Here is a 57,671-nt window from a genome sequence, read left to right on the forward strand (position 1 = left end):
CTTGCCATACAGACACACCTCGTTATAGTTGATATATTTATTATAACAATCTGTGTCTACTTTTTAGTCTAGCATCAGAAGCTATCTCAACTTCGGACACAGCAAAGCAGAGAGTGCCTATCCTTGTCTGAAGCTATCTCAACTTCGGACACAACGTAGGTGAAAGTTGCCATCCTTGTCTGAAGCTATCTCAACTTCGGACACACCAAAGGTTAAAGTGCCGATCCCTGTCTGAAGATCCCTAACTTCGGACACAGCAAAGGAGAAAGTTCCGTTCCTTGTCTGAAGCTATCTCAACTTCGGACACAGCAAAGTTGAAAGTGCCGATCCTTGTCCGAAGTTCCTTTAACTTCGGACACAACAAAGGTGAAAGTATCTTTCTTTGTCTGAAGTTCTCTAAACTTCGGACACAACAAAGCAGAAAGTGCTTATCCTTGTCTGAAGCTATCTCAACTTCGGATACAGCAAAGGTAAAAGTACCTTTCCCTGTCTGAAGATCCCTAAACTTCGGACACAGCAAAGGTAAAAGTACCTTTCCCTGTCTGAAGATCCCTAAACTTCGGACACAGCAAAACAGAAAGTGCCAATCTTGTCCGAAGTTCCCTAAACTTCGGACTCACCAAAACAGAAAGTACCGATCCTTGTCTGAAGTTCCCTTAACTTCGGACACAGCAAAGGTAAAAGTACCTTTCTCTGTCTGAAGATCCCTAAACTTCGGACACAGCAAGGAGAAAGTGCCCATCCTTGTCCGAAGTCCACTTAACTAAAACACAACGACGTAAAAAGTGCCGTTCCTTTGTCTGAAACTATCTCAACTTCAGACAAAACTGTGACTAAGTTAAATTCGATTGTCCGAAGATTTTATTTCTTCGTAGCTTTTTGACTATCATTTTTATTTGACATTAGAAATCATATGCATTTTTTAATGATAGCCGGTCTGTTTGCAACCCAGTCAGGATCCATTAACCTAAGTTCTAGTGTCTTTCTCTATATGAAAATTATTTTTGGTAGTAATGCCCAATTGGGTGTACAATAAAGGTAGTAAGTTAACAAGGAGATTCTTATGGACATAGAAGCAATCAAAGAACTCATTACACTAAAAAATATTGAAGAATTATTAAAGGATTATCGGTCATTTGGTCCATTGCCTGGAATTTTTCTTCCAATGTTAGAAGCGTTTCTCCCGTTTCTACCACTTGTTGCATTTGTTGTAGCGAATGCGAATGCATTTGGACTTTGGCTTGGGTTTTTGTATTCATGGGTAGGGGCAATTGGTGGTTCTCTCCTTGTCTTTTTCCTAGTTCGTAAGTATGGTCAAAAAAGATTCTTTTCATTTGTCAGTCGCCATAAAAAAGTGAAAGGCCTTATTAACTGGGTTGAACGGCACGGATTTGGTCCAATATTCCTCCTATTATGTTTTCCTTTTACCCCATCAGCGGCAATCAATCTAGTAGCCGGGCTTTCGAGAGTAAGTACACCTCAATTTGTTTTAGCAGTTTTATGTGGAAAATTAGTAATGATATTCACCATTAGCTTCATAGGTTATGATATACGAGCTCTTTTTCAACAGCCAGTTCGAACGATAATTGTAGTTGTTATAATATTTGTCCTATGGGTTGTAGGTAAAAGGGTTGAAGCAAGATTAAAAGTTAAGCCGACTCGTCTTACGGAAGATGAGGCATAAAATGCTAAAGTGAAGGGTGGAGTGTAGATGGAGGAAACCCCAGCAAAGAATAAACATCATTTTTCTTTTATTAAATCATTAGGAATCAGTTTGATCATTGTTGTTTTTTTGCGAACCTTCTTTTTTACAAATTATATAGTCGAGGGTGAATCGATGATGCCAACCCTCGAGGATGGAAACCTCCTAATGGTCAACAAGTTTGGGATGAAAATTGGAGAACTTGACCGCTTTGATATTGTCGTATTCCATAAAAATAAGGAAGAAGATTTTGTAAAGCGGGTTATTGGATTGCCAGGTGATCATATCGAGTATCGTGACGATGTACTATATGTAAACGGAAAAAGTGTTCCCGAACCATTTTTAGATACTTTTAAAAAGAAGCTATTCGTTGGGCAATTAACCGGTGATTTTACCCTTGAAGAAGTGGCAGGAAAATCAACTGTTCCAGAAAATCATATTTTCGTGATTGGCGATAATCGCATAGACAGTTGGGATAGTCGCCATTTTGGTTTTGTAAAGATGGAACAAGTTGTGGGAAAGGTTAATATCAAATACTGGCCTTTCGACAAAATGGAACTATTACACTAAGAAGAACTTAATAAATCATCTATACCATCACAAAGAACTCAGTCGAAATTCGAGTTCTTTTTTAGCTTGGATATGATAAAATGGTACCAAATTTATCAATTTTAGAAGAAGGGGGGTTTTGGGATGGGTACCAAGATACAAGTTCTACAAACAAAAATTACTCCACCGAACTTAAAGGACACCATATTAAGAAGACCTTCATTGATGAAAAAAATGAAAACGATTCCACGATATCCGCTAACCATTCTGCATTCTGGAGCTGGATATGGTAAAACAACTGCACTTGCATCTTATATTCGTGATCAAAAAAAGTTGTCATGTTGGTATAGTGTAGGACCAAGTGACGATGACATTATTCCATTTTTAATATATATGGTCTATGCTATACGCAAAAACCACCAAGGTTTTGGAACAGAACTCCTGCTTTATGTTGAAAATATTGAAAGATATGTACGTGATGAAGAAATACGAACACTGTGCTCGTTATTTATCAATGAAATTACCATACTAGATTCGAATATTATGCTCGTCATCGATGACTACCATTTGATTCAGCATTCTTCTTCAATTGACCAATGGATGACATGGTTGATTCAACATCTTCCACCCAATTTAAATCTTGTAATCTCTAGTAGGAAAAAACCTTCCTGGGATTTCCTGACTTCGATGATCGTGAAAGAAGAACTCTTAGAAATACGGCAGCGCGACCTTATGTTTTCATATGATGAGGTTGAAGTCCTGTTAAGTGATTTGTATGAAGGGGATATGACTGAGAAAGAAATTGAAAAAATCTTTTCACTAACAGAAGGATGGATTATTGCGATTGGCATGATTCGCCAACAGCTTTCTTCTGACGGTGGATTGGAATCGATTTTAAATAATAAATCAAAAACACTTGATGAGTTATTCCGTTTCCTTGCGATGGAGGTATTTATGAAACAACCTCCAATGATCCAGCAATTTCTAGAGAACACATGCATTTTTGAGGAAGTAAATGGAAAGGTATGTGATGAGGTATTAGGTATTCGAAGTTCAGCAGAAATGTTAAAGGAGCTTTCTGATCATAATCTTTTTTTACTTTCGATTGGAGAAGGGCAGTATCGATATCATGCTTTGTTTAAGGAGTTTCTTGAGCAAAGGCTATTTTCGACGAATGATAGGCACTTTTATAACCTCCATATTCAAACTGCAAGATATTATCAACGAATTGGTGATTTTAATCAAGCAATATATCATCTTGAGGCAATTCAAGATTTTGAGAGAATAGCAGAAATTCTCCACCATTATGGAGAGAAAATGATTCAAAACGGGCAACTTGAGGGTTTGTTGGACCGGATAAAAAGCATTCCAGAATCAATTATGAGTCATTATTACTTATTATGGCTATATAAGGGGGAAGCATTGAGGTACCGGTGTTCCTATGAAGAGGCTGAGGCTTGTTACATAAAAACAATACACCTAGCAGAGTCTGCCAGAGACCTTCGGAGTTTAAGTAAGGCCTATGAAGGACAAGCGAGAATCTATCTTGATACAATCCAACCGGGAAAGGCCGAGCGCTATTTATTACAGGCGATTGAGGCTCTTGAAGAAAATGAGTCCTCCTCAAATGAGGATAAAAGTAGATTATACCAATTAATGGCTGAAAATCTCGCAAATGCGGGCCAAGCAAATAAAGCGAAAAAATGGTTTGAAAAAGGGAGAAGCCTAAATATTCCACTATTAGATGGAAACTTGGAATCTAGGCTTTATTTACGAACTGGTAAACTTGTAGAAGCGAAAAAAATTCTTTCACAAAAGAAAGTGGTTGAAAGAAATCAGAAAACCATTCATTTACAGCAATCTCATCGCGAAACAGATCTACTATTATCCTTAATCGAAGCCTTTATGGGAAATGGGCAAGAGGCAAAAGAACTCGCAGAATCCGGGATAAAGCAAGGAGTTCAATTTCAAGCACCATTTGTTGAAGCTTGTGGCTGGATTCGGATGGGACATGCGGTGCAACTACTCGATAAATATGATTCTTCTTTAGCATCACAATGTTATGAAACAGCTCTTGAAATAATGGATGAAATAAATGTATCAAGAGGAAAGGCAGAACCATTAATGGGCTTATGTCTTCTAAATGGAAATCGAGGATTATATGACCGGGCCATTGAATATGGTAATAGGGCCTTAGATGAGACAGAAAAGGTAAAGGACGCTTGGTTATCTGCACTAATTTTATTATGCATGGGGATTTCTTCTGTTCATAATGAAAAATGGGAAGAGGCTGAACAATATTTAACAAGATGTGAGGCTTTGTATACAAATTGTGGTGACCAATATGGAATTGTACTAACGCAGCTTTGGTTTGCATTTCTCTATTTTTATCAGAAGAACCGAGAAGCTTTTAAAGGGTTTATTATGAACTTTCTCAAGAAATTGCAGGTTGGAGGATATGATTTTATCCTAACAAAACGGACGACTTTTGGACCGCTAGATTTATATAATATTGTGCCTTTATTACTAGAAGCTCAAAAGGAAGGAATACATCTTCCGTATGTAAATCAATTGCTAAATGATTTAGGATATTCAAATATCACCTCTCATCCTGGTTACACATTACGAATTCAAACTTTAGGAAAATTCCGAGTGTGGCTTGGCAGTCAAGAGGTGGAGGAATCGGATTGGCAGCGTGGAAAGGCAAAGGAGTTGCTTGAGTTCTTTGTTACGATGCGAAATCGAATGATTGCACGCGAAGAAATTTTTGCGATGCTTTGGCCAGAGCATGAAGAAGCAGCAGCGGCAAGAGATTTTAAGGTTGCTTTAAATGCATTAAACAATGCATTAGAGCCAAACCGTGTCGCTAGATCGACTCCTTTTTTTATCCAACGGGAAGGATCATCTTATGGGTTGAATCAGGAAGCTGGCTATCAGTTGGATATTATCGAATTCGAAGAATGGATCCATGCAGGTTTGCATGAAAAGGATACAGATCAGATTATCAAATGCTTACGGCGGGCATTAGAATACTATGAAGGTGATTATTTACCAAACCGAAGATATGAAGATTGGTGCTTGGGTGAGAGGGAGAGGCTTCAAGTATTATTTTTACGGGGAGCTGAACGCATTGCACAAGGTTTTGTTCAAACGGAAGAATTTGAAGAAGCCATATATTGGTGTGAACAAATTCTAGAAAAGGATCGAACATGGGAAGAAGCATATCGGTTATTGATGTTTTGCTATTATCATAAAAACAACCGTCCCCAGGCAATCAAGTGGTACAGAAAATGTGTAGCTGCATTGCAGGAAGAACTAGGAGTAGACCCAATGCAACCTACAAAACAAATGTACGAAATGGTCCTTCAAACACAAAAATAGATAAAAGAAACTCCAATAAACTACTACATGATAGTAGTTTATTTTTTTTGAATTAATTGTTGTAAAATTCAAAAAAGTATATATAATAGAAACTGAGAGGTGATTCAGGTGTCAGAAATTATAAAGTCAGAAGAAAAAGTATTGACACAAAAAGGGCAAGAAACAAGAGAGAAACTTTTACGCGCAGCAGAGGAGGTATTTGGACAAAAGGGATACTATGAAACTTCAATTGTAAATATTTCGCAAGAAGCAAAAGTTGCTCAAGGTACATTTTATAATTATTTTCCCTCAAAAAAAGATATCTTTGACGAACTAATTCAGCAATATAGTCGTGAACTTCGTTTAGCAATTAAAGAAGAAATGCGTAAATCCAACAATTACGAAGATGCACAACGGAAAGGATTCAAGGCTTTCTTTAATTGGGTAAAAAGTCGTAGAAATTTATATAGTATTGTTCAACAAGCGGTAGTGGTAGATAAAGACCTTTATCGCTGGTATTATGATAAACTCGCAAATGGATTTTTAAAAAGTCTTACTGCTGGAATCAATGTTGGGGAATTTAAAGAAATCGATCAAGAAACGGTAGCGTATTGCTTAATGTCAATTGGTCAATTTCTTGGGATGAGATGGGTGTATTGGGAGCAACAGGATGTCCCAGAGGAGGCGTTTGAAGCAGCCATGACACTCATTTTTGAAGGGCTTAAAAAAGAATAGAGAGGAGTGTAAATCATGCAAGGCATTGCTTATTGGATTGAAAAAAGAGCTGAATTACATCCGAAGCGTATTGCCATCATCACAGAAACGGAACAAGTCACATATAAAACCCTGAGTCAAGATGTAAATAAGTTAGCTTTCTTCTTGAAATTCAAGTTAGGTATAAAAACTGGGGAACGAATTGCGATTTTGTCTCAGAATAGATATGAATACATTGTATTGCTTTTTGCAATCGCAAAGATTGAATGTATTGCTGTCACACTAAATCTTCGTTTAACAGTAAATGAGCTTATGTATCAATTAAATGACAGTGGGACAGAGGTGCTATTTGCAGAAGAAATCTATCAAAAAACATCATTTTCCTTGCAAAAGGAAACTTGCCTGAAAGAAATAGTTTCTATTGACGCAATACAACATCTAAAAGCTGAGAATGATAATGTTCCAGTTGATATAAATGAAAACGCTTCCTATTTAATTTGTTACACTTCGGGAACAACTGGAAAACCGAAGGGTGCGGTTTTAACACAAAGTAATATGTTTTGGAATGCAGTTAATAATTGTACTGCAATTGATATCACATCAAATGACCGTTCACTTGTTTTACTTCCACTGTTTCATATTGGAGGGATTGGTTTATTTGCATTTCCGACACTCTTTACTGGAGGGACCATAGTCTTACCTGAGGGGAAATTTGATTCTGAGAAGGCTTTATCAATGATTGAGCAACATCAAGTGACAATTGTAATGGGCGTTCCTACAATTCATCAGGCTATTTTGCATAGTCCTTCATTTGGAAAAACAAATTTGCAATCTGTTCGATGGTTTTATAATGGTGGTGCACCATGTCCTCGTCAACTTATTCAAGCTTTTTTTGAAAAAGGGCTATTATTTGGTCAAGGCTTTGGGATGACTGAAACATCACCAACATTATTTATGCTTTCGAAAGAGGACGCAAAACGGAAAATCGGATCGATTGGAAAGCCAGTTATGTATTGTGATTATAAATTAATAAATTTAGAGGGTTCAATTGTTAATAGGGGAGACATTGGAGAACTAGTTGTCCGTGGTCCAAATGTAATGAAGGAATACTGGAATAAACCGGAAGCCACAGCTGAAGCTCTTCGTGATGGATGGCTATACACTGGAGATTTAGCAAGGGTTGATGAAGATGGATTTTTATATATCGTGGGTAGGAAAAAAGAAATGATTATTTCAGGTGGAGAAAACATTTATCCATTGGAAGTCGAACAAATAATCGGTCAGATAGCAGATGTTGTAGAGGTTGCAGTGGTTGGAGTAGTTGATGCGAAATGGGGAGAAACTCCAGTAGCTTTTGTTGTAAAAAAGAAAGAGAGTTTACTTAATGAAGATGAAATAATCGAATATTGTAATACGTTTCTAGCAAGATACAAGATTCCAAAAAAAATAGTGTTTATCGATCAACTTCCAAGGAACGCAACCGGGAAAATTCAGAAGAACCAGCTAGTGATCTCATATTAATCAAAAAGGCGAACTTGTCATAACAGGGAAAGCAGTTATGAGGGTTCCATCAAAAGGAGTATTGGGATGACAAATATCGGAATTGACGAAACAAGTGTATATTTTCCAAAAGCAATTGAAACAGCGGAAGTATTGTCTAAAAAAACAGGGATTCCTGAACAAGTTATCATTGAAAAGTTCGGTTTGTATCAAAAACATGTGTCTGATGACACAATGCAGGCAACTGACCTCGGAATTGCAGCAGCAAAACAAATAGTATCAAAAGTGGATCCTTTATCTATCGATGTTGTCATCTATTTTGGGAGTCCACATAAGGATTATTTAGTTTGGTCATGTGCCCCAAAGCTTCAATATGAGTTAGGAACGAAAAATGCATATGCATTTGAATTAATGAATGTGAGTTCTTGTTTTCCTATTGCTTTAAAAGTGGCAAAGGATATGCTGCGATCAGACGAATCAATTGAAAATATTTTACTCGTTGGGGGCTGCAAAGAATCTCAAATTATTGATTATGATAATCCTCGTTCCAGGTTTATGTTTAATTTTGGAGATGGCGGGACAGCAGCATTAATTAAGAAAAATTCGACCACAAGTGCAATTCTTGAAAGCTCGATAATTACGGACGGTTCATTCTATGAAGATGTTCGTGTACCGGCTGGAGGATCTAAACTGTTTCCCAGCTTCGAAACAGTGAGGAATAGACAACATTATATTGATGTTGTTAATCCAACAAGTATGAAAAAAAGACTTGACCCTGTCTCTATACCAAACTTTGAAAAAGTGATTCGTCAAGCACTAAAAAAAAGCAGGTATTCACCACATGATATAAAAGTTCTTCTCCCTCTACATACGAAACGCTCCATGTTTAGAGAACTACTTCAAACATTACAAATACCAGAAGAAAACACAATTTATTTAGAACATCATGGACATATGTCAGCACTTGACCCATGTATTGGTCTTCATTTTGCAAAAGAGCAAGGTAAGTTATCTAATGGGGACATAGCTGTTGCAGTAAGTGCAGGAACAGGTTATACATGGGCTGCTACTGTTATTCAATGGAAGGGTGGCTGAAAAATGCTAAATTGAACTTGTAACTCAGTTGTAACTATCCTCAAGTACGATGAATGCAAGGTTTTACAGTTTCAACGAACATAAGGGGGAAGGAAAAATGAAGAAGTTCTCATTTCGTAAAATGCTTTTTTTAAGCATGCTTGCCATGCTGATGGTGATTGCTGCAGCATGTAGCTCAGGATCATCGACTACAGAAGAAGAGAATCCAAGCTCAGGTGACTCAGGCAAACCGGCAGAAGAAACAAAGGATCCAATTAAAATCGGTGTGCTTGCTTCATTAAGTGGTGGGCTTGAATCCTACGGCAAGCAATCAACACAAGGATTTGAACTCGGCCTAGAGTACGCCACAGACGGAACAATGGAAGTAAATGGCCAAAAGATCCAATTCATTGTAGAGGATACTGAAACAAAACCAGAAGTTGCAATTCAAAAGGCTACAAAGTTAATTGAGGAAGACGGAGTTGACTTCTTAGTTGGATCATCCAGTTCAGCAGATACATTAGCAGTTCTTCCATTAGCTGAAGAATATGAAAAGATTATGATTGTTGAACCAGCTGCAGCGGACAGTATTACAGGTGCAGACTGGAATGAGTATATATTTAGAACAGCCCGTAATTCATCACAGGATGCGGTTGCAGGCGCTGCAGCGATTGCAAAAGAAGGGGTTAAAATTGCAACCCTTGCACCAGATTATGCTTTCGGTCGAGATGGAGTTGCAGCCTTTAAGGAGGCCGCCGAAAATTTAGGTGCTGAGATTATCCATGAGGAATATGCAGATCCTGCAGCAACTGACTTTACTTCAAATATCCAAAAGATTATTGAAGCAAAGCCTGATTATTTATTTGTTGTGTGGGCAGGTGCAAATTCACCGTGGAACCAAATTGCAGATATGAAAGTCCAAGAAAATGGAATTAAAATATCGACAGGTGCTCCAGATATCCCAGCACTTGCAACAATGGAAGCGTTAGTTGGAATGGAAGGATTCACAGTGTACTATCATCAGCTCCCGAAAAATGAGATTAACGATTGGTTAGTAGAAAAGCACAAAGAAAAGTTTAATGGTGAGGTTCCTGACCTATTTACACCTGGAGGAATGACCGCTGCCTTAGCAATTGTGGAAGCGATTAAGAAGACAGATGGCGATACAAATGCAGATAAGCTAATCGAAGCAATGGAAGGAATGAGCTTTGATACACCGAAAGGACAAATGACATTCCGTGAAGAAGATCACCAAGCTCTTCAAACTTTATATGCGATTCGCCTGGAAAAGGTTGATGGTGTCGATTATCCAGTTCCGGTCTTAATGAGAGAGTTAAGCCCAGAAGAAACTGCTCCGCCAGTTCGCAACTAATTTGAACGATAAGCTTCGGTAGGATTACTACCGAAGCTTACTTTTAGAAAAAAGAGGTGAAGAAACGTGATGAATATTATTGAAACGAAAAACCTGACAATTGCTTTTGGAGGTCATATCGCTGTTGATAATGTGAATTTTTCAGTTCCTCCGAACCACTTCAAATCAATTATTGGTCCCAATGGTGCTGGCAAAACAACTTTTTTCAATTTATTAAGTGGTCAGCTTACACCGACTGCTGGCCAAGTTCTTTTAAAAGGAGATGATATTACAAATTTATCTCCAACAACACGTACACGTAAAGGAATCGGTCGCTCCTTTCAGATAACTAATGTTTTTCCAAATCTGACGGTACTTGAAAACGTACGATTAGCCGTTCAATCGGTAGCTGGTGTTCGCTACCAAATGTTTAAGCACTTCCGTAAATACCGACAATTCGAAGAAAAGGCATTACAGATATTATCGCTTGTTCTTCTTGATAATAAAGCTGATGCAATTGCAAAAAACCTTGCACATGGTGAAAAACGCAAGTTAGAAATAGCTATGTTATTAGCATTGGAGACGGAGGTTCTATTACTTGATGAACCAACTGCAGGAATGTCACTTGAGGAGGTTCCTGCAATCCTAGAAGTTATCAAAAAAATTAAGGAGGAAGGGAATCGCACAATCATTTTGATTGAACACAAAATGGATATGATTCTTGATCTTTCTGATAGTGTGATGGTCTTATTTAACGGCAGATTACTTGCTGATGGAACACCTGAAGAAATCATGAACAATGAAACAGTTCAATCAGCGTATTTAGGAGGTTTGTACGATGACACTGCATCTTAAGGTTGAGGGAATTGAAACCTATATCGATCAATTTCATATACTTCAAGGCATTTCATTTGAGGCTAAAAAAGGAGAGGTTACCGTTTTATTAGGCAGAAATGGTGCAGGCAAAACAACTACCTTAAGGTCGATAATGGGACTTAATCCTCCAGCTAAAGGAAAAATAGAATTTAATGGTGAAAGCATTTCGGGTTTAGCAACCTACCATATTGCCACAAAAGGAATTGGTTATGTCCCTGAGGACCAAGGTATATTCGGGGAGTTGACTGTAGAAGAAAATATGAAAGTTGCAATCAAAAAGGAGAATGAAGAAACGAAGGAGCGCCTAGATTATATTTTGAATCTGTTTCCAGATTTGAAGAAGTTCTGGAAAAGAAAGGGTGGAAACCTGAGTGGTGGACAAAAACAAATGCTCTCAATTGCCAGAGCATATGTCAATAACAATGACTTATTGCTCATTGACGAACCAAGTAAGGGACTAGCACCAATTGTTGTTGAAAAAGTAATGGAATCCATTCAAGAGATGAAGTCAAAAACGACAATTGTTCTTGTGGAGCAAAACTTTATCATGGCAAGTACGATTGGGGATCGCTTTTTTATTATTGACGATGGAAGAACCGTACATCATGGTGAAATGAAGGAGTTAAAAGAAAATGAACATCTCCGTAAACAATATTTAGGAATTGCTTAGTCGGAAACATTTGCGAAAGGAGGAAAAATTTGTGGAAGCAATCATCAACTTAACGATTAACGGCCTTGCTACAGGTATGTTAGTATTCCTACTTGCGGCAGGGTTAACCTTGATTTTTGGTCTTATGGATGTCCTAAACTTTGCACATGGAGGTTTGTTTGCCTGGGGAGCTTATGCAGGGGTTTGGTCATATGGGCAAACTGGAAGCTTTGTTGCCGGAATTATTACTGCACTAATAACCGGTCTTATTCTAGGCTTACTTATGGAAAAATTCATCGTTACTCCTGTATATGGAAATCATGTTCAGCAAATCTTGATAACGCTAGGGGTTATGATCGTTCTTTCTGAAATGTTGAAGGTAGTTTGGGGACCGAACCAATTGAGTGCGAAAACCCCTGAATATTTAAGTGGGAGCTGGGAGTTTGGCGGGGTGATTTTAATCAAATACCGGCTGTTTATCATATTCATTGGATTTCTAGTTTTCTTCCTCATTTACTATATCCTTAAAAATACAAAAATCGGATTAATTGTTCGTGCCGGTGTAATTAACAAGGAAATGGTTCAGTCACTTGGAATCAATATTAAAAGGATTTTTATGCTTGTCTTTATGGTAGGTGCAGCTATGGCAGCACTAGGTGGTGTATTACTAGGACCGTACTCCGGCCAAATTTATGCAGAGATGGGAATGGAATTTGCAATACTCGCATTTATTGTCGTTGTTATAGGTGGTATGGGAAGTATTACAGGTTCCCTGTTTGCAGCAATCCTAGTAGGGTTATCGGGATCCTTCATGGCCTACTATGTCCCAGAATTATCACTAGCAGTTAATATGCTTCTAATGGCCGTTGTATTAATTTTTAGACCACAAGGATTATTCGGTGCAAAGGGGTGAGGAAATGAAGCTTCTTACTGGTTCTTCAAAAGCTAATATTATCTACATTGCAGCAGCTGTGTTTCTTCTATGCTATCCATTTATCAATGATACTAGAAGTATATTAATTTTATTTACACAAATTTTTATTTTTGCTGTCTTTGCAATGAGCTATGATATCTTACTAGGTTTTACAGGGATTGTTTCATTCGGGCATGCAATGTTTTTTGGAATAGGTGCCTATTCGACAGGAATTCTGTTAGATCGCTTTGAACCAACAGTTCCTATTTTTCTACTTTCGATTATTGTTGGGATGATTCTGGCAGCCATTTTAAGTTATGTTGTTGGTTTACTCTCATTACGGTTAAAAAGTCACTTTTATGCGATGCTGACGTTGGCATTCTCAGGATTGTTTTTAGTAGCTGCAGAAAAGTGGAGGTCGTTAACAAGGGGGAATGACGGATTTACCTTTCGTATCCCGGATGTTTTTAAAGATCGGATGACTCTCTATTTTATTACATTATTCCTAATGATTGTTGTCTTTTTAGTATTAAAAAGATTCACAGAATCTCCTCTAGGGAGAGTTCTTCAAGCTATCCGTGAAAATGAGCCTCGGACAGAGTCACTAGGCTACAATGTGATTCATTATAAAATCATAGCAAGTATTGTAGCTGGTGTTATCGCAAGTGTTTCTGGTTCCATGTATGTTCTTACACTACGTTTTGTAAATACTTCAGTATTCGCGCTCGATGTGACATTGGATGCTCTTCTCATGACAATCATTGGTGGAGTAGGGACGCTTGTTGGGGCAATTATTGGAGCGGGACTAATTGAATTTGCCCATCATTGGCTAACAGGACTCGCAAAGGTTCATTGGATTTTTGAACGATGGATGATCTTCTTTGGCATTTTATATATTTTAGCCGTTATGTTCTTCCCAATGGGAATCGTCGGAACTGTAAAGTCGTGGTTTTATAAAAGAAAAGGAACGAATAAAACGAAAGACGTCGATAAAGAAAAAATAGCTGGCTAAGGAGAGAGGGTCATGAATGATAATCAAACCATAACTTCATTCGTTGTCCGTTGTGCCTTAATTCATGTAGATAGTGAGACAATGAAAAAGCAATGGCGGATAAAGGTAAGCCATGTTCAAGGGGAAGATGAAGTAGTTGTTACCGATTTAGATGATGCTGTTCAGTACATGAAACGTGTAATAGAGGAGTGACTCACATTGACTTTGCAATCAGTTGGAATTATAAGTACAGGAACTTATATTCCGAAGGATTTTCTAACTGGAGAAGACATTTCAAAAAGGAGCGGGATACCAAAGGAAATTGTTGAAAAGAAACTGGGCATATTGAAAAAGCCAATTCCCGGTCCTGATGACCATACGTGTGAAATGGGAATAATTGCAGCAAGAGAAGCTATAAACAAAGCCAAAATCAGTCCACTGGATATCGATTTAATCATTTATATTGGTGAGGAACATAAGGAATATCCCTTGTGGACAGCTGCAATTAAAATGCAACAAGAGCTTGGTGCTGTTAATGCATGGGGATTTGATGTTGCGATGCGCTGTGGTACGACAATCATGGCTTTAAAAGTGGCTAAGAATATGATGAGATCGGATGATTCTATTAAAACGGTTTTACTTGCAGGTGGATATCGCAATGTAGATTTCATTGATTACGAGAATCCGAGAACTCGTTTTATGTATAATTTAGGAGCTGGTGGAGGTGCAATTCTTTTACAAAGAGGTGTACAAAATAATCACGTCCTTGAAAGTCATCTTATTACAGATGGCACATTTTCTGAGGATGTTGTCGTTGTAGCAGGGGGGACAAAAAATCCAATCACAAAAGAGGCGCTTGAGCAAAAATTAAACATGCTCGATGTCCTTGACCCAGAGGGGATGAAGCAGCGGCTTGAAGAAAAGTCCATGCAAAACTTTCTTAAAGTTATTCGAACTGCGTTAGAAAAAAGTGGATATACAGAGAAAGATATTGATTATTTAGGTATACTTCACATGAAGAAATCAGCCCATGATTACGTGTTAAAGGAATTAGGCCTATCTGAGGAGCGATCAATCTATCTAAATGAGTATGGGCACATCGGTCAAATAGATCAAATTCTTTCTTTGGAAATAGCGGAAAAAAAAGGTAAAATAAAAGAAGGAGATCTTGTTGTGTTAGTGAGTGCAGGAATTGGATATGCGTGGGGGGCCACGGCAATAAAATGGGGGGATTGTTCATGCCAGCTATCGAACTGAAAACTGTCAATCTAGCAAATGGAGAAACGTTAGGATATCGGGAACGTGAGGGTGGCGAAAAGGTTCTTTTACTTATACATGGTAACATGACTTCGTCAAAGCACTGGGATATATTAATTGATAAAATTGATAACGATTACAAATTTATCGCTGTTGATATGAGAGGATTTGGAATATCCTCATATAACAAGCCCATACAATCGATAAAGGACTTTTCTGATGATATCAAATTATTTGTTGATGAATTAGGCTTATCAGATTTTATCATTGCTGGTTGGTCAACTGGTGGTACTGTAGGAATGCAGTTTGTAGCAGATTATCCAGGATATTGTAATAAGTTGATATTAGTGGAGTCCGTCTCAACAAGAGGTATTGCGCTTTATGAGGTTAATTCAGAGGGGAAAGAGGATTATTCAAAGAGGCTTAAAACTTATGAGGATATCTTAAAGGATCCACTTAGAATTATTCCGATTCAAAATGCGTATGACACTAGAAATAAAGAAGTATTAAAATTGATTTGGAATGCTTTAATTTATACCCATAACTTGCCTGATGAGAATCATTATGACGAATATTTAGACGATATGTTAACACAAAGAAATCTAGCTGAAGTCTATTATTCATTAAATAAATATAATATCAGTGAATATCATAACGGATTGGTTGAGGGAAACGGTCTTGTGAAAAAGATTAAAATCCCAGTCTTAATTTTACGTGGTGATAGAGACCTGGTGATTACAGATAAAATGACAAAAGAAATAGTTGAGGATTTAGGTGAAGTAGGAACATTTATTGAATTAGCAGACTGTGGACATTCTCCGTTAATTGATAACCTAGATTTGTTATTAAAACATATACATGAATTTATCGAACAAAAGGAGCCTGCAAAATGAGATTAAAGGATAAGGTAGCAATCATCACAGGAGCGGCAAATGGACTTGGGCTAGAAGCAGCTATTACATTTGTACGCGAGGGTGCGAAGGTTGCTTTAACAGATTATGATACAACGGGGGTTGAAAGAGCAAAAGAACTGAAGGAACAAGGTGCAGATGTAGAGTTTTTTCAGGTCGATGTTGCAGATAGAAACAGCGTCGATCAAATGGTCGCTGCTGTAATGGAGCGATTTGGTAAGATTGATATTTTAATAAACAATGCGGGAATTACTCGCGATGCAATGCTGACAAAGCTTTCTCAGGAGGACTTTCAAAAGGTTATTGATGTGAACTTAACGGGCGTTTTCAATTGCACACAAGCAGTGGTTCCACATCTGATTGCAAATGGTAAAGGAAAAATTGTCTCCGCTTCTTCTGTAACGGGTGTATACGGTAATGTTGGGCAAACAAATTATGCAGCATCCAAGGCCGCGGTAGTAGGGATGACAAAAACCTGGGCAAAAGAACTTGGCAGAAAAGGAATCAACGTCAATGCAGTTGTACCCGGATTTATTGAAACAGGAATGGTGGCAACCGTGCCTGAAAAAGTTATCAATCAATTAAAGCAAATGATTCCACTTCAAAAACTGGGGAAACCATCGGATATCGCCAATGCGTATTTATTTTTATCCTCCGATGAAGCCGATTATGTGAACGGTACAACCTTGCATGTTGATGGTGGGATTATGATGTAAGTTGTAAATTAGGGGCTTGTTAGCCCCTAATTTTTTTTGTAAGTGAAAGATACTTGTTGGAATAAGGACGAATAGAGAGCTGCGGAACGGAGAAGTTCATGGATAGTTGGTTGAATAGAAAACATTGATCATAGTCAAATCAGAGAAGAATGTTGAAAGAAATGTCTCTGAAAGCCTCGCTCACGGACAAATCAGAGAGGAATGTTGAAAGAAATGTCTCTGAGAGCCTTGTTCACGGTCAAATCAAAGGGAATAATCGAATGAATGTCCCTGTAACCCCTTTCCTTTAAGGAATCTACAAAATGGTAAGGTCTTTTTCAGAAAAAGCGTCTTATTCAATAATAAACATAACAAGCTGGTAACTCATCCGTTAATGAAGCCCACACCGAAAGTGAATTTCTCAAACCAAGCGAACAACCCGAAGAAAAATAACCAAATTGGACTTTCTATTTAAACCTAAACTCTTCACTATCCTCATGTAACTTCTATGTAACTCCTGTCTTCTATAGTAAGAATAGAATTAAGAAGACGTAAGGAGAGATAGTTGTGAGGTGGGAACTGGATTGGATTGCAAATCGGGCTCGACTATCACCTGATTCGATTGCTGTCGTGGATGGAGAAACTGGCAGCCGATTTACCTTTCAGGAACTAAATAAACGTGCGGAAAGTATCGCTTGCTTTTTTAGAACAATTGGAATCAAGAAGGGAGATCGTGTAGCACTACTATCTCCGAATGATGTCAGTTATTTCGATTTGTTATTTGCATGTGGAAAAATTGGGGCAATCTTTGTACCGCTAAATTGGCGCTTATCAAGTGAAGAGATCAAGTATATACTTTCAAATTCGTCACCAAAACTGGTTGCATTTTCAAGCCAATTTGAGGAATTATTACAAGGACATAAAACTAGGAAAAACATAAAAATTGATTCTGAGGAGTATCATCGGATTTTCAATGTAGTTAGTACTTTGATTGACCAAGAGGAGTGCATTCTAGAAGAAGATCCATTGGCGATTATTTATACAGGTGGAACAACAGGAAAACCAAAAGGAGTTGTCCTTTCTCATCAATCTATTTTGTGGAACGGGATAAATACAATTGTGAGCTGGAATTTGTCAGCAGAAGATGTGACATTAACATATATGCCAATGTTCCATACAGGAGGTCTTAATGCGTTATCCATTCCAATTTTAATGATGGGAGGCAAGGTTGTAATTGCAAAAAACTTTGAGCCCAAACGCGCCATTCAAATTATTAATCAAGAAGGATGTACAATCGTTTTACTCGTTCCAACGATGTATCATATGATGGTGAACACCCCTTCCTTCAAACATGTGACATTTCCAACCATGCATACTTTTCTATCGGGAGGTGCGCCATGCCCACTTGAAATTTATCAGGCATTTGAAGAGAAGGGATTATCTTTTAAAGAAGGCTATGGTTTAACAGAGGCAGGGCCAAATAATTTCTTTATTGATCCAAAAATATCAAGGTTTCGAAGAGGGTCTGTTGGAAAGGCCATGTTTTTCAATGAAGTGAAGATTATGACAGCTGAAGGACATGTGGCAAAGGCTGGTGAAGTTGGAGAGCTTTTGATTCGTGGAAAACATTTATTCCATCATTACTGGAATAATCCAGATGCAACAAAGGAAGTCTACAATGACGGTTGGTTGCACACAGGGGATTTAGCGAGATGTGATGCTGAAGGCTATCACTATATTGTGGGCCGCAAGAAAGAAATGATTATCACAGGGGGAGAAAATGTATACCCACTTGAGGTTGAACAGTGCATCAGTAAACACCCAGCAATTAACGAGGTTGCTGTTATTGGTGTACCCCATCAAAAATGGGGAGAGATGGTGATTGCTGTGCTCTCTTTAATGCCAGAACAACACGTTTCAAAGACTGAATTGACAGTGTTCTGTCAAGAAAAGATAGGTAAATATAAGGTGCCAAAAGAGTTTATCTTTGTAGAGGAGATTCCTAAAACACATGTTGGAAAAATTGATAAAAACCATTTGCAAAAGACATATAAAAATATAGTTGGTTAATGAAAAATAAGATTCGAGTTAACCATGTGCATTCAACTTATCAGAGGACTATATGTATTAAAAAAACGACTACTATTTTCATTTGTAGTCGTTTTTGTGTTGTATGAATATCTAGGGTAATTACATTAACATTAGACTACGACTATTTACCTATTGTTCGTGTATTATGCAAATATTTTGTAATACTTTTGTTTAATTTTCGTAAATTTTATTGACCAAATACCCCTTTCCCAGTATTCTGTAGGCGTACCATATTCTACTAATTTACTAAGTGAGGGGAGAAAACTGTGAAAAAAGGCATAGTGAGAAAATTACTGTCATTATTATTCGTTTTTAGTTTAATAGTGCCTACTACTCTATTAAACTTTGCTCCTGTTGTAAGTGCAGCAGAAGCAACTGTGGAACAAACATCCTATAAAACTGTAGCAGATGCAATTGCAAATAATACTGGCAAAGCTACAGTACAAGGATATATTGTTGGCACTGCTAAGAGTGGAACAAGCTACGACCAAGTTAGTCCATTCGATATTAATACAAATCTTGGTTTAGCTGATGATCCAAACGAAACGGATCCTGCTAAGATTTTACCTGTACAGTTACCAAAAGGTGATGTTCGAACAGGATTAAACTTAGTAGATCATCCAGAAAATTTTCAAAGAAAAGTGGCGATTACAGGGAGCCTAGAAGCATATTTTAGCGTTCCGGGTTTAAAAAGCGCAACTTCTTATGAACTTGAGGAGGATACAAATCCTGGTGAACCACAACCAGAACCAGAACAACCAACCGTAATTACAATTGCTGAAGCACGCACCCAAAGTACTGGTCAAGCAGCAATCAAAGGTACAGTAACTGCATTATTAAAAAATACAATTCATATTCAAGATGAAACAGCTGCAATTGCAGTTCGTCCAACCTCGTTAGATGTTCAACTTGGTGATGAAATTACTGTGAGTGGTTCATTACAAGAGTACAGAGGACTGTTACAATTAGATTCTGCAAAATTAATTGAAAAAACAGAAGATAAAGGTGTACCATCCCCAGTTGAATTAGCAGGAGCTAAAATTAATGAAGAAAACGAATCTAAATTAGCCCTCGTAAAAAATGTAGAATTAATCGATGTGAATAAAGGTAGTGGCTGGGCAAATTTCACAGCTAAAGCCGAAGATGGTACAGAATTTTTAATTCGTGATGAAAATGGTACTTTAGAGTTATCTATTGGAACTACTTACGAATCGATCACAGGTATTGTTCAACAATTTGACCAAGATTATCAAATCATTCCTCGAGGACAAGCAGATATCGTAGTAGATTCATCAAAAGTTCAGCCAGTGTATGCATCTCAACCATCGGGTACAATTTCTGCGGGGACTCAAGTAACATTAACTACTTCAACTTCAGGTGCAGAAATTTACTATACAACAGACGGTTCTGATCCAACTGTTGAAAATGGTAAAAAATATAGTGAACCAATTACAGTTAATGAAGATGTGATTATTAAAGCTATTGCTGTAAAAGAAGGTTTAACAACAAGTGAAGTAACAGAATTTACTTATAACGTCTATAATGCAGCAGACATAAAAATACACGATATTCAAGGTGAATCACATACTTCACCGTTAGATGGTGTAGTGGTAAATGACGTCGAGGGTATCGTAACGTATATTTATAGTATTAAAGGCGGCAACTACTTTCATATGCAAACACCAGATGACCAAACCGATGACAATTCAAAGACATCTGAGGGTATTATCGTATACACAGGCAATAAAGCAGATGTAAAAGTAGGTAATTTAGTTCGTGTGACAGGTACAGTTGATGAATACCATATCGACGGTTATAGTGATGCAAACAAAACCGATTTAGCCGTAACACAAATCAATGCTAGAGATGACCGCGGTGGTGTTGTTACAATAATTGAGGAGAAGGTTGAATTACCTGAGCCGATAAAGATTGCAAGCGAAAACCTACCTACTCAAGTCATTGATAATGATAGTTTGGTAGAGTTTGATCCTGAAGAAGATGCAATTGATTTCTGGGAAAGTATAGAAGGAATGCTTGTTGAAGTTGGAACAGTTAAAGCTGTTGCACCTCAAGAGCATGGAGATTTAATTACTGTATTAGAAAATAGAATGACGGATACAATCCATGGTGGAGTATTACTAACAGAAGACAATGCAAATCCTGATCGTATCCAGTTCAAAATGTATGATAACAATGCTGCTAGAGATTTCGAGGTAGCAACAGGAGACAAATTTACTGGACCAATCACAGGTGTAGTAAACTACGGTTTCCAAAATTATAAGATTTATGTCGATTTAGAAGAAATGCAAGCAAAGCATGTTGAAGGTAATTCAGAACCTGAGACAACAACGATTGTTAAAGAAGACGATAAGCTTACCATTGCTTCTTATAATCTAGAAAACTTCTCAAATAATACGAAAGAAACATCGGATGATAAAGCTCGAAAATTAGCAAGAGCTTTTGTTCAAGACATGAAGAGTCCTGATATCATTGGGGTAACTGAGGTTCAAGATAACAATGGACAAAGTGCAGGAGATGCAGCCGCTAACGAAAGTTATGAGCGTTTAATTCAAGCCATTGTTGCTGCTGGCGGTCCTGAATATCAATATTTAAATATTGATCCAGTTAATAATCAAGATGGTGGCGCACCAAATGCAAACATCCGTGTTGGGTTCCTATACAGTCCAGAACGTGTTTCTTTACCAGAAGGGATTCCAGCCGGTGATGCAACAACAGCTGTTGGTTATGAAGATGGTAAATTAACTCATAACCCTGGACGAATTGATCCTACAAATACAGCATTTGAAAATAGTCGTAAACCATTAGCAGCACAATTTACCTTCAATGGTGAAGATGTAGTAGTTATTGTAAACCACTGGAACTCCAAATCTGGCGACACTCCATTGTTCGGTTCAACACAACCGCCGGTATATGGCAGTGAAGTCCAACGTAAACAAATTGCAAATATTGTTTATGACTTTATCGAGGAAATCAAAGTTGATAACCCGGATGCAAATATTGTATCAGTTGGTGATTTTAACGATTATCAATTCGCTGAGTCTCTAAAAATTCTTGAAGGCGACTTAATGACCAACATGATTAACCATGTTGAACAAAGTGATCGTTACACATATCTGTTCCAAGGTAATTCACAGGTCCTAGACCACATTGTGGTATCAAATAACTTAGTGCCTAGTACTGAAATTGACATTTTACACATTAATTCAGACTTTACAGATATGGCGGGGCGTGCGAGTGACCATGACCCGGTAATGGTTCAAGTTGACCTAAAAGAAAATTATGACTTAACGATCATGCACACAAATGATGTTCATGCTTCCTTAGACAACATGCCAAAAACGGTAACTGCAGTGAAGGAAATAAGAGTAGAAAATCCTGATTCGCTACTCCTTCATGCAGGGGATGCTTTTACAGGAACCTTGTATTTTAATGAGTTCCTAGGAAAAGCAGATTTAGCCATGATGAATTTAATGGACTTTGATGCAATGACCTTCGGTAACCACGAATTTGACTTAGGTTCTTCAAGTGAAGGACATCAAAAGTTAGTTGAATTTATCAAGGGAGCTCAGTTCCCATTTGTAAGTGCCAATGTTGATTTATCGAAGGATGCTAAATTTGATGGGATTTTCAATGATTCTATTGCAACTGATATTGATAATGGACAAATTTACAACGGAATCATCAAAGAAGTAAACGGTGAGAAAGTGGGTATTTTCGGATTAACAACTGAAGAAACTGTCGATATTTCAAGCCCAGGCTCCATCGCATTTGAAAACTATCTACAAGAAGCTGAAAAAGCCGTTAAAACCTTCGAAGAACAAGGTGTTAACAAGATTATTGCATTAACTCATATTGGTTATGACGACAATGCTGCGGTAGATAACGACTTAATCCTAGCTGAAAAAGTAGAAGGCATTGACGTTATTGTTGGTGGACATAGCCATACAGCATTGGCTGAACCAGTCATTGTTGCAAAAGATGAGACACCTACCGTAATCGTTCAAGCAGGTAATGCGAATAGTAACTTAGGTTTGCTTAACGTTGAATTCGATGAAAATGGAGTAATAGAGACACATAATGGTAAATTAATTGAAATTAAAGAGCAAGATCCTGACGAAGAAGCTCAGGCCGTATTAGCACCATTCAAGACAAAAGTTGAAGAGGTAGCTAATACAGAAATCGGGGTATCAACTCCTATTGAATTAGAAAACCCACGTACAAATGGTGATGATACAAAACTCAGTGTACGTAAAAATGAAACAATCTTAGGAAACTTAATTACAGATGGTATGCTTGAAAAAGCAAAATCAATTACTGGTAAAGATGTAATAATGGCTTTACAAAATGGCGGTGGTATCCGTGCTGCTATCGATGCTGGTCCAATCACAACGGGTGAAGTAATCACCGTTCTACCATTTGGTAATACGTTAGCTACAATGGATGTTACAGGTGTTGAATTAAAAGAGGCATTTGAAATCTCCGTGAGTAAGTATCCTGGAGAAAATGGTGGATTCTTACATCTTGCTGGCGGTAAAGTTAAGTTTGACTCTACTAAGCCAGAACATGATCGTGTGGTATCTGTATCATACCTGAACGAAAATGGTGAGTATGTAGAAGTACAAGACGATAAATTGTATACTATTGCAACTAATGCCTTCACAGCTAAAGGTGGTGACGGTTATGACATATTTGCAAAAGCATATGAAGAAGGTCGCGTAACTGACCTAGGACTTTCTGATTGGGAGAACTTCCGTGACCATTTAGTAAGTCTTGGTAGCGAGGGAATTCCAACTGAGGTTGAAGGCAGAATCGTTGATGTAGAAGGTCAATTTAAATTAAAGGTAATGCATACTAACGATACACATGCTTCTTTAGACAACATGCCTAAAACGGTAACTGCAGTGAAAGAGCAAAGAGTTAAAGATTCGAGTGCACTACTTCTTCATGCTGGGGATGCATTTACAGGAACCTTATATTTTAATGAGTTCCTAGGAAAAGCAGATTTAGCTATGATGAATTTAATGGGCTTTGATGCAATGACCTTTGGTAACCACGAATTTGACTTAGGTTCTTCAAATGAAGGACATCAAAAATTAGTTGAATTTATTAAGGGAGCTCAGTTCCCATTTGTAAGTGCCAATGTTGATTTCTCGAAGGATGCAAACTTCGATGGAATTTTCAATGATTCTATCGCATCAGATATTAATAATGGACAAATTTACAATGGAATCATCAAAGAAGTAAACGGTGAGAAAGTGGGTATTTTCGGATTAACAACTGAAGAAACTGTCGACATTTCAAGCCCAGGCTCCATCGCATTTGAAAACTATCTACAAGAAGCAGAAAATGCTGTTGAAGCTTTTGAAGCAGTAGGTGTTAACAAGATTATTGCATTAACACATATTGGTTATGATGATAATGCTGCCGTAGATAACGACTTAATCTTAGCTGAACAAGTAGAAGGCATTGACGTCATTGTAGGTGGGCATAGTCATACAGCTTTGGATGTCCCATCTGTTGTTGCGAAAGATGATACACCTACTGTAATCGTTCAAACAGGTAATGCGAATAGTAACCTAGGCGTCCTAGATATAGTATTTAATGAAAATGGTGTAGTAATTGAACATGCGGGGGAATTAATTTCAATCGGTGATCAAGAGGCTGATCCCAAAGCAGCAGAAGTGTTAGCACCATTCAAAGAACAAGTGGACAAAGTAGCACAAGAGGAAATCGGAGTATCAACCCCTATAGAATTAGCAAACCCACGTACAAATGGTGACAATACAAAACCAAGTGTACGTAAAAACGAAACAATCTTAGGAAACTTAATTACAGATGGAATGCTTAAAAAAGCAAAGGAATTTACTGGAAAGAATGTAGTGATGGCTTTACAAAATGGCGGTGGCATTCGTGCAGCAATAAATGAAGGACCAATCACAGTAGGTGAAGTAATCACAGTTCTTCCATTTGGTAACACGTTAGCTACGATGGAAGTAACAGGTGCTGAGCTGAAAGCTGCATTTGAAATTTCTTTAAGCAAGTATCCGGGAGAGAATGGCGGCTTTTTACATGTTGCTGGAGGAAAGGTAGAATTCGATTCTACAAAACCAGCAGGCGAACGTGTAGTTGAAGTTTACATTGAAGATGCTAAAGGAAACCTTGTAGCAGTTGATGAAAATACAACATATATCGTAGCAACCAATGCATTCACAGCTAAAGGTGGAGATGGTTATGATGTATTTGCAAAAGCATACGAAGAAGGCCGTGTAACAGATTTAGGACTTTCTGATTGGGAAAACTTCCGTGATCATTTAGTAAGCATTGGCAGCGAGGGAATCCCAACTGAGGTTGAAGGTAGAATCATTGATATTACTTCAACACCAGGTGAAACAGAACCGGAAGGACCTCAAATTATTGTTGTTAATCCGGATGTCGAAAGAGGAAATAAATATGTAGTAACAGCAGATGATTTGGGAGATCTAAAAGATGGCGCTATTGTTAGAGTTGAAGTCCCTGCTAAGAAAAATACAATTTTTGTATCATTAAGCTCTGAGGCCATTGCGAAACTTAAAGCAGTAAATGCAACATTAGTCATTTCAAATGGCGTGGTTGACCTTCAAATTCCTTCTTCTATCTTACCTGATAGTGAAACGGAAATTAAAGTACAGAAGGACAACCGTAAGGATGCTATAGTTGCCTATGATTTTACAATCAAATCTGAGGGCAAGGGCTATCACAAGTTTAACGAAAAAGTCACAATGACTTTTTCGGTTGACCCTAAAACGGTGGATGATCCTAAAAAAGTGAAGGTCTTCTATTGGAATCCAGAAAGTAAGAAATGGGAATTGGTGGGTGGCGACTTTAAAGATGGTAAAATTACAGCCACTACCGATCACTTCAGTACATTTGGTGTACTAGAGGTTAAGGATTCTAAGGAAACTCCAGAAACTGATGAAAAAGATAATAATACGAATGACTCAACGACAACAGAATCTGGTGGTAAGAATGCCAATGGTGGCAAAAAGCTTCCGATTACAGCAACGAATTCCGCTAACTTGTTAGTTATCGGTCTTGTGTTAATCCTTATAGCTGTTGGTATCCTCTATGTAAACAGAAGAAAAACAGCTTAATAGACTGTCAACAATCTAGTAAAGAGAGAAAAACATAGTGTTTTCTCTCTTTTTTTTAATGACCTAATAAATATTACTAAAGGATTTTTACAATAATTGTTGAATTACTTTCTTAGTAAAAATAAGGGAGTTATTCGAATGATTACGTACAATTTGTTAAGAGGAAAAAAGGTACAGCTTGTTAGAATTAAAGAAGAAGATGTTCCGACCATTGTAAGTTGGTATGAGGATCAGGAATTTCTTAGAAATCTAGACACTTTACCATCCTTTCCTAAACATCCTTCTGCTTTTAAAGAGTGGGTTGAGCAGAAAAACGAGAAAGAGTTTGTATTTGGGATTAAAGAATTGGAGACTAAGGAATTAGTTGGATTTGTGGACATCGACAGCATTATTTGGCCACATCGAAATGCTTGGCTTGCAATCGCAATTGGTGGAGAAGGAAACCGTAATCGAGGGCTTGGGTATGAAGCCATGCAACTCGTGTTGGATTTTGCTTTCAAAGAGTTAAATCTTCATAGAATCCAATTAACCGTTTTTCAGTACAATGAGAGGGCCATCGCCTTATATGAAAAGTTGGGATTTGTTAGAGAAGGCACCTCAAGAGAATTTCTAGAGCGTGACGGGAAGCGATTTGATATGTACTCCTATGGTTTGCTAAAACATGAATGGAAGAAATAAAAAATAATTCCCCTAGATGCTAGGGGAATTTAATTTATTTCATTTCATAGTTTAAGTCCCAAATAATCCCGAATTGGTCCTTTACTTTTGCATATTTTGCACCCCAAAAGGTATCCTGTAATTCCATGAACACAGTTCCTTTTTGCTTTAGGTCATTGTAGGTTTTCGTAATTTCCTCTTCACTTTCAAATTCCAAAACTAAAGAGATATTGTTTCCAAAGGTTACACTTTGGTCGGGAGAGTCATCTGATACCATTAGTAAGAGTTCGTTCTTTTTGAACTTACCATGAATAAGTCGGTCATTAGCCCAGTCCTGAGTTTCATAGCCTGCCTGAGCATATGTTTGAACATCCAATATTTCGCCCTCAAATATTTCCTGATAATATTCCAAGGCTTCTTTCGCATTCCCATTAAACATTAAATAAGGTGTCGCTTGTCCTTTCATTCACAAAACACTCCTTTTTAATATCAGCAAGTTGCCCTACACTATGTTTTCTATTTACTAAAGAAATCATACACGATTGTATATTTTTTCCTCATGTACCATTATATTTAAATAAAATACAAAACACAAGAACAAATGTTCTTTTTCGGAGGTGCGATATGTTTATCAGAAGACTTTTGCCAGAGGATGCTGAAAGCTATTTTAGGTTGCGATTAAAAGCACTAACAACTGACCCTGATGCATTTTTAGTTACGTATGATGAAGCAAAAAATAATGATAACCCAATAGGAGAGTACAAGAAAAGTTTTCAATCTGAAGAAATAATAACGCTTGGGGCATTCGAAGGTGAACATTTAGTGGGGATGGTAACCTTAGTCAGGGAAACACGTCGAAAAATAAGACATAGGGCTACTATTGTGGCGATGTATGTTGATGATGAAAAAAGAGGTAAGGGAATTGCAAATGCATTGCTAAATGAAGCTATTAAAATGGCAGTAAATCTCCCTGAAATCGAGCAGATATATTTAACAGTAGATGCAGAGAATAAACCAGCTAAAGAATTGTACAAAAAACTAGGTTTTCAATCATTTGCTGTTGATAAAAGGGCCATTAAATACAACGGCCAATATCGGGATGAAGAGCTCATGGTATTATTTCTCGAGAAATAATTGTCAATTTTTGTCTTGCTAAAATAATAGGTGTCCCGTATTATTAAATGTGATAGTATATATTGATAGAATTTGAATGTTAACAACTACATATTGTGTTTAGCCTTGGGAAAAAGATGCCATTTGTGCTTAAAAGGGAATCTGGTGAAAGTCCAGAACTGCCCCCGCAACTGTAAATGCTGACGAAATGAACAGACCACTGTATAAGATAACTTAAATAAAGGTACTTATATGGGAAGGGTTCAAAGTAGAGCGACGCATGAGTCAGGAGACCTGTCTTTTCTTAAGATGTTTCACCTTCTTCGGGGATTGGGAAGATGAAACGGTGGCGACAGGTAGAGCAACTCTTGTGCTCTCTTGATGTTATCGTTTCATCCGCTCAATTGAATTGGGCGGATTTTTTATTTTAACGAATAATTTGTTAAGGGAGAGAAATAGATGAATATTACAACTCAAGGGGAATTGGATTCCATATTACACTCGCTTGAATATGCAGAAAGTACCTACCAACTTGACACTACCGAAATTCGAAACAAACTGCAGGAAATAAAATTTAATACAGTTGAAGCGAACCAGCATGCACTTTTTTATTCCTTAAACAAAATTGCCATGGATCAGCCCAACTGGACATATTTAGCGGCTAATCTCTATTTAAATGAACTGTATGAAAAAGCTGCAACGAATCGAAATTACAACAGTGCTCTAAAATACGGCAGTTTGTATGAGTTGCTACAGGAACTTACATCAAAAGGAATATATTCTGATGAATTATTAAACTCATATTCTAAGGAGGAGATACTTGAACTAGGAGAGGTAATTGATCCAGATAAAGATCATTTGTTTACATACATCGGTTTATTTTTATTAGCGGATCGGTATCTTGCAAGGGATTATGAACGAAATATTTACGAACTTCCACAGGAGCGATTCATGATAATTGCTATGACATTAATGGAGCATGAGGAAAGAGAGGTTCGACTTACTTATGTGAAAGAGGCCTATTGGGCATTAAGTAATTTATATATGACAGTCGCCACACCAACTCTATCAAATGCTGGTAAAAGCTTTGGCCAGTTGTCCTCTTGTTTCATTGATACTGTTGAGGACTCACTTGATGGAATCTATTTAAACAATTGGGATATTGCTAGATTATCAAAAGATGGTGGTGGAATTGGCGTATACTATGGCAAGGTTCGCGCGCTAGGATCTGACATAAAGAAATTCAAAGGAAATTCTTCCGGGATCGTTCCTTGGGTTCGCCTTATCAATGATACAGCAGTAAGTGTTGATCAATTAGGACAACGACAAGGAGCAATCGCAATCTATTTAGATCTCTTCCACAAAGATATTATGAATGGTTTTCTAGATTTAAAGACAAATAATGGAGATGAACGTCGGAAGGCTCACGACATCTTTACGGGGGTTTCCGTACCTGATTTGTTTATGGAAAAGCTGCAAGAGGTAGATGAAAATGGTAGAAGTATTGGGGAATGGCACACTTTTTGTCCACATGAAGTAAAGCAAATCATGGGCTGGAGAGATGGGCAAGGAAATCCGTTAGGACTCGAAGATTTTTACGATGAAGAGGATGAAAAATACTTCACTGAAAAATACTTAGAAGCTGTGAATCATCCACTTTTACCACGTAAATCGTATCGAGCGATGGATGTCATGGCAAGAATTATGATTGCTCAACTAGAAACAGGAACACCATATATGTTTTATCGTGACGAAGTAAATCGCCAGAATCCGAACAAGCATCTACTAGGAAAGGGAAGAACTTCGATTTTTTGTAGTAATTTATGTACAGAAATCGCGCAAAATATGTCAGCAACAGCGATTACGAAGGAGTATATCGACGATGAAGGAAATATTGTAATCATTCGAAAACCAGGTAATTTTGTGGTTTGTAATCTCTCATCTGTCAATCTACCAAGAGCTATTGGGGACGAAGTACTTGAACGTTTAATTCGAATTCAGGTTAGGATGCTTGATAATGTTGTCGATTTGAATACGATATCCGTTAAACAAGCTGATCTCACAAATAAGAAGTTTCGGGCGGTAGGCTTAGGTACATTTGGGTGGCATCATCTTTTAGCAGTAAAGGGAATTTACTGGGAATCAGATGAGGCTGTTCAATATGCTGATGAACTATATGAAGCAATTGCTTATCATGCGATCAAATCATCGATGGAGCTTGCAAAGGAAAAAGGAGCCTATAGTGAATGTAAAGGTTCTGAATGGGAAACCGGCACCTATTTTACCCGCAGAAAGTATTTGTCCGACAGATGGAATATGTTACGAGAAAATGTATCTAAACATGGAATACGCAATGGCTGGCTAATGGCTGTGGCGCCAAATTCATCGACAGCTAAAATCGGAGGTTCCACAGATGGAATTGACCCCATCTATGCGGCTGAATATGCGGAGGAAAAAAAGAATTTTAAGTTTAAAGTTACCGCACCTGATATCAATTATAAGACATATGAGTTTTATCGGAAAGCACGTCATGAGGTCGATCAGATTTGGAGCATTAGACAAAATGCTGCACGCCAACGTCATATCGACCAGGGAATTAGCTTCAACCTGTATGTAAGACATGACATTAAAGCAAAGGACCTTTTGCAGCTTCATTTAGAAGCATGGAGACATGGACTTAAGACAACATATTATGTGAGAAGCACGTCACAGGCAGAAATTGAAGAATGTGAACTATGCCATAGTTAAGGGGGAATAAGCTGATGAGTAGTCAGCCATTAACAAAAATAAAATTGTTTAATCCAGAGTTTCCGAATAAATCAACAGGAATCATTAATGGGGAAACTTCGGGAATATTGAATTGGAACGATATCGCGTATCCACAAATGTATACACTCTATCAAACCTTGCTTTCGAATTTTTGGAAAGCACAAGAAATCAATATGCAGGATGACATCAAACAATGGGACCAACTAAGTTCTATTGAAAAGGATGTGTTTTTACGAATCAACACGCAACTTGCATCATTAGATAGTTTGCAAACACCAACAATGAATCAGGTCATGGATTATGTGACGGATTCTAGTTTTAAAGCCATATTTGCAGTAATTTCGCAACAGGAAGCGGTCCATAATGAATCATATTCTTATATTCTGAGCTCGCTTGTACCATTTCAAGAACAAAATAAGCGTTTTAATCAGGCGAAAGAGGACCCAATTGTTCGAAAAAGAAATCAACTTATTCTAGAGGCTTACGAAGGTTTTAGGGAACAGCCAACTCCGGAAAACTTATTTAAGTTAGCGGTTAATTCGATTAATCTAGAAGGCATCTATTTTTATGCAGGTTTTGCCTTTTTCTATAATCTGGCAAGGCAACAAAAAATGCTTAAGACTAGTACGATGATTAGCTATATTCAAAGAGATGAAATGCAGCATGCCTATTTTATTGCGCAATTTGTTCGGATTCTCTTATCTGAGAACCCAGAATTGAATACTGAAGAAAATAAAGATTACGTTTATAAGTCAATTGGACAGGCAGTAGAGCTTGAAAAAGAGTGGGCACGCTATATCTTAAAAGACATTGATGGAATCGATTTACGTGAGTTTGAAGAGTATGTCGAGTATCTTGCGAACAAACGCTTCCGCCAACTAGGGTTTCAAAATATGTATGATGAAAAAGAAAACCCAATGCCATGGATTCAAGTATTTAGTGATGAGATGATGAATGACACCAAATCTGACTTCTTCGAGCAAAAATCACGAACCTATACAAAAGTATCCCAATCCAATGGATTTGATGAGCTATAAGAATGAAAGTCGCCATTGTTTATACATCAATCACAGGAAACACAGAGGAAGCAGGAGGAATCATCAACCATTATATGAGAAGGTATACAAGTGAGTGTTTTATCTATTCGGTAGAACAATTTCCTTTTTACGAATTAGAATCCTTTGATGTCGTCATCATCGGTACCTATACATGGGGGGATGGAGATATTCCTTTAGAAATGATTCAGCTTTACCGTGCTTTTGAGAACAATCATACAAAGGGTATAGTAACGGGTGTATTTGGTACTGGGGATCAATGCTATCCAAATTTTTGTGGGGCGGTTGATAAATTTCGCGATATGCTTTACGTACACTCAAATTTAGCAGCTACATTAAAAATTGAACTAATGCCACAGCAAATGGATGAACATCGATTTGAGCGCTTTGCCCAAGTTGTAACAGATCGAGTAAATAGTCAAAAGGGTATCACTGTTTAGTGGTACCCTTTTTCATAGGAAAATTTTAAACGTAAACCCATCGCAATGTTAAAAATAAATACTCCAATGAGCATCACTAGTAATATGGGAAAATCTAAAGTTGATGCAATGATTGGACCAAGGCTAGCGCCGGTTAATAATGTAAATGAATATAATGAAATAGCGGAACCACGTGCGTGTTCCCCCAACTTTCCTACAAGGGAAATGATTGAAGGGAAGAGCAAAGATATTGACGCAACAAAAGGTACGCTTAGAATTGCGATTAATCCAGGTGTTTGGGACATGAAAAGAAAAATAAGACTTTTGGTAGCTAGGATTAGTCCAATTAATAATGTTCTACGGTCTCCAAATCGTTGTACAAATTTTCCGGTAAATAGGGATAAAGATGCACCAATCAGTCCAATTGCCCTGATTTTGAATAATGTCTGTTCGTCGGCCCCATGTTGTTCATTTAAATATTGACCGATTCCATCATAGAACGCAACAAAGGATAGCAAAATTGAAAAAGTGATGAAATAGCATATGACTAATGCAGGGTTTCTTACAATTTTATAAAAGTCTTGTAAAAGGGATGCATCATCTTTTTTCGTAACTGGTAAACTGGGGTATATGAACAAACTACCAATAAAAAGAACAAGATAGATACCAGCAAAACAATAAAAAACATTCTCCCAACCATAAAAATATGTGATACTTGAGCTCATAAGCTGTCCGAGTATTCCGGCAATTAAAAAACCGCTATTAATAAGGGCTAGTACAAGGGTCTGATGTCGAACTGGAAATATTTCAAATGTGTAGGCAAACGCTACCGGTGCAAAGCTTCCAAGTGCAAACCCCTGTAAACCACGAAAAACATATAGACTTGCCTCGTTAAAAGAAAAACTAACTAACCCAGTCGTAACAATTGATAAGAATAAGCCATATACAATCACTTTTTTTCTGCCTACCCTTTCAGAAAGTGGACCAAAGGTTAGTAGCCCAATAGCATAGAAAAATGAAAAAATGCTTCCTCCAAGCACTGCTTTTTCAATCGAAATATGGATTGATTCTGAAATACTTTGATAAATTGGAATAAATGTGTAGATATTAGCCGCAACAAATAACCCCGTAATAATAAGCAAAAATGCTACAAGAAATAAATGCTTCAAGATAAACCACCACCCTTTTGTAAGATATGCCTTAACTGGATTCCTTGATATAAAAAAGAACATTTCTAGAATCTGGATGGTGTTACAATTCACTGTTCGACATTTTTTTTGATACAATTAGAGGATAAGAATGAAACGAAATATTTCTTCTCTCATTAGGAGGTTACTATAGATGTCTCTACAATTTATATTAGGACGTGCTGGTACAGGGAAAACAAACACATGTCTTGAAGAGATTCGATCAAAGCTTCTTGACGACCCAACAGGTTTTCCGATTGTGTATTTAGTTCCAGACCAAATGACGTTCCAATCAGAATATGATTTAATCAATACCCCTGGAATTGGCGGTATGATGAGAGCTCAAGTATTCAGTTTTACTCGTTTGGCATGGCGAGTTTTGCAAGAAACAGGGGGAATGAGCCGTTATCATGTGAATAATGTTGGAGTGAATATGCTGCTTCGTAAAATTATTGATTCCAAAAAACAGGACCTTAAGGTTTTCTCACGTGCTGCTGATAAAAATGGATTTATTACTCAAATGGAAGAAATGGTCGCGGAGTTTAAACGATATTGTGTCACTCCTGAAATTCTTGAGGAACAAAAACAAACAGTTGAACCTGATAACAAAGTACTTTCAGATAAATTACATGATCTTCAACTTTTATATGATGAATTAGAAAATCATCTATTTGAGAAATACGTAGATTCTGAAGATTATTTACGACTGTTAGCGGAAAAAATTCCGCAATCGACCTATATGAAGGAAGCTGAAATCTTAATTGATGGCTTTCATAGTTTTACCCCACAGGAGCTTGAAGTCTTAGGGCAGCTTATGAAAGTCTCAAAAAAAGTATCAATTGCTTTAACGATCGATAAGGCGTATGAAGTTCCGCCACATGATTTAAGTCTTTTCCGAATGACTGGAAAAACCTATCAATCTATTATTCAACTCGCTCAAGAAAATAGCATAAAGGTTGAGGAGCCGATTTTGTTAACAAGTCAATATCGATACTCCTCTGAACCTTCTTTAGCACACCTAGAAAGATATTTTGATGAAAGACCAACAATTCCATATCAAGGTAAGGCGTCAATCACACTAAACCAAGCGGTGAATCGACGTGCTGAAATTGAAGGGATCGCGCGTGAAATTCAAAAATTAGCAAGGGATAAAAATTATCGATATCGCGATATTGCAATTATGATTCGAAATGCGAGTGATTATCATGAAATTATCGAAACAATCTTTCAAGACTATCACATCCCATTTTTCATTGACCAAAAACGATCGATGTTAAATCATCCATTAATTGAATTGATCCGTTCAAGTCTTGAGGTCATAAATAGTAATTGGCGCTATGAGTCTGTATTTCGTTGTGTCAAAACAGATCTCTTATATCCTTTTGGGGAGGAAATCTCAACACTCAGAGAGGACATGGACAAGCTTGAAAACTACGTCCTTGAGTACGGGATTCAAGGCTATAAATGGACAGATGGTAAGCAATGGAAATACAAGCGCATAAGGGGATTAGAGGAATCGGATCTTCCGCAAACAGACAAAGAACGTGAATATGAGGAAAAACTAAATGACCTTCGTGATATGATTGCCAATCCATTGCTTTCTCTCGGGAAACGCCTCCAAAAGGCGAAGGACGGTAGAGGTATGTGTGAAGCACTTTTTCTCTATTTAGAGGATCTAGAAATCCCTGCAAAAATGGAAGAGTTAAAGTTGAACGCAGAACTTGCTGGACGACTTTCGGAAGCGAGAGAAAATGATCAGGTGTGGAATACGGTTTTAGAACTGCTGGACCAATATGTTGAAATCGTAGGTGACGAAAAAGTTTCCCTTACTACGTTTAGTAACATGATCGAAACTGGGTTGGAAAGCATGCGATTTGCACTGGTGCCCCCTGCGATCGACCAAGTCCTTGTCGCAAGCTTAGAACGATCTAGATTTTCAAACATTAAATGTACGTTTATTATCGGTGCAAATGATGGTGTCCTTCCTGCACGTCCAAATGAAGAAGGTGTATTTTCTGAATCTGACCGAGAAACATTAGGTGATGCTGGTTTACAATTAGCACCAGGAAGTCGAGAGACTCTTCTAGATGAAAATTTCATTATTTATTGTGCACTAACTAGTCCACAGGAAGCTTTGTATATTAGCTATCCTTTAGCTAACGAAGAAGGAAAGTCACTTCTTCCATCACCTATTATAAAACGGTTGAAGGATCTATTTCCAAATGCAGAAGAAAAGTTTTACATGAATGAACCTTCTGAGTTACCAGCTATAGAACAATTAGAATACATTGTAAATCCTGATGTTGCCTTATCTTCATTGGCAACTCAATTACAGGCTTGGAAAAAGCAGTATCCAATTCAAGATTTATGGTGGGATGTCTACAATTATTTTGCAAACCACGATGAAATGAAATATAAAAGTCAGCTTGTATTAAGTAGTTTATTTTATAAAAACCAACCGAATAAGCTATCAAAAGAAATAACGGATGCCTTATATGGTGACCATATTCAAGGGAGCGTTTCTCGAATGGAGGTGTTCCAAGGCTGTCCTTTCTCCCATTTTGCAAGTTATGGACTTCAGTTGAAGGAACGGAAGGTATTCCGCTTGGAATCTCCAGATATCGGTGATTTATTCCATGCGGCTTTAAAGAATATAGCCGACTTTTTACGAAAGAATGGAATCGACTGGCGGGACTTAACAAAAGAGCAATGTGACAAGTTGGCCATAAAAGCAGTAGAAGAATTAGCTCCACGATTACAGAAAGAAATTTTATTGAGTTCAAACCGTTATCACTATATCATGCATAAATTACAAAAAATCATCAGTCGTGCATCAAAGATTTTAAGTGACCATGCGAAAGCAAGTGGCTTTGCTCCTGTAGGAATTGAGTTAGGCTTTGGTAAGAAGGGGCCGCTTCCACCAATCCGCTTTCAATTGGATAATGGTAGTACTATGGAGCTTATTGGCAGAATAGACCGCGTTGATAAAGCAGAAAGTTCAAACGGAGTGCTTTTACGAGTGATCGACTATAAATCTAGTCAAAAGGCACTTAACCTTTCAGAGGTTTATTATGGACTTGCTTTACAAATGTTAACGTATTTGGATGTAATCATTACCCATTCGAAAGATTGGATTGGCACTGCTGCTAAACCTGCAGGAGTTCTATATTTCCATATCCATGATCCATTAATTCATTCAAATAAAGTACTGTCTGAAGATAAAATTGAAGAGGAAATCTTTAAGAGATTTAAAATGAAAGGACTCTTATTAGGGGATGAGGAATCTGTTCGTTTAATGGACCAATCACTTGGGACAGGCTACTCCCAAATTGTCTCTGCAGCCATTAAGAAGGACGGTAGCTTCTATTCTAATTCACAAGTGGCAAGTGAAGAAGAAATGGGATATCTTCGCAACCATGTACGCGGAGTCTTTAAAAACACTGGAAACAGGATTACAGATGGTGAAATCGATATTGCTCCATATAAGCTTAAGGATAAAACACCTTGTACGTTCTGTTCGTTTAAATCTGTTTGTCAGTTTGACCAAAGCTTAGAGGAAAATAATTACCGAGTACTCCCAAATGAAAGTAAAGACGTTATCCTCGAGGAAATTCGGAATGGAGGTGTGAAAATTCATGACTAATCTCATACCAAAACCAGAAGGAAGTCAATGGACCGATGATCAGTGGAAAGCGATTGTCTCAAGTGGTCAAGATATTTTAGTCGCAGCTGCAGCGGGTTCCGGTAAAACAGCAGTTCTTGTTGAGCGGATTATCAGAAAGATATTATCGAAGGAACATCCGGTCGATGTTGACCGTTTACTTGTTGTGACTTTTACAAATGCATCTGCGGCTGAAATGAGAAATCGAATTGGAGAAGCACTAGAAAAATCATTAAAGGAAGATCCTGCCTCCTTACATGTTAGACGCCAACTTAGCTTACTAAATCGTGCTTCAATTTCAACGATTCACTCTTTCTGTTTGGAAGTCATTCGGAAGTTTTACTATTTAATTGACATTGACCCTGGATTTCGAATAGCAGATTCAACTGAGGCAGAGTTGATGCGAGATGAGGTAATGGAGGAATTTTTTGAAGAGCATTACAGCAAACTGGAAAACACGAAATTCTTTGACTTAGTTGATCGCTTTACGAATGACCGCACTGATGTTGAATTGCAAAATATGATTCGAAAACTATATGAATTTTCACGAGCACATCCTACTCCTAATGAGTGGCTCAAGCAAATTGTGGAGGAGTACCGAGTAGACGACCAAAGTTTAGATCAAACTCCGTATATTCCATATTTGTTAGCAGATATTTCCCTTCAACTTGAGGGGGCAAAAGCTAATTTAGTACAAGCAATGGACTTAATCCGAATGCCTGGGGGTCCTGCTCCTAGGGCAGAAAATATTGAAGCAGACCTTGAACAAATTTTTCGCCTCTTACATGCGAAGGACCACTCATGGACGGCACTTTATCATGAAATGCAGACTCTTGTGTTTGGCAGAGCGAAGCCGGTTAAGGGTGATGAGTATGACGAAAATCTAAAGGACCAGGTAACAAAGCTTAGAGATGATGCGAAAAAGCAGGTTGAAAAAATAAAGGAAGATTTGTTCAACCGACCTCCAGAAAGCTATTTAGATAATATCAAAGAAATGCTGCCTTCGATTGAAATGCTTGTTGAACTTGTAATTGAATTCGGTGACAGATTTCAAAAGGTAAAAGAAGAAAAGGGACTAGTTGACTTTTCTGATTTAGAGCATTATTGTCTTGAAATTTTACGAAAAGATGGAACTGCATCAGACGAGTTAGTGCCTTCCGAAGCAGCGCTTGAATACCGTCTCCAATTTGAAGAGGCTTTTGTGGATGAATATCAAGATACCAATATGGTGCAGGAGTCCATTTTAAAACTAGTTACAAAAGACGGAGAAGCAACTGGAAATATGTTTATGGTTGGGGATGTGAAGCAGTCAATTTACCGCTTCCGACTTGCAGAACCCATGTTGTTCTTAAGTAAATATAAAAGATTTACCCAATTAGGGGAAAATACTGGATTAAGAATCGATTTATCGAAAAACTTCCGCAGCCGTGCTGAGGTCTTGGACGGAACGAATTATCTGTTCAAACAAATCATGGGTGAAGCCGTTGGTGAAATAGAATATGACGATGATGCTGAGCTAAAGCTAGGCGCTGATTATCCAGAAAGTAATCATATGGCTGCTGAACTTTTGTTAATTGATAAGAATGGCCAAGAAGTAGCAAGTTATGAGCAGGAAGAAAACGAAGAAGATGAAGAGCCAATGATTCTCTTTGACGAAGCAGAGCTTGAAACAGCACAGCTTGAAGCTCGCACGATGGCGAAGCAAATTAAGGACATGATTTCTTCTGGGTTCCAAATATATGACCGTAAAGAAAATCGCATGAGGAGCATAACATATCGCGATATTGTCATCTTGATGCGTTCAATGCCATGGGCTCCTCAAATTATGGAGGAATTCAAACAACAAGGCATTCCGATTTATGCAGATCTTTCAACCGGCTATTTTGATGCGACAGAAGTCAGCGTGATGATGTCCTTATTGAAAGTGATTGATAATCCGTACCAGGATATTCCACTCGCATCTGTTTTACGTTCACCAATTGTTGGGCTAGAAGCAGATGAGCTTGCCAAAATTCGAACGTATGAAAAAAACAGCCCTTACTATGAGGCGTTGAAAGTATTTCTAAAGGAAGTATCCTCTGATGATGCAACACACGGGAAAGTCTCCGATTTTTATCATAAATTAGATAGTTGGCGTACAAGAGCAAGAACAGGTTCATTATCTGAATTGATTTGGCAATTGTACCGAGAAACGTACTTTTATGATTTTGTAGGGGGCATGCCTGGAGGAAAGCAACGTCAAGCAAACCTTCGTGCACTTTATGACCGTGCTCGTCAATATGAAGCGACATCCTTTAGAGGATTATTTCGTTTCTTGCGATTTATTGAACGCATGCAGGATCGTGGTGATGATTTGGGTACCGCAAGAGCCCTCGGGGAACAAGAGGACGTTGTCCGCCTTATGACCATTCATAAAAGTAAGGGACTAGAGTTCCCGGTTGTGTTTGTTGGTGGACTTTCAAAGCAATTTAATATGATGGATTTAAATAAAAAATATTTATTAGATAAAGAGCTTGGATTTGGAACGAAATATGTAAATCCAGCGCTTCGGATTAGTTATCCAACTCTACCTATGCTTGCGATTAAGAAGAAAATGCATCTAGAGCTGATTTCAGAAGAAATGCGGGTGCTTTATGTTGCCCTTACGAGAGCAAAGGAGAAGCTGTATCTTGTTGGTACGGTGAAGGATTTAGAAAAGCAAATTGGTAGATGGCAGGCTACACTTCAAAACAAAGAATGGTTAATTGCAGACCATCTAAGAGCAGGTGCTAAATCCTATTTAGATTGGATAGGACACGGTTTAATTCGACATAAGGATGCCGTGCTGTTACGAGGGGAAGAAACAGTCGACCAGCTCCCAATCGACATCGTAAATCATCCAGCAAAATGGGTGATTCGAACAATTCCTTCTGTAGAGCTACAAAAAATTGAGGTTGGGGAAGAAAGTAAGCAAGAACAAATAGAAACTGCAATGAAAGATGGAAAGCCAATTCCAGTTAGTAGTGAACTTTTAGAAAGAATTGAACATCAATTAACTTGGAGTTATCCATTTAAATCTGCGGCAAATAAGCGTTCCAAACAATCTGTTTCAGAAATCAAAAGACAAAGAGAGAGCATGGATGAACAAAGTGATACACTCTTTCTTCCGAAGTTCCGCTCGAGCTCTGCAGATCGACCAAGGTTCATGCAGCAAAAATCATTAACACCTGCAGAACGTGGTACAGCGATGCACATGGTTATGCAGCATATTAGCCTTGTTGAATCAATAAATGAAGAATCAATTTCTGAGCAGATTCAAAAAATGGTTCATCATGAATTAGTAACGCAGGAACAAGCTGATGTTATTGATGTAACAAGTATTCTGGGATTTTTTAAATCGGATCTTGCAAAGAGGATGCTTGCAGCTGAAAATGTAAGACGAGAAGTTCCATTTAGTGTAGCTATACCTGCAAAAGAAGCCTATGCGGACTGGTCTGATGAACAACAAGAAAATGTCCTCATCCAAGGGGTCATTGACTGTATTTTTGAAGATGACAAAGGTATTGTTCTGATTGATTATAAAACGGACACGATAACTGGTAAATTCAAAAACTTAGAAGATGCAAAATCTGAGCTCGAAGACCGTTATCGTGTACAGCTTGAATTATATAGTAAGGCTATTGAGCATATTTGGAGAAAACCACTCACAGAAAAGTATCTTTACTTTTTCGATGGTGGCCATTTGTTAGAAGTCTAAGAATAGAAGTACTGCTCTTATTTAAGGGCAGTACTTTTTATGTCAATTTCCAATTAACACTACCATTCCAAGGCAACCTCCTATGTTAAAATAATAGTACTGGATTACGGATTAGAAAGGGGACTTTCAAATGAGAATTCTTCACACCGCAGATTGGCATTTAGGTCGATCACTTGAGGGAAGAAGTAGATTAGAAGAACAAGCGCAATTCTTGGATGAGCTTGTAAAAATTGTCGAGGAAGAAAAAATCGATGTTGTGCTAATGGCTGGAGATGCCTTCGATACAGTGAATCCACCAGCTGCAGCTGAAAGCTTATTCTATGAAAGTATTTCTCGTTTATCAGATGGGGGAAAGAGACCCGTATCAATTATTGCGGGCAACCATGATAACCCTGACCGCTTGTCAGCAGCCTCTCCACTTGCACACGGTCAAGGTATACAATTACTGGGTTTGCCAACGATGGATGTCCAAACCATCTATGTACCTACTACAAATGAAACTCTTAAACTAGCAGCATTACCATACCCTTCTGAGTCACGTTTGGCTGAAGTTTTATCTGAATCTCATGAAGAATTAATGCTTCGCGATAAATATGATCAACGAATTCAAGGTATGTTCGAGGAAATGAGTAAAGCTTTCAAACCTGAAACGATTAATTTTGCCATGAGTCATATTTATGTGACAGGTGGCAGTAGTACTGATTCTGAGCGACCAATTGAAGTGGGAGGAGCGTACACAGTTGCAGCCACGAGCCTTCCAGAGGCAGCTCAATATGTTGCATTAGGGCATTTGCATCGTCCGCAAATGGTATCAAGAGCAAAAACGATGGCGAGATATTCAGGCTCACCATTAGCTTATAGTTTCTCAGAAGCTGGTTATGCAAAGTCGGTTACAATTTTAGATGCAAAACCTGGTCAGCCAGTCGAAATGTCTGAGGTGTTTTTATCAAGTGGAAAACCACTTGTAAGATGGAAGGCAAAAGAAGGTCTTGCTCAAGTATATACTTGGCTTGATGAAGGCAAGGACGCAAATGCTTGGATTGACTTAGAAATACATGTAACAAATGCGTTATCAATCGAAGAGATTCATAGATTGCGTAAGTATCATAGTGGCTTGATTCATATTCGGCCTGTTTTTGAAGAACTTGAAAAAGAGAAACTGGAACGGACTGTAAGTACAAATACCCCAATTGATGAACTTTTTGCACGTTTTTATGAAAAACAGACTGGTGGGGCTAAGCCAGAGCCTGAACTTACCCGGTTGTTTTTAGAGCTCATAACCGAAGACGCAGATGAGGAAGGTGATGAAGCATGAAACCAATCACACTCACAGTAGCAGGGCTTCATAGCTTTCGAGAGAAACAAACTGTTGATTTTGGCTCCCTTTGTGAAGGAGGAGTTTTTGGGATATTTGGTCCGACAGGAAGTGGAAAATCCTCAATCCTTGATGCTATGACACTTGCCTTGTATGGAAAGGTTGAACGCGCATCGAATAATACCCATGGCATTCTTAATCATGCAGAAAATCAGCTTCATGTTTCTTTTGTATTTGAACTTGAAAATGCCAAAGGAACAAAGCGTTATATGATTGAACGTAGCTTTAAACGACAGGATGCCTTAAAGGTCAAATCCTCAGTGAGTCGGATTATTGAAGTAGGTGAGGAATCTGTTGTACTGGCTGATAAAATTGGTGAGGTAAATCAGTGCGTACAGGATTTATTAGGCTTGACGATTGATGACTTTACAAGAGCAGTCGTATTACCACAAGGAAAGTTCGCTGAGTTTTTATCACTGAAGGGTGTAGACCGTAGACAAATGCTTCAACGTCTATTCAATCTTGAACAATATGGGGACAAGCTAAATAAAAAGTTAAAGAATAAGCTAACGACAGCAAAAAACGAGTTGAACGAAGTAATAGCCGAGCAGGCTGGTCTAGGGGATGCTTCAACAGAAGCAATTAAAGCTGCGGAACAAGAGCTAAAAGAAACAGAGGTCCTTCTTACTAAACGTCAAAACGAAGTAAATAAGATAGATGCTGATTTTGAAAAAAGTAAAAATATTTGGCAATGGCAGCTTGAAAAGAGCGTTCTATCACAAAAATTAGTTGCAATGGATCAAGAGAGACCGCAAATTCTTCAGCTTGAAGAAAAACGGAAGAATGCAGAAACAGCTGCTCTTATCCTGCCATATCTTGAGGAATACGAAACGGCGAAGGATGCTTTAGAAAAAGCAACTGTTCGTTATCAATCCCTACAAAGTCAGTTAACGGCAAAAAAAGAGGAAAATGAAATCAAAGCAAATGAGTATCATCTGGCACGTCAAGAGAAGACTGAAAAACTACCGTATTATCTAACCAAGAAACAAAGACTTTCAGATGCAATCATTGTTCAGGAAAGAGCTATTAGTCTTGAAAAGGAAGTGAAAGAACTTCAACAACAAGTGAACAATCTTCAATCACTTGTACGTGAAAAGAAAAATCAGATTGAAGCGATCACAGCATCCATTACATCTGACTCAGATATGCAAAAAGAACGGAGAGAAAAGCTGTCTCAGTTAACTGTTTCAGCAGATGTTCGTGAGGAGCTTCAAAAAGCGAATCAAATAAAACAATCCATTATGTTCTCCACTGAAAACCTTAAGGACCAACAGACGGAAATGGAAAAGAATCGCGTACAGCTTGATCAATCGAAAGAAAAGCTACACTCTCAAAATGAGTCACTTGCCCAGGCTAAACACAAGATGGAAACCATCTTTATAAAAAATGCATCAACATATGAAACGGTTTGTGAACGGGATAGAGAATGCGAGAAGGTTATCGGAATTGCGGAGGTAAAATTATCTAGGCTCAAGCAAGAATTAGAGGATAGCCGTAGAAAAAATCTTGCCATCAGGCTTGCAAGCCAGCTTCAATCTGGGCAACCATGTCCAGTTTGCGGATCTACCCATCACCCAAATCCAGTTGTTCATGAGGATCATGGAGATTCCTTAGAAACACAAATAGAAAAATTGACAAATGAGATAGCATCAGCACGTAGTGTGAAACAAGAGTTTTCTACATTAAAGATTAAACTTGAACAAATTTCTGGGGGGCTTGTACAAGAGTATCCAGGTGAAATGACCATCCCTCCAAAATCCAATACAGAGGTAAACGATCAGGAATTGGGGGATTTAACCGAAAAACTTCAATTTCTAATTGTCGAACAAAAATCTTTACATCAGGATTACTTAAAGATTCAAGAAGCAGGAAGAAAAGTGATCCAAGAAATCCGAGCGGTCTTGCAAAAAGTAAGTCAGCTAGAACAGACAATATCAATTAACACGAAGTCCTATATTGAACTGGAAGTGCGCGTTGCGAGTTTACAACAAAAAATGAAGGAACAGTTCATGAATTGGAAGCAAACCTTTCCTCAGCTTGATTTCGAAACAATTGAAGCGAAGCTTGGAGTAATATCGAAAAATGATAAGTTGGCACAAAGTCTTTCTGTTGAAATCGAAAATGCAACAAAATTATTAGAACGAAAAGAACAAGAAAAGAAGAAATATCAGGATGACTGTCATACCATTGAACGCCAAATTGTTGAAATCAATTCAACCTTAAAGGGTAAACTTGAGGCATTAACAGAGGCGCATGAAAAGCTCTCAAAAGAAGTTGGAGACAACAACATCAAGCAGCTAGTAGCTGAAGCTGAGCAAATAGTAAAAAAGCTTGAAGAAACCGAGAGTAACGCGTATGAATCTTGGCAGATGGTCCAATCACAATGTCAAAAACTAGAAAACGAAACCCATGCAGCCTTGCAGGCTGTACAAGATGGTAAGGTTCGAAGTGAAAAAGCAACAGCAAAATGGAATGATGTGCTTGAGACTACAAGCTTTAATTCAATATCTGATGTGAAGGAATCGCTTCTTTCCAAACATGTGCGATCAGAACTGCAAAAACAAATTGACTTGTTCTGGGATCGTTTCAAGCAAATCCAAACTGAATTGCAAAAAGTAAATGATTTACTAAATGGTGAAGAACTAACAAAAGAAAAATGGGAAGAAATCCAAATAATACGTACCGAAATGAGAGAGATGCTAAATCAAGCAGTAGAAGCAAAAGGAGCTGCATTAAAGGCTCTCCAAGTTCTTTTAGATAAACAGGAGCGTTTCAACGAGCTTGATGACAGACGAATTGAATTAGATAAATTAGTAGAGCAATATAATAAGCTACAATCCGTATTCAAAGGCAATAGTTTCGTAGAATATATTGCCGAAGAACAATTAGTCCAAGTAAGTCATGATGCTACAGATCGACTTGGTATTTTAACAAGGCAGCGTTATGCTGTTGAAGTGGATTCGCAGGGTGGATTTATTATGAGGGATGATGCAAATGGCGGTGTTAGACGACCTGTGACAACACTTTCCGGAGGGGAAACGTTCTTAACATCATTGGCGTTGGCACTATCACTATCTGCTCAAATCCAACTAAGGGGAGAATATCCATTACAATTCTTCTTCCTAGACGAAGGCTTCGGAACACTGGATGCAGATTTACTGGATACAGTTGTATCCGCACTTGAAAAACTTCACTCAAAACAATTAGCGGTAGGCGTCATTAGCCACGTTCAGGAATTAAGGGCAAGATTGCCAAAACGTCTAATTGTCGAACCTGCTGAGCCTTCTGGCAGAGGAACGCTTGTCAAATTAGAAACTTTGTAGAATTAGGAAAAAGGCCAGAAACGGCCTTTTTCTATGCATTCTTTTTAATAAGTTGATCTGCAAAATCTTCATCGTTTGTATTGGTAGCATTCAAACCATTATTTGTACAGATAAAGTCACCAGTATTAAACGAGCCTGAGCCTGAATATGTCTTACCTGTGCTCTTTGGTGAAACATAGAAGGAGTCCCCGAAATTCACAACTCCGCCACCAACACTATTTATTTTGATTGGTCCTACTATTGAGGGCATATCGCGTCATCCTTTTAAGTGTACAATTTAATTTATCATACTATTACTTTATGAAAAACTGGGTATTTCGTTACCTGTTCGTCTTTGATTTGTCATCAAGGAGCTTTCGAATATGCTTTACCTTTGATTCAGTGTGAATCGTTTCCGTTGAACCTATTTGCATTACGGCAGCCGACGAAACTCCAGTTACCTTTATGGAATTTACCTTAATAACTGGGTTCTGATTAAATATCTCCATATTAACGGATTCAGTCACTTTTACTATCGGAAGTTTCCTTGAAAAAATAGGATATTGTGAAAAATCCCCTTCATTTGTAAAAAAGAGTGGAACCTCTCTTTGTACCGCAAGAGCCTGAGAAACAGGGGTGATTTTTTTGGAATCTCCAATTTCTAAAATACTACTAAAAGATACAGAATTAACGTAGATAAGATCAACAACGGATATTCGCTGCATGAATATCAACCTTGTGGTGCTAATGGAACGTATGGTCCAATAATCAGTGATTCCGGTGGAGTATCAAACGCAGATGCCATTGATATTGTTTTAGCGTCCCCGATAATAAAAACAGATGAAGTGGAGACACCAACGATTTCAATATTCCCAACATGGATTTCTTTATTTACAACAGTAAAGTTCATGTATCTTGACCTTCTTTCAAATTATCTGGAAGATTATTCAAATAAGCTGTGATTGAGTTTTGAATATCCAATTTTATTCTTTCAACAATGGCTGTATATACCTCATGTATTCGAGTAGGATCTTGGAGTTCAGTCTGCTTTTGTTCTAAATAAAAAATAATCCGCTCATTTATTTGCTTTCGAATATCTTCCACAACAAACTGGACATGCTCCACAGGGATTGAAGTCCTTTGTTGGTTTAACTTACTTTGGATATAAACCGAGCAATCATTATTTAAGTATTCATCAATTTCATCTTCAATTTCATTAATAAAATCTTTATGGGTATGTCGGACGTCAGGTATATTCATCTTACTCTGTGAAACTGCAAAATCTTCAATTTGTTCTCCGTTCATAGGGTTTAATCCGATATTTAATGTACCTTCCAACGTTTCAACCTTAAGTTGATCAAATTTATATTCAATTTTTTCTATCTGCGTTGTTGGCCTATTCTTGATTTCTTTAAGATCTCCCTGGATGAGCTGCAGTGTCTCTTCTAATTGTGCGATTCGTTGATTCTGTTGTTGAATATAGTAATGAAGGCTTCGGATATAAGAGTTGATGTCATAAGGATACGTGTACAACGGCATTCACCCTTTCTATCAAATACGCCTTGGCGTATTTGCGCCCGATTTTTTGGCCCACAGGAAGTGGCGTTATTAGTCTTTAATCTTACTACTCGAAAAAATCCTTTGAAAAATCGTGGCATCCGCCTGAGGCTTTTGCTTTATTATCAGAAGTAGTTAACTTCTGATAATAAAGTTAAACAATGATAGTCTATAATATGCATGAACATTACCATGGGTGAATGCCTATGAAGAAGTTGGCCCGACAAGTGGAACAGCTGGCTCTGTACCTGTTGAAGTTTGAGATCCGATTTCTGGAGCAGGCTCCGTAAATTGACCTGTATTATAAAGGTTAGACGAAGGCTTGATTAGCCCAGCACTTCCAATTTGTAAAACGGATGAATTACTAACGCTCTCCACACGTAAAGAATGAATACAAATACTTTGGTTAATATAAAAATTCATCTCCTCATCCCTCCTTAGGCATTACCAACAATGACATTGTCAATATTATCTGTATCGTAAGTGTTCGTAACACTCTGATTATTATAGACACGAAGACCATCCCCTGTATTAAATGAGCCAGCGCCTGCAAAAGTCTTGGCTGTGCTGGTAGGGGAGATTTGAAAGACATCACCAATATTGAAAACACTGCTATTTCCAACACTATTTACTTTTACAGATCCTACGATTGCTGGCATACAAAAACACCCTTTTACAAAACGAATTTGAAGAATTACGAATAGTGATATCATTGATACGAATATAAACAGTTTTTTTTATTCTATGAGAACTGCCCAGAAGATGTGATTTTTACCATGGCCCCTCCGAAGGTTTGGACCAATAGTAGAAAATTTTCCTAGTGTTTCCAATTTAGTTCTCTTATAATCGAATATATGTAAACGTGGTAAGGAGTTGTGAGAATGAGTAATGAACGATTAAGTCCCGTATTAGGAGCAGAGCGGATTCACTCAATTGATGTTATAAGAGGGTTAGCAATATTAGGGATATTTTTTGTCAATATGCCATCGTTTTTTTCCCCCATTCTCTATTTAAATCCAGAAACATGGTGGACTGGGGATCTCAATAACTGGACAAATAGTATCATCGATATTTTTGCACAAGCAAGTTTTTATACTTTATTTTCATTTCTTTTTGGCTTTGGTTTTATTCTGTTTAAGGAAAGAGCAGTTGCTAAAGGTTATTCATTTTATCCGTTGATTTCAAGAAGATTAATTGTGCTATTACTTTTTGGATGTTTACATGCGTTCCTTGTTTGGCACGGTGATATTTTAATTACGTATGCTCTAATTGGTGCGATTCTACTATTATTTCATAAGGCAAAGCCGATTACTTTGCTTATTTGGGCATTAGTCCTTATCTTTGTACCAAATGTTGTTCTCGGTGGACTTATGTTTATAGCGGTGTTGTTTGAACCCGGTTTAAATGCCGTTATGTACAATGAACAGCTTGCTTTAAAATCGGCAGAAATTTATGCAAACGGTGGTTTTTGGGAGATCACGAGTCAGAGATTTCAAGACTGGTATTTTGTTAATAACGTTGCAAGCATATTTGTAATGGTCATTACATTGCTACCAATGTTCCTCATGGGTGCTTTTATCGCTAAGAAAAAATGGTTTGAAGGTCGAGATGAAGATATTAAGAAGGTTAAGATCCTTTGGTTGATCTCGCTGATAATTGGGGTTCCTATGAAACTACTACCCTATTACACGGCTAAAAATCCTGCAACTGATTATTTACAGGACACAATCGGTGGCCCGAGTACAGCCTTATTATATGCAACCTCGATAGTCCTGTTAATGAGATTACCCGTTTGGAAAAGGCTGCTATCTCCACTAGCTCTTGTTGGAAGGCTTTCACTGAGTAATTATCTTTTCCAATCAATAGTCTGTACATTATTGTTTTATGGTTATGGTTTTGGATTATATGGTAAGTTACAGCCATATACAGGTTTCCTTCTGACTATTGGTATTTACATTATTCAAATCATCTTAAGTTATTTCTGGTTGAAAAAATTCCGATTCGGTCCATTTGAATGGGTTTGGAGAACATTAACATATGCTAATAAGGTTGAAATAAGAAAAAAGACTATTCGCTAATGCGAATAGTCTTTTTAGTTGACCATTTTTAATTTCTTTTGTTTTGTCTTTTGATAAATATTCAATAATTGATCTAACTCTTGACTACACTTTACCGTCTCCCATGCAGTAAAGCCGTGCCGATCTGCTAAAGTTGTCATCTTTCGGCGTTTCAATTCAATTGCAATCTTCAACATGAACATTTTCATTTCTCCATTTTTTTTAGTACATAATAATCATGCTTACTTATACTAAAGTAGTACATACAAGCTTTGTACCATTATTATACCTGCCTTTACAGGGATTAAAACAAGTTCGCTAAAACCTCTAATAATGTTACAAAAACATACAAAATTCTACAAAAAGTATAGAAAGAGGAATTTCAACATCTAAAATAGAATTAAGTATATGACTAAAAAAGAGGTGATTAAAAATGAGGTTTGTAACAGCTGAAAAGAATGAAAGACAATTTATTGGAATTGTAAACGAGCAGCTTAATCAAGTAATAGATGTAAAAATTGCTGAAATGAAAATGAATGGCACCACAACTATTCCAGAAACCATGATTGAAGTGATTGCTCAAGGGGAAGAGTGTCTTGAGAGAATTCGGGAAATCAATTTGTGGGTACGGGAAAATCCCGATACAGATTTTATTTATTCGATTGAAGAAATTACATTAAAGGCTCCAATTCCAAGACCGAGCAAAAATATTTTCTGTGTCGGTAAAAATTATGCAGAACACGTCATTGAAATGGGCAGTGAAAAGGATATCCCTGAGCATGTTGTAATGTTCACAAAAACACCAACAACAGTAGTTGGTCCAGAAGTAACTGTACTAAATCATAAACATATCACTGAACAGTTAGATTACGAAGGTGAGTTAGCAGTCGTAATTGGCAAAACTGGTCAAGGCATTAAAGAAAGTGAAGCTTTTGACTATGTTTTTGGATATACAATCTTAAACGATATAACAGCCCGTGATATTCAATCAAGACATAAACAATTTTTTCTTGGAAAAAGCTTAGATACGACATGTCCGATGGGTCCGGTATTAGTTCATAAATCATTGATTCCAGATCCAGGTAATCTGTCCGTAAAAACGGAGGTAAATGGGGAGGTTCGTCAGTCAGGTAATACTAGTCAATTGATTTTCCCGATTGAAACGATTATTTCAGTCATTTCACAAGGTATGACGCTGGAGGCTGGAGATATTATTGCAACAGGTACACCATCAGGGGTCGGTAAAGGCTTTAAACCTCCACGTTTCTTAAAAGGTGGAGACGTCATTGAAATTACAATTGATGGCCTTGGTACATTGCGAAATAAAATTGAGGCATAATTGTAAGGAATATCGTGTCACAGAAAAGACATATTTACTATGTGCATAGTGAAAAAGACACGATGTAACCTTTTGAAATTCCCGATAAACATGCTATGATAATCTTTGGAATAAAAAAGAAAAAGGAGGAGTAGTACATGACTCATGCACATGTTACCTCTTGGGTAGTTGCTATTATTCTTTTTGTAATTGCAGCAACAGTTCTTAATAAGGCTGGGAAAGAAAAGTCTCAAAAAATCGTTAAAATGACTTTACGTTTATTTTATCTTTTCATTTTAGCAACCGGTTTACTTCTTTTATTTAGCGTATCCAAGATTGATGGTGAATACATAGGTAAAGCAATACTTGGAGTATTAACGATTGGATTTATGGAAATGATTTTAGCACGTTCCAGCAAGGCAAAACCAACTGGACTTTTTTGGGTGTTATTTATTATTGTGCTAATCTTAACAATTGCGTTAGGAGCAAAACTTCCACTAGGTATGTGGAGTTTCTAAAAAATTTGTGAAAAAGCTACCATTTGCGGTAGCTTTTTCTTTTTTTTCTATGTCTTTCGACAAAATCTGTGCTATCTTTATGAATAGATATACATACTCCTTGAGGGAAAAAGAGTGGTGAATCTCGTAATGAGAACGAATAGCTTTGTATATAAACAATTGATAGATATCATTGAATTAATAGAGCAACACCAACTTACTACCGAAAAATATAAAAATATCGAGGCTTTTTATGAGAAAAAGGCCGAGGAAAAGATTACGCGTTTAGCCTTTTATGATGCTGACACTGGCTTGCCGAATCGTCAGCATTTTACGAATCAAGTAGAGGAATTTGTGAAAAGGTTTAAGCAGAAAAAGAAACAATTTGCAGTGTTATTTATAGATTTAGACCGATTTAAAATTATAAATGATACAGTGGGACATTATGCAGGGGATATTATATTAAAAGAACTTGCAAATCGGATTAAAGCGTTACTACCCAACAAGAGCCATCTTGCAAGATTTAGCGGTGATAAATTTACAATTTTATTAACCAATGATGTTGAGGTTGAAAAGATTGTTGACCTTGGACAAAGTCTTTTACATGATATCGCAAAACCAATTATGTTTGAAGCACGAGAGTTCTTTTTAACTGGAAGTATTGGAGTTAGTTTTTATCCTAATGATGGTATAACAACTGAATTGCTTTTTAAGCATGCTGATACTGCGATGAACCTTGCAAAGCAGCAGGGGGGGAACAAAATGAAATTCTACCGTGCCGATATGAATCAACAAGTTTTATATAAGCTTGAGCTTGAAGGTTATTTGCGCAGAGCCCTTGAAAAAAATGAATTTCATTTATGCTACCAGCCCCTAATAGATTTAGCTTCAGGAAGTGTCTATGGAAGTGAAGCTCTCTTAAGATGGGAACATCCAAAGCTTGGACTAGTTTCACCAGGGGAATTCATTCCGATAGCTGAAGAAACAGGTTTGATACATGATATCGGCAAATGGGTTTTAACAAAAGCGTGTCGGGAGAATAAAAAATGGCATGATATGGGGTATGATTATTTAACGATTGCCGTTAATGTATCTGCTAATCAATTTCAACAAATTAGCTTTATCGATGAGGTAAAGGAAGCATTATTAGAAACAGGTCTACCAGCGCAATTTTTAACACTTGAACTCACAGAAGGTGTGATGCTTCGAAATATCACCCACAGTGTATACGTGATGAAAGAGCTGCAAAAGCTCGGTGTAAAGGTGTCTATAGATGATTTTGGAACGGGTTATTCATCTTTAAGTTATTTGAAGGATTTACCTATCAATACGTTGAAAATTGATCGGACCTTTATTAATAATCTGAAGGTCAATACCTCTGATATTGCAATCGTTAAGGCGATTATCACGATGGGACATGGTTTATCTGTGAAGGTAGTGGCTGAAGGTGTTGAAACCGATGAACAGATTGAATTACTAAAAGAACTGGAGTGCCATTATGCACAAGGATTTTATATTGACAAACCAATGAAAAGTGAAGAATTTGAGAATGGGTTAGCTATACTTAAGGCATTGTAAAAATAAAAAGGGACGTTCACGGATGAACAGCCCCATTATTATCATATCCAGCTCCAGGCGCAATCGGTTCGCAGGTCTAAGTTAATCGTATAGGAAGGTAACATGACCCTTCTGTCAGCACTTGCCTTATGCTTGTCAGCTAAAGCTGAGTGCGCTTAGAGCTTTTCCTTATTTGTATAATGTTGAAAGAACCGCTCTCTTTCCATTTGCTAATGTAAATTCAAATCGATCCTTCTTTAATTTTCCTCGTGAAAAGTGATGGTGAACAGATAGGAGCATTTCTGTATTGTCAAACATAATAAAATTAACACCCTCATTTTCACCATTGTCTTGTTGGTACATCAATTGATTATGACAATGGATGCAATCATATAATGAAAAGGAAAGTTTATTTAAGGTAGAAGTAAATCGTAAAAATTGATCCTCTGAGAAATTCTCTAAAAGTTCCTTATAGGCAAGTGATAATTTTTTACGAAAACGAAGGCAGTCCCCATTATCAAGCTTATAAAAATAATCATTCATTTGAATAAGGCCGTCCTCCACAAAAATGCCCTTTTCCCATTTGTTCAAAGTGAAAACTTCTACTTCCTTTCCAATCATTTCTTCAAGCATAGATGCTTCATCTGTTTCAGCATCAAAGAAGATCCACTGGTCATTTATACATTCAGTCGTTCCCATAATAAAAGAGCGTTTTTGTTCATTTATGCTGCCGAGACGTTGTTGTAAATCCAATGCAAATCCTCCATCCATCATGTGTAATCTTTATTAACTAGTGTTATCCTCTTTTTAGACAAAAAAAAGGAAATTTATAACCAAGGATTTTACTTATGCTTTGGATATTTCCTACATAAAAAAACAGCCTGATTCATTCAGGCTGTTATGTTTGCTTTCTCAACAGGTGTAACAAATGATTTCCTTTCCCACGCCCGAGAACGCCATCTCCACAGCATTATGATACCACGAAGCCATTCATCCACAATAAAGGAAATCCAAACACCAATTAACCCTAATTCAAAATGAACCCCAAGCACATAGGCAATTGGTACACAAATCCCCCACATCGAAAGAATTCCCATATAAACCGGTAATTTGACATCTCCAGCCGCCCTTAATGCATTAATTAGGACAAGGTTAAAGGCTCGACCGGGTTCAAGAATAATGGTTAAAAGAATGAGGACACCACCGGTTTTTATTATGTCTTGGTTATTTGTAAAGATAGAGAGCAGCGGTTCTTTAAAGATTGAAAAAATAATAGCCATGCCAGCCGAGATTAAGATTGCGAGCTTTAGACTTTTTAAGGCCCTTTGATATGCATCGCTTATCTGACGGGCTCCGATCATTTGTCCAACTAAAATTTGTGTTCCCTGACTAATAGCAATACTAAATAAAAAAATGAACATCATTAAATTCTGTGCGTATACCTTCGTAGTCAGCGCTTGTGTCCCCATAATCGTAATAAAATAGGTGATAAACATCTGGGAGGAATTATAAGAGAGTTGTTCACCGGCCGAAGGTATCCCTATTTTAAGGAGGTTCTGGATATGCTGTTTTGGTAAAGTGAATCCCTTTTTGAATGGAAGGCCATGATCTACTCGTTTGATTAGGAGAAAGGTGATAACAAATAAGCCGATTAATCTACTGACAGAAGTAGAAATGGCAACCCCTTCAACTCCGAGCACTGGCAATCCAAAAGGACCAAAAATAAAAATATAGTTACCAATCACATTTAGGATATTCATCCCAATCGTTACGTACATGGTGTCCCGTGTAAACCCATAGCTTCGTATGACAGCCCCAATCGTCATTATTAGTGCTTGGAGAAAGGAGAATATACCTACAATACTTAGATAGCTATCTGCTTCATCTAATAACTCAACAGGCAAATCCATTAATAGCAAAAGCTTCTTGCTCCAAATAAAAACGATAAGACTTAGAATAAGACCGAAAACCAGATTCGCAATAATTGAGACAACGGAAACTTCCGCTGCGCTTTTTTGATTATTCGCACCAAAATGTTGAGCCACTAATACAGCAGTACCGGTTGCGATAAATCCAAACATGACAATAATTAATGATAAGATTTGATTAGCAACCCCAACAGCTGCAACAGAATTATCGGAATACATACTTAGCATCAATGTATCTGCATTACCCATTAACATATGTAGAAGTAATTCAATAAAAATTGGCCATGTTAATGCAAACAGTGTTAATTTTTTCGTACTGATAGAAGCTTCCAAGCAGTCCACTCCCTTTGTTTCATAGGTGTAAAACTATATTAGTTTATCACAGTTTAAGGAGGGAAAGATACGAAATTTTTTAGGAATAATCCCGAATTTTTTATATATTAAATTTGTACAAAATTTGAACAAACCGTTGTTATATTTGATTTTTAGGGGGGAAAAGGTTACTTTTAAGTATGATGATTACTAATATTGATAGGAGTTAAATGGATGAAGAAAAAGTTATACATAGTACCGTTTTTACTACCATTGTTACTTATGTTAGCCATGCCTGTTATGGCAGCTGATGACCGTTCAATAGATGAAGAAAGCATTTATTATATAGTGGTCGATCGTTTTAATAATGGTGACAGCACGAATGATTCTGATGTGGATCGTTCAAATCCACTCGCATACCATGGAGGAGACATTCAGGGGATTATCAGCCAACTCGATTACATAAAGGATATGGGGTTTACCTCAATATTATTATCTCCTATTTTTGAAAATGATTCGAATACATTTTATCCGTATCATGTAACTGACAGACAAGAAATCAATAAGCACTTTGGTACGAAAGATGACTTAAAACAACTTGTAAAAGAAGCACATGAAAAGGATATAAAAATTATTCTAGACTTTGGAATCAGTTCAAACGAAGGTCCTTTTGATAGTGAATTAGTAAATACAGCATTAGGCTGGGTTCAAGAAACAGATATTGACGGATATAAAATAGACCTTGTAGAAGGGGTATCACCAAATTATATATCTACATTATCAACGGAGCTTACATCCCAAATAGAAAATCTGATTTTAATTGGTGAACCTGATGGTCTAGATGATCTAAGCGAGTTTGAAGCAGCAGGTCTTGATTTAGTTTTCAATCCGACACCTTATGAAGGAATCACGAGTTTTAGTGTTCCGGATCAACCTTTTAACAATGTAGATTTAATCTGGGAGCAGAATCAAGAATTTGAAAATACAAATTCCTTAATTAATTTTATGGATAACACGAATACAGTTCGATTTACTTATTTGGCAACAGAAGCGAATGAGCACCCAGCGCCACGCTTAAAGTCAGCATTAACGTATTTGTATACAACACCTGGAATTCCTATTGTATTTTATGGGACGGAAATCGCATTAAATGGGAGTGAACCACCAGACAATCTAGGATTAATGGATTTTCGAACAGACCAAGAGCTTGTGGAATATATAACCTTGTTATCAAAGGTCCGTTCGGGAGTACCTGCATTAACAAAGGGATCCATTGAATTAGTTAAAAATGATGCTGGTTTATTAGTTTTTAAAAGAGAGTTTGAGGGGCAAATAGCGTTTGTGGCGATTAATAACACAACGAAAACTCAAAGCTTTACCCTATCAACCGATCAAGTTGGACAAGACAAGGAATTAACCGGACTAATTACAGAGGATCTTATCCGACCTACAGATGATGAATTTCATGTAGTTGTAAATCGTGATATCTCAGAAGTATTCGTAGTTAGGGACACAACGAAAATTAATTATACCTTGTTTATTTCTGTATTTATCGTACCAGTGTTAATGATTGGATTCATTTATTTAAATAAAAAAAGGCACGGTCGCCCAAAACCTGAATAAAAAGGAAAGCATCATCCAATCTCGGATGATGCTTTTTTTGTCCTTCTCAAAGCACAATCGGCTCGAGACATAAGTTAATCGCTTCTGAAGGTAAAATACACTAAATCGAATATGACTTATGCTTGTGTCTAAGGTACGTGCCTTGCGTAGTTCTATCCGTTTACAATTTCTCCACCGTTAACGTGAAGGATTTGTCCAGACATATAAGAAGCATCGTCACTTGCCAGGAAGATATAGCTTGGTGCAACTTCCTCAGGCTGTCCTGGGCGTTTCATCGGTGTTGTTGAACCAAATTTCGCAACCTGATCACTTGTAAAGGTAGAAGGAATAAGTGGTGTCCAAATGGGTCCAGGGGCTACTCCGTTGACACGGATACCTTTACCAATCAATTGCATGGAAAGTGACCTTGTGAAAGAGACAACGGCTCCTTTTGTTGAGGAATAATCAACAAGTTGTTCATTTCCCTTATATGCTGTAACGGATGCTGTATTAATGATGGAACTTCCCTGTTTTAAATGGGGTAGAGCGGCCTTTGTTAAATAAAAATAAGAAAAGATATTGGTTCGGAATGTTTTTTCTAGCTGCTCAGCTGTGATCGCAGAAATGCTTTTTTGAGGATGCTGTTCAGCCGCATTATTGACCAAAATATCTAGCTGTCCAAATGTATCAATTGTTTTCTTTACTATTTCCTTACAGAACTCTTCATTCCCAATATCACCAGATAAAAGTAAGCATTTTTGTCCTTCTTCTTCTACCTGTCGCTTTGTTTCCTTAGCATCCTCATGTTCATCTAGATAAACAATGACAACATTTGCTCCTTCTTTAGCATAATGAATCGCGACTGCCTTTCCTATTCCGCTATCTCCACCTGTTATAATAGCAACTTTGTTTGCTAACTTATTGCTGCCTTGATAAGAATGGTCCTCAGAGACAGGTTTTGGTACCATTTCGGTTTCTGTTCCAGGCTGTTGATTTTGATGCTGTGGAGGCAAAATATTCTTTCCTTGACTATTAGACAAAATAAACACCTCTTTTATAAAGTAACTGCACCTTACTTACTTTTTTATAAAAGAGACTTTAATATACATTAGGCTAAATATAAAGTATTTATAAAAAATCAAAAAGCTCTACAAAACATCCATTATAATGGAAATAGATAGAAAGAGGGGTTATCCATGGAAAAACCTGAAAAGATTCTGCTTGTTGAAGATGATAAGGAAATAGCTCGTATTGTTTGTGACCATTTAAGAAAAGAATGCTATACCGTAACATGGGCATCGACTGGAAAAGAGGGTTGGGAGGATTTTAAAGCGGATCAATTTGACCTATGCCTAATTGATCTCATGCTCCCAGAAATGGATGGGTATACATTGTGTAAAACCATAAGATTGGAAAGTGAGGTTCCTTTACTCATTTTAAGTGCACGAAATGAGGATGAGAGCAAAATAAAGGGCTTAAATATTGGGGCCGATGATTATGTCACAAAACCTTTTAGTCTTGAGGAATTGAGTGCGAGAATTAGCTCCCATTTAAGAAGATACAGAAGATACAACAATAAGACATTTTATGAAAATCGTATAACTTATTTAAATGGGCTGACCATTGATTTTACAAATAATCTAGTATACCTGGATGGAAGTATTGTTCAAATGAGTTCCAAAGAGAAAGAATTGTTGTTTCTCCTAGCAAAAAATCCATTACAAACTTTTTCGAAGACAGAAATTTATGAGCATATTTGGCAACAGGAGGATGTCGACGGAAATA

At 37.5% G+C, this 57,671-nt stretch carries 44 protein-coding genes and 1 riboswitch (1 of these 45 running past the window's edge); of the genes, 32 read left to right on the plus strand and 12 right to left on the minus strand.

Features of this window, described 5'->3' with window-relative positions:
• Positions 1–1,063 precede the first annotated feature (1,063 nt).
• The 18 genes from ACR65M_RS06410 to ACR65M_RS06495 all read left to right on the plus strand — a co-directional run bounded on the left by ACR65M_RS06410 (position 1,064) and on the right by ACR65M_RS06495 (position 26,462).
• Positions 1,064–1,684, plus strand: coding sequence for a TVP38/TMEM64 family protein (locus ACR65M_RS06410; RefSeq protein ID WP_341332422.1), 621 nt, complete (start codon positions 1,064–1,066; stop codon positions 1,682–1,684).
• Positions 1,685–1,711: 27 nt separating this feature from the next.
• Complete coding sequence (lepB, locus tag ACR65M_RS06415; protein WP_121445496.1) at positions 1,712–2,272, plus strand: signal peptidase I; 561 nt, start codon at positions 1,712–1,714, stop codon at positions 2,270–2,272.
• Between the two features lie 123 nt (positions 2,273–2,395).
• Positions 2,396–5,632, plus strand: coding sequence for an AfsR/SARP family transcriptional regulator (locus ACR65M_RS06420; RefSeq protein ID WP_440272889.1), 3,237 nt, complete (start codon positions 2,396–2,398; stop codon positions 5,630–5,632).
• 108 nt (positions 5,633–5,740) lie between these two features.
• On the plus strand, positions 5,741–6,346 hold the full coding sequence (locus tag ACR65M_RS06425) for a TetR/AcrR family transcriptional regulator (protein ID WP_341332420.1): 606 nt from the start codon (positions 5,741–5,743) through the stop codon (positions 6,344–6,346).
• 15 nt (positions 6,347–6,361) lie between these two features.
• A complete protein-coding gene (locus ACR65M_RS06430) occupies positions 6,362–7,846 on the plus strand; it encodes an o-succinylbenzoate--CoA ligase (protein ID WP_440272890.1) in 1,485 nt (494 codons plus the stop codon).
• Between the two features lie 66 nt (positions 7,847–7,912).
• A complete protein-coding gene (locus ACR65M_RS06435) occupies positions 7,913–8,920 on the plus strand; it encodes a 3-oxoacyl-ACP synthase (protein ID WP_440272891.1) in 1,008 nt (335 codons plus the stop codon).
• A 97-nt stretch (positions 8,921–9,017) separates the two neighbouring features.
• Positions 9,018–10,271, plus strand: a complete 1,254-nt coding sequence (locus ACR65M_RS06440; protein ID WP_440272892.1) for a substrate-binding domain-containing protein — start codon at positions 9,018–9,020, stop codon at positions 10,269–10,271.
• A gap of 66 nt (positions 10,272–10,337) precedes the next feature.
• Complete coding sequence (locus ACR65M_RS06445; RefSeq protein WP_440272893.1) at positions 10,338–11,105, plus strand: ABC transporter ATP-binding protein; 768 nt, start codon at positions 10,338–10,340, stop codon at positions 11,103–11,105.
• Entirely contained in the window at positions 11,089–11,796 is a 708-nt protein-coding gene (locus ACR65M_RS06450; protein WP_440272894.1) for an ABC transporter ATP-binding protein, read from the plus strand. The genes ACR65M_RS06445 and ACR65M_RS06450 overlap by 17 nt, the downstream gene beginning before the upstream one ends.
• A gap of 31 nt (positions 11,797–11,827) precedes the next feature.
• Positions 11,828–12,688: an ABC transporter permease subunit gene (locus ACR65M_RS06455; protein WP_121445488.1), complete on the plus strand. Its 861-nt coding sequence runs from the start codon at positions 11,828–11,830 to the stop codon at positions 12,686–12,688.
• Positions 12,689–12,692: 4 nt separating this feature from the next.
• On the plus strand, positions 12,693–13,700 hold the full coding sequence (locus tag ACR65M_RS06460) for a branched-chain amino acid ABC transporter permease (RefSeq protein WP_440272895.1): 1,008 nt from the start codon (positions 12,693–12,695) through the stop codon (positions 13,698–13,700).
• Between the two features lie 12 nt (positions 13,701–13,712).
• Positions 13,713–13,892 carry a hypothetical protein gene (locus ACR65M_RS06465; protein WP_121445486.1) on the plus strand — a complete coding sequence of 60 codons (180 nt, stop codon included), beginning with the start codon at positions 13,713–13,715 and terminating at the stop codon, positions 13,890–13,892.
• Positions 13,893–13,904: 12 nt separating this feature from the next.
• Positions 13,905–14,936 (plus strand): 3-oxoacyl-ACP synthase, encoded by a 1,032-nt coding sequence (locus ACR65M_RS06470; protein WP_440272916.1) that lies wholly within the window; start codon positions 13,905–13,907, stop codon positions 14,934–14,936.
• A complete protein-coding gene (gene phaZ / locus ACR65M_RS06475) occupies positions 14,918–15,829 on the plus strand; it encodes an intracellular short-chain-length polyhydroxyalkanoate depolymerase (RefSeq protein ID WP_440272896.1) in 912 nt (303 codons plus the stop codon). Before ACR65M_RS06470 ends, phaZ begins: the two co-directional genes overlap by 19 nt.
• On the plus strand, positions 15,826–16,563 hold the full coding sequence (fabG, locus tag ACR65M_RS06480; RefSeq protein WP_440272897.1) for a 3-oxoacyl-ACP reductase FabG: 738 nt from the start codon (positions 15,826–15,828) through the stop codon (positions 16,561–16,563). Before phaZ ends, fabG begins: the two co-directional genes overlap by 4 nt.
• 546 nt (positions 16,564–17,109) lie before the next feature.
• Complete coding sequence (locus tag ACR65M_RS06485) at positions 17,110–18,612, plus strand: acyl-CoA synthetase (protein WP_121445483.1); 1,503 nt, start codon at positions 17,110–17,112, stop codon at positions 18,610–18,612.
• A 287-nt stretch (positions 18,613–18,899) separates the two neighbouring features.
• Positions 18,900–25,784 carry a 5'-nucleotidase C-terminal domain-containing protein gene (locus ACR65M_RS06490; RefSeq protein ID WP_440272898.1) on the plus strand — a complete coding sequence of 2,295 codons (6,885 nt, stop codon included), beginning with the start codon at positions 18,900–18,902 and terminating at the stop codon, positions 25,782–25,784.
• Positions 25,785–25,922: 138 nt separating this feature from the next.
• Complete coding sequence (locus ACR65M_RS06495) at positions 25,923–26,462, plus strand: GNAT family N-acetyltransferase (protein ID WP_121445482.1); 540 nt, start codon at positions 25,923–25,925, stop codon at positions 26,460–26,462.
• Between the two features lie 34 nt (positions 26,463–26,496).
• Here the strand turns inward: ACR65M_RS06495 and ACR65M_RS06500 are convergent, their stop codons facing one another.
• A complete protein-coding gene (locus tag ACR65M_RS06500) occupies positions 26,497–26,907 on the minus strand; it encodes a VOC family protein (RefSeq protein ID WP_121445481.1) in 411 nt (136 codons plus the stop codon).
• A gap of 158 nt (positions 26,908–27,065) precedes the next feature.
• Here ACR65M_RS06500 and ACR65M_RS06505 point away from each other — a divergent pair, with 158 nt between their 5' ends.
• The 4 genes from ACR65M_RS06505 to ACR65M_RS06520 all read left to right on the plus strand — a co-directional run bounded on the left by ACR65M_RS06505 (position 27,066) and on the right by ACR65M_RS06520 (position 31,818).
• Positions 27,066–27,575, plus strand: a complete 510-nt coding sequence (locus ACR65M_RS06505; RefSeq protein ID WP_121445480.1) for a GNAT family N-acetyltransferase — start codon at positions 27,066–27,068, stop codon at positions 27,573–27,575.
• Positions 27,576–27,672: 97 nt separating this feature from the next.
• Positions 27,673–27,870: riboswitch (cobalamin riboswitch) on the plus strand.
• 143 nt (positions 27,871–28,013) lie between these two features.
• Positions 28,014–30,302, plus strand: a complete 2,289-nt coding sequence (locus ACR65M_RS06510) for a ribonucleoside-diphosphate reductase subunit alpha (protein ID WP_440272899.1) — start codon at positions 28,014–28,016, stop codon at positions 30,300–30,302.
• A 14-nt stretch (positions 30,303–30,316) separates the two neighbouring features.
• Positions 30,317–31,360, plus strand: coding sequence for a ribonucleotide-diphosphate reductase subunit beta (locus ACR65M_RS06515; protein ID WP_341332406.1), 1,044 nt, complete (start codon positions 30,317–30,319; stop codon positions 31,358–31,360).
• 2 nt (positions 31,361–31,362) lie between these two features.
• On the plus strand, positions 31,363–31,818 hold the full coding sequence (locus ACR65M_RS06520) for a flavodoxin domain-containing protein (protein ID WP_440272900.1): 456 nt from the start codon (positions 31,363–31,365) through the stop codon (positions 31,816–31,818).
• On the opposite strand, the gene ACR65M_RS06525 is transcribed toward ACR65M_RS06520, so the two are convergent.
• Positions 31,815–32,966, minus strand: a complete 1,152-nt coding sequence (locus tag ACR65M_RS06525) for an MFS transporter (RefSeq protein ID WP_440272901.1) — start codon at positions 32,964–32,966, stop codon at positions 31,815–31,817. The genes ACR65M_RS06520 and ACR65M_RS06525 overlap by 4 nt on opposite strands.
• A 172-nt stretch (positions 32,967–33,138) precedes the next feature.
• Here ACR65M_RS06525 and addB point away from each other — a divergent pair, with 172 nt between their 5' ends.
• The 4 genes from addB (at position 33,139) to ACR65M_RS06545 (ending at position 45,079) form a co-directional block, all read left to right on the plus strand.
• On the plus strand, positions 33,139–36,627 hold the full coding sequence (gene addB, locus ACR65M_RS06530) for a helicase-exonuclease AddAB subunit AddB (RefSeq protein ID WP_440272902.1): 3,489 nt from the start codon (positions 33,139–33,141) through the stop codon (positions 36,625–36,627).
• Positions 36,620–40,381, plus strand: coding sequence for a helicase-exonuclease AddAB subunit AddA (gene addA / locus ACR65M_RS06535; protein WP_440272903.1), 3,762 nt, complete (start codon positions 36,620–36,622; stop codon positions 40,379–40,381). Before addB ends, addA begins: the two co-directional genes overlap by 8 nt.
• A 130-nt stretch (positions 40,382–40,511) precedes the next feature.
• Positions 40,512–41,696 carry an exonuclease SbcCD subunit D gene (locus ACR65M_RS06540; protein WP_440272904.1) on the plus strand — a complete coding sequence of 395 codons (1,185 nt, stop codon included), beginning with the start codon at positions 40,512–40,514 and terminating at the stop codon, positions 41,694–41,696.
• Positions 41,693–45,079 (plus strand): AAA family ATPase, encoded by a 3,387-nt coding sequence (locus ACR65M_RS06545; RefSeq protein ID WP_121445473.1) that lies wholly within the window; start codon positions 41,693–41,695, stop codon positions 45,077–45,079. The genes ACR65M_RS06540 and ACR65M_RS06545 overlap by 4 nt, the downstream gene beginning before the upstream one ends.
• A 31-nt stretch (positions 45,080–45,110) precedes the next feature.
• On the opposite strand, the gene ACR65M_RS06550 is transcribed toward ACR65M_RS06545, so the two are convergent.
• The 6 genes from ACR65M_RS06550 to ACR65M_RS06575 form a co-directional block, all read right to left on the minus strand.
• Positions 45,111–45,329 (minus strand): spore germination protein, encoded by a 219-nt coding sequence (locus tag ACR65M_RS06550; protein WP_099362373.1) that lies wholly within the window; start codon positions 45,327–45,329, stop codon positions 45,111–45,113.
• A 70-nt stretch (positions 45,330–45,399) separates the two neighbouring features.
• Positions 45,400–45,783 (minus strand): spore germination protein GerPE, encoded by a 384-nt coding sequence (locus tag ACR65M_RS06555; protein ID WP_121445472.1) that lies wholly within the window; start codon positions 45,781–45,783, stop codon positions 45,400–45,402.
• A gap of 5 nt (positions 45,784–45,788) precedes the next feature.
• Positions 45,789–45,968, minus strand: a complete 180-nt coding sequence (locus ACR65M_RS06560) for a spore germination protein GerPD (RefSeq protein WP_099354282.1) — start codon at positions 45,966–45,968, stop codon at positions 45,789–45,791.
• Entirely contained in the window at positions 45,965–46,591 is a 627-nt protein-coding gene (gerPC, locus tag ACR65M_RS06565) for a spore germination protein GerPC (RefSeq protein WP_165918096.1), read from the minus strand. Before gerPC ends, ACR65M_RS06560 begins: the two co-directional genes overlap by 4 nt.
• Before the next feature lie 228 nt (positions 46,592–46,819).
• Positions 46,820–47,038, minus strand: coding sequence for a spore germination protein GerPB (locus ACR65M_RS06570; protein WP_121445470.1), 219 nt, complete (start codon positions 47,036–47,038; stop codon positions 46,820–46,822).
• 14 nt (positions 47,039–47,052) lie between these two features.
• Complete coding sequence (locus ACR65M_RS06575) at positions 47,053–47,274, minus strand: spore germination protein (protein WP_440272905.1); 222 nt, start codon at positions 47,272–47,274, stop codon at positions 47,053–47,055.
• Positions 47,275–47,496: 222 nt separating this feature from the next.
• On the opposite strand from ACR65M_RS06575, the gene ACR65M_RS06580 reads away from it, so the two are divergent.
• Positions 47,497–48,693, plus strand: a complete 1,197-nt coding sequence (locus tag ACR65M_RS06580) for a DUF418 domain-containing protein (protein ID WP_440272906.1) — start codon at positions 47,497–47,499, stop codon at positions 48,691–48,693.
• 14 nt (positions 48,694–48,707) lie between these two features.
• On the opposite strand, the gene ACR65M_RS06585 is transcribed toward ACR65M_RS06580, so the two are convergent.
• Positions 48,708–48,875 (minus strand): aspartyl-phosphate phosphatase Spo0E family protein, encoded by a 168-nt coding sequence (locus ACR65M_RS06585; RefSeq protein ID WP_121445467.1) that lies wholly within the window; start codon positions 48,873–48,875, stop codon positions 48,708–48,710.
• A gap of 230 nt (positions 48,876–49,105) precedes the next feature.
• On the opposite strand from ACR65M_RS06585, the gene ACR65M_RS06590 reads away from it, so the two are divergent.
• From ACR65M_RS06590 to ACR65M_RS06600, 3 genes are all read left to right on the plus strand, one after another.
• Positions 49,106–50,011, plus strand: coding sequence for a fumarylacetoacetate hydrolase family protein (locus tag ACR65M_RS06590; RefSeq protein WP_440272907.1), 906 nt, complete (start codon positions 49,106–49,108; stop codon positions 50,009–50,011).
• 137 nt (positions 50,012–50,148) lie between these two features.
• Complete coding sequence (locus ACR65M_RS06595) at positions 50,149–50,508, plus strand: YisL family protein (RefSeq protein WP_121445465.1); 360 nt, start codon at positions 50,149–50,151, stop codon at positions 50,506–50,508.
• Positions 50,509–50,637: 129 nt separating this feature from the next.
• A complete protein-coding gene (locus ACR65M_RS06600) occupies positions 50,638–52,065 on the plus strand; it encodes a putative bifunctional diguanylate cyclase/phosphodiesterase (RefSeq protein WP_440272908.1) in 1,428 nt (475 codons plus the stop codon).
• A gap of 168 nt (positions 52,066–52,233) precedes the next feature.
• Here ACR65M_RS06600 and ACR65M_RS06605 read toward each other — a convergent pair whose 3' ends face one another.
• Together ACR65M_RS06605 and ACR65M_RS06610 are read right to left on the minus strand one after the other, a co-directional pair.
• Positions 52,234–52,797 (minus strand): DUF2777 family protein, encoded by a 564-nt coding sequence (locus ACR65M_RS06605; RefSeq protein WP_165918095.1) that lies wholly within the window; start codon positions 52,795–52,797, stop codon positions 52,234–52,236.
• Between the two features lie 137 nt (positions 52,798–52,934).
• The gene (locus tag ACR65M_RS06610; RefSeq protein ID WP_121445462.1) at positions 52,935–54,305 is read right to left on the minus strand and encodes an MATE family efflux transporter; all 1,371 of its coding nucleotides are present in this window, start codon (positions 54,303–54,305) and stop codon (positions 52,935–52,937) included.
• Positions 54,306–54,518: 213 nt separating this feature from the next.
• On the opposite strand from ACR65M_RS06610, the gene ACR65M_RS06615 reads away from it, so the two are divergent.
• Positions 54,519–55,907, plus strand: a complete 1,389-nt coding sequence (locus ACR65M_RS06615; protein WP_121445461.1) for an alpha-amylase family glycosyl hydrolase — start codon at positions 54,519–54,521, stop codon at positions 55,905–55,907.
• 152 nt (positions 55,908–56,059) lie between these two features.
• Here ACR65M_RS06615 and ACR65M_RS06620 read toward each other — a convergent pair whose 3' ends face one another.
• Positions 56,060–56,926 carry an SDR family oxidoreductase gene (locus ACR65M_RS06620; RefSeq protein ID WP_246006333.1) on the minus strand — a complete coding sequence of 289 codons (867 nt, stop codon included), beginning with the start codon at positions 56,924–56,926 and terminating at the stop codon, positions 56,060–56,062.
• A gap of 156 nt (positions 56,927–57,082) precedes the next feature.
• Here ACR65M_RS06620 and ACR65M_RS06625 point away from each other — a divergent pair, with 156 nt between their 5' ends.
• Positions 57,083–57,671, plus strand: partial view of a response regulator transcription factor gene (locus ACR65M_RS06625; protein WP_121445460.1) — the 5' portion only. It continues 122 nt past the right edge of the window; only the first 589 of its 711 coding nucleotides appear in the window; the start codon lies at positions 57,083–57,085; its stop codon lies off the right edge, out of view.

The sequence above is a fragment of the Ferdinandcohnia sp. SAFN-114 genome (assembly GCF_059415045.1).

Bases quoted from the DNA above. Each gene is read 5' to 3' on its own strand.
- lepB (WP_121445496.1), top strand. From the start codon at position 1,712: ATGGAGGAAACCCCAGCAAAGAATAAACATCATTTTTCTTTTATTAAA.
- ACR65M_RS06440 (WP_440272892.1), top strand. From the start codon at position 9,018: ATGAAGAAGTTCTCATTTCGTAAAATGCTTTTTTTAAGCATGCTTGCC.
- ACR65M_RS06550 (WP_099362373.1), bottom strand. From the start codon at position 45,329: ATGCCCTCAATAGTAGGACCAATCAAAATAAATAGTGTTGGTGGCGGA.
- ACR65M_RS06595 (WP_121445465.1), top strand. From the start codon at position 50,149: ATGACTCATGCACATGTTACCTCTTGGGTAGTTGCTATTATTCTTTTT.
- addA (WP_440272903.1), top strand. From the start codon at position 36,620: ATGACTAATCTCATACCAAAACCAGAAGGAAGTCAATGGACCGATGAT.
- phaZ (WP_440272896.1), top strand. From the start codon at position 14,918: ATGCCAGCTATCGAACTGAAAACTGTCAATCTAGCAAATGGAGAAACG.
- ACR65M_RS06520 (WP_440272900.1), top strand. From the start codon at position 31,363: ATGAAAGTCGCCATTGTTTATACATCAATCACAGGAAACACAGAGGAA.
- ACR65M_RS06420 (WP_440272889.1), top strand. From the start codon at position 2,396: ATGGGTACCAAGATACAAGTTCTACAAACAAAAATTACTCCACCGAAC.
- ACR65M_RS06540 (WP_440272904.1), top strand. From the start codon at position 40,512: ATGAGAATTCTTCACACCGCAGATTGGCATTTAGGTCGATCACTTGAG.
- ACR65M_RS06590 (WP_440272907.1), top strand. From the start codon at position 49,106: ATGAGGTTTGTAACAGCTGAAAAGAATGAAAGACAATTTATTGGAATT.
- ACR65M_RS06510 (WP_440272899.1), top strand. From the start codon at position 28,014: ATGAATATTACAACTCAAGGGGAATTGGATTCCATATTACACTCGCTT.
- ACR65M_RS06410 (WP_341332422.1), top strand. From the start codon at position 1,064: ATGGACATAGAAGCAATCAAAGAACTCATTACACTAAAAAATATTGAA.
- ACR65M_RS06580 (WP_440272906.1), top strand. From the start codon at position 47,497: ATGAGTAATGAACGATTAAGTCCCGTATTAGGAGCAGAGCGGATTCAC.
- ACR65M_RS06430 (WP_440272890.1), top strand. From the start codon at position 6,362: ATGCAAGGCATTGCTTATTGGATTGAAAAAAGAGCTGAATTACATCCG.
- ACR65M_RS06500 (WP_121445481.1), bottom strand. From the start codon at position 26,907: ATGAAAGGACAAGCGACACCTTATTTAATGTTTAATGGGAATGCGAAA.
- ACR65M_RS06555 (WP_121445472.1), bottom strand. From the start codon at position 45,783: ATGCAGCGAATATCCGTTGTTGATCTTATCTACGTTAATTCTGTATCT.
- ACR65M_RS06575 (WP_440272905.1), bottom strand. From the start codon at position 47,274: ATGCCAGCAATCGTAGGATCTGTAAAAGTAAATAGTGTTGGAAATAGC.
- ACR65M_RS06600 (WP_440272908.1), top strand. From the start codon at position 50,638: ATGAGAACGAATAGCTTTGTATATAAACAATTGATAGATATCATTGAA.
- ACR65M_RS06545 (WP_121445473.1), top strand. From the start codon at position 41,693: ATGAAACCAATCACACTCACAGTAGCAGGGCTTCATAGCTTTCGAGAG.
- fabG (WP_440272897.1), top strand. From the start codon at position 15,826: ATGAGATTAAAGGATAAGGTAGCAATCATCACAGGAGCGGCAAATGGA.
- ACR65M_RS06515 (WP_341332406.1), top strand. From the start codon at position 30,317: ATGAGTAGTCAGCCATTAACAAAAATAAAATTGTTTAATCCAGAGTTT.
- ACR65M_RS06465 (WP_121445486.1), top strand. From the start codon at position 13,713: ATGAATGATAATCAAACCATAACTTCATTCGTTGTCCGTTGTGCCTTA.
- ACR65M_RS06570 (WP_121445470.1), bottom strand. From the start codon at position 47,038: ATGAATTTTTATATTAACCAAAGTATTTGTATTCATTCTTTACGTGTG.
- ACR65M_RS06615 (WP_121445461.1), top strand. From the start codon at position 54,519: ATGAAGAAAAAGTTATACATAGTACCGTTTTTACTACCATTGTTACTT.
- ACR65M_RS06560 (WP_099354282.1), bottom strand. From the start codon at position 45,968: ATGAACTTTACTGTTGTAAATAAAGAAATCCATGTTGGGAATATTGAA.
- ACR65M_RS06435 (WP_440272891.1), top strand. From the start codon at position 7,913: ATGACAAATATCGGAATTGACGAAACAAGTGTATATTTTCCAAAAGCA.
- addB (WP_440272902.1), top strand. From the start codon at position 33,139: ATGTCTCTACAATTTATATTAGGACGTGCTGGTACAGGGAAAACAAAC.
- ACR65M_RS06450 (WP_440272894.1), top strand. From the start codon at position 11,089: ATGACACTGCATCTTAAGGTTGAGGGAATTGAAACCTATATCGATCAA.
- ACR65M_RS06460 (WP_440272895.1), top strand. From the start codon at position 12,693: ATGAAGCTTCTTACTGGTTCTTCAAAAGCTAATATTATCTACATTGCA.
- ACR65M_RS06505 (WP_121445480.1), top strand. From the start codon at position 27,066: ATGTTTATCAGAAGACTTTTGCCAGAGGATGCTGAAAGCTATTTTAGG.
- ACR65M_RS06585 (WP_121445467.1), bottom strand. From the start codon at position 48,875: ATGTTCATGTTGAAGATTGCAATTGAATTGAAACGCCGAAAGATGACA.
- ACR65M_RS06495 (WP_121445482.1), top strand. From the start codon at position 25,923: ATGATTACGTACAATTTGTTAAGAGGAAAAAAGGTACAGCTTGTTAGA.